Source organism: Antarcticimicrobium sp. (genome assembly GCF_029212575.1).
GTDB lineage: Bacteria > Pseudomonadota > Alphaproteobacteria > Rhodobacterales > Rhodobacteraceae > Antarcticimicrobium.
Genome location: NZ_JARGPK010000058.1, coordinates 1 through 57671, shown reverse-complemented (window position 1 = coordinate 57671; position 57671 = coordinate 1). Strand labels below are relative to the sequence as shown.

42 protein-coding genes and 2 pseudogenes (1 of these 44 running past the window's edge) are annotated in these 57671 nt (G+C 64.3%); 17 read left to right on the top strand and 27 right to left on the bottom strand.

The window, feature by feature from the left end; genetic code table 11:
• The 6 genes in view from P1U75_RS13815 to P1U75_RS13790 are tightly spaced (at most 46 nt apart) and all read right to left on the bottom strand, a layout consistent with a single transcriptional unit that may run on beyond the window.
• A protein-coding gene (locus tag P1U75_RS13815) for a cytochrome b N-terminal domain-containing protein (protein WP_300244439.1) crosses the window boundary here: on the bottom strand, window positions 1-642 show its 5' end (the start). The gene continues 903 nt to the left of window position 1, outside the view; the window shows 642 of its 1545 coding nt (coding positions 1-642); the start codon lies at window positions 640-642; its stop codon lies beyond the left edge, outside the window.
• 46 nt (window positions 643-688) lie between these two features.
• Window positions 689-1546, bottom strand: a complete 858-nt coding sequence (locus P1U75_RS13810; protein ID WP_300244437.1) for an SCO family protein — start codon at window positions 1544-1546, stop codon at window positions 689-691.
• Complete coding sequence (cyoE, locus tag P1U75_RS13805) at window positions 1534-2415, bottom strand: heme o synthase (protein WP_300244435.1); 882 nt, start codon at window positions 2413-2415, stop codon at window positions 1534-1536. Before cyoE ends, P1U75_RS13810 begins: the two co-directional genes overlap by 13 nt.
• An 18-nt stretch (window positions 2416-2433) precedes the next feature.
• On the bottom strand, window positions 2434-4164 hold the full coding sequence (locus P1U75_RS13800) for a cbb3-type cytochrome c oxidase subunit I (protein ID WP_300244432.1): 1731 nt from the start codon (window positions 4162-4164) through the stop codon (window positions 2434-2436).
• 16 nt (window positions 4165-4180) lie between these two features.
• The gene (locus P1U75_RS13795) at window positions 4181-4735 is read right to left on the bottom strand and encodes a hypothetical protein (RefSeq protein WP_300244430.1); all 555 of its coding nucleotides are present in this window, start codon (window positions 4733-4735) and stop codon (window positions 4181-4183) included.
• A gap of 27 nt (window positions 4736-4762) precedes the next feature.
• Complete coding sequence (locus P1U75_RS13790; RefSeq protein ID WP_300244428.1) at window positions 4763-4939, bottom strand: hypothetical protein; 177 nt, start codon at window positions 4937-4939, stop codon at window positions 4763-4765.
• Between the two features lie 435 nt (window positions 4940-5374).
• On the opposite strand from P1U75_RS13790, the pseudogene P1U75_RS13785 reads away from it, so the two are divergent.
• Window positions 5375-5596 (top strand): annotated as a pseudogene (locus P1U75_RS13785) (transposase); the annotation flags it as partial.
• Window positions 5597-5734: 138 nt separating this feature from the next.
• Here the strand turns inward: P1U75_RS13785 and P1U75_RS13780 are convergent.
• Window positions 5735-7789, bottom strand: coding sequence for a DEAD/DEAH box helicase (locus P1U75_RS13780; protein WP_300244426.1), 2055 nt, complete (start codon window positions 7787-7789; stop codon window positions 5735-5737).
• A gap of 219 nt (window positions 7790-8008) precedes the next feature.
• Between P1U75_RS13780 and P1U75_RS13775 the strand changes: the two are divergent.
• Window positions 8009-8158, top strand: a pseudogene (locus tag P1U75_RS13775) (transposase); the annotation flags it as partial.
• 150 nt (window positions 8159-8308) lie between these two features.
• On the opposite strand, the gene P1U75_RS13770 reads toward P1U75_RS13775, so the two are convergent.
• Together P1U75_RS13770 and P1U75_RS13765 are read right to left on the bottom strand one after the other, a co-directional pair.
• Window positions 8309-9889, bottom strand: coding sequence for a Mur ligase family protein (locus P1U75_RS13770; protein ID WP_300244424.1), 1581 nt, complete (start codon window positions 9887-9889; stop codon window positions 8309-8311).
• Window positions 9886-10644: an alpha/beta hydrolase gene (locus P1U75_RS13765; RefSeq protein WP_300244422.1), complete on the bottom strand. Its 759-nt coding sequence runs from the start codon at window positions 10642-10644 to the stop codon at window positions 9886-9888. The genes P1U75_RS13770 and P1U75_RS13765 overlap by 4 nt, the downstream gene beginning before the upstream one ends.
• A 101-nt stretch (window positions 10645-10745) precedes the next feature.
• Here P1U75_RS13765 and P1U75_RS13760 point away from each other — a divergent pair, with 101 nt between their 5' ends.
• The 6 genes from P1U75_RS13760 (at window position 10746) to P1U75_RS13735 (ending at window position 18051) form a co-directional block, all read left to right on the top strand.
• Window positions 10746-11918 (top strand): hypothetical protein, encoded by a 1173-nt coding sequence (locus P1U75_RS13760; protein ID WP_300244420.1) that lies wholly within the window; start codon window positions 10746-10748, stop codon window positions 11916-11918.
• A 525-nt stretch (window positions 11919-12443) separates the two neighbouring features.
• On the top strand, window positions 12444-13520 hold the full coding sequence (locus tag P1U75_RS13755) for an ABC transporter ATP-binding protein (RefSeq protein ID WP_300244418.1): 1077 nt from the start codon (window positions 12444-12446) through the stop codon (window positions 13518-13520).
• Between the two features lie 4 nt (window positions 13521-13524).
• The gene (locus P1U75_RS13750; protein WP_300244416.1) at window positions 13525-14436 is read left to right on the top strand and encodes an ABC transporter permease; all 912 of its coding nucleotides are present in this window, start codon (window positions 13525-13527) and stop codon (window positions 14434-14436) included.
• The gene (locus tag P1U75_RS13745; RefSeq protein ID WP_300244414.1) at window positions 14429-15229 is read left to right on the top strand and encodes an ABC transporter permease; all 801 of its coding nucleotides are present in this window, start codon (window positions 14429-14431) and stop codon (window positions 15227-15229) included. The genes P1U75_RS13750 and P1U75_RS13745 overlap by 8 nt, the downstream gene beginning before the upstream one ends.
• Window positions 15230-15294: 65 nt before the next feature.
• Entirely contained in the window at window positions 15295-16320 is a 1026-nt protein-coding gene (locus P1U75_RS13740; RefSeq protein WP_300244412.1) for an extracellular solute-binding protein, read from the top strand.
• A gap of 63 nt (window positions 16321-16383) precedes the next feature.
• Window positions 16384-18051, top strand: a complete 1668-nt coding sequence (locus P1U75_RS13735) for an amidohydrolase (RefSeq protein WP_300244409.1) — start codon at window positions 16384-16386, stop codon at window positions 18049-18051.
• Here the strand turns inward: P1U75_RS13735 and P1U75_RS13730 are convergent, their stop codons facing one another.
• The 7 genes from P1U75_RS13730 to P1U75_RS13700 form a co-directional block, all read right to left on the bottom strand.
• Window positions 18052-18723 (bottom strand): TetR/AcrR family transcriptional regulator, encoded by a 672-nt coding sequence (locus tag P1U75_RS13730; RefSeq protein WP_300244406.1) that lies wholly within the window; start codon window positions 18721-18723, stop codon window positions 18052-18054.
• Between the two features lie 147 nt (window positions 18724-18870).
• The gene (locus tag P1U75_RS13725) at window positions 18871-20130 is read right to left on the bottom strand and encodes a TRAP transporter large permease (RefSeq protein ID WP_300244403.1); all 1260 of its coding nucleotides are present in this window, start codon (window positions 20128-20130) and stop codon (window positions 18871-18873) included.
• Complete coding sequence (locus tag P1U75_RS13720; RefSeq protein ID WP_300244400.1) at window positions 20127-20663, bottom strand: TRAP transporter small permease; 537 nt, start codon at window positions 20661-20663, stop codon at window positions 20127-20129. Before P1U75_RS13720 ends, P1U75_RS13725 begins: the two co-directional genes overlap by 4 nt.
• A 64-nt stretch (window positions 20664-20727) precedes the next feature.
• Window positions 20728-21705 (bottom strand): TRAP transporter substrate-binding protein, encoded by a 978-nt coding sequence (locus P1U75_RS13715; protein WP_300244397.1) that lies wholly within the window; start codon window positions 21703-21705, stop codon window positions 20728-20730.
• 46 nt (window positions 21706-21751) lie between these two features.
• Entirely contained in the window at window positions 21752-22315 is a 564-nt protein-coding gene (locus P1U75_RS13710) for a 3-hydroxyanthranilate 3,4-dioxygenase (protein WP_300244394.1), read from the bottom strand.
• Window positions 22316-22445: 130 nt separating this feature from the next.
• Window positions 22446-23333 (bottom strand): DMT family transporter, encoded by an 888-nt coding sequence (locus P1U75_RS13705; protein ID WP_300244391.1) that lies wholly within the window; start codon window positions 23331-23333, stop codon window positions 22446-22448.
• 7 nt (window positions 23334-23340) lie between these two features.
• Window positions 23341-24294, bottom strand: coding sequence for a dihydrodipicolinate synthase family protein (locus tag P1U75_RS13700; RefSeq protein ID WP_300244389.1), 954 nt, complete (start codon window positions 24292-24294; stop codon window positions 23341-23343).
• Between the two features lie 179 nt (window positions 24295-24473).
• Between P1U75_RS13700 and P1U75_RS13695 the strand changes: the two genes are divergently transcribed.
• The 3 genes from P1U75_RS13695 to P1U75_RS13685 all read left to right on the top strand — a co-directional run bounded on the left by P1U75_RS13695 (window position 24474) and on the right by P1U75_RS13685 (window position 27764).
• Entirely contained in the window at window positions 24474-25253 is a 780-nt protein-coding gene (locus P1U75_RS13695; protein ID WP_300244386.1) for an aspartate dehydrogenase, read from the top strand.
• Window positions 25254-25262: 9 nt separating this feature from the next.
• The gene (locus P1U75_RS13690) at window positions 25263-26228 is read left to right on the top strand and encodes a LysR substrate-binding domain-containing protein (RefSeq protein WP_300244383.1); all 966 of its coding nucleotides are present in this window, start codon (window positions 25263-25265) and stop codon (window positions 26226-26228) included.
• A 99-nt stretch (window positions 26229-26327) separates the two neighbouring features.
• A complete protein-coding gene (locus P1U75_RS13685; RefSeq protein WP_300244380.1) occupies window positions 26328-27764 on the top strand; it encodes an NAD-dependent succinate-semialdehyde dehydrogenase in 1437 nt (478 codons plus the stop codon).
• Between the two features lie 296 nt (window positions 27765-28060).
• On the opposite strand, the gene P1U75_RS13680 is transcribed toward P1U75_RS13685, so the two are convergent.
• A complete protein-coding gene (locus P1U75_RS13680) occupies window positions 28061-31159 on the bottom strand; it encodes an efflux RND transporter permease subunit (RefSeq protein WP_300244377.1) in 3099 nt (1032 codons plus the stop codon).
• Window positions 31160-31184: 25 nt separating this feature from the next.
• The gene (locus P1U75_RS13675) at window positions 31185-32321 is read right to left on the bottom strand and encodes an efflux RND transporter periplasmic adaptor subunit (RefSeq protein WP_300244374.1); all 1137 of its coding nucleotides are present in this window, start codon (window positions 32319-32321) and stop codon (window positions 31185-31187) included.
• 142 nt (window positions 32322-32463) lie between these two features.
• Here P1U75_RS13675 and P1U75_RS13670 point away from each other — a divergent pair, with 142 nt between their 5' ends.
• Window positions 32464-33114, top strand: a complete 651-nt coding sequence (locus tag P1U75_RS13670; protein WP_300244372.1) for a TetR/AcrR family transcriptional regulator — start codon at window positions 32464-32466, stop codon at window positions 33112-33114.
• Window positions 33115-33165: 51 nt separating this feature from the next.
• On the opposite strand, the gene P1U75_RS13665 is transcribed toward P1U75_RS13670, so the two are convergent.
• Window positions 33166-34992 carry a histidine kinase N-terminal 7TM domain-containing protein gene (locus tag P1U75_RS13665; RefSeq protein ID WP_300244369.1) on the bottom strand — a complete coding sequence of 609 codons (1827 nt, stop codon included), beginning with the start codon at window positions 34990-34992 and terminating at the stop codon, window positions 33166-33168.
• A 389-nt stretch (window positions 34993-35381) separates the two neighbouring features.
• On the opposite strand from P1U75_RS13665, the gene P1U75_RS13660 reads away from it, so the two are divergent.
• Genes P1U75_RS13660 through P1U75_RS13650 form a run of 3 tightly spaced genes read left to right on the top strand, consistent with a single transcriptional unit; the run spans window position 35382 to window position 43721 of the window.
• Window positions 35382-37004: a hypothetical protein gene (locus P1U75_RS13660; RefSeq protein WP_300244367.1), complete on the top strand. Its 1623-nt coding sequence runs from the start codon at window positions 35382-35384 to the stop codon at window positions 37002-37004.
• A gap of 30 nt (window positions 37005-37034) precedes the next feature.
• Window positions 37035-40556: a hypothetical protein gene (locus P1U75_RS13655; protein ID WP_300244365.1), complete on the top strand. Its 3522-nt coding sequence runs from the start codon at window positions 37035-37037 to the stop codon at window positions 40554-40556.
• Between the two features lie 12 nt (window positions 40557-40568).
• Entirely contained in the window at window positions 40569-43721 is a 3153-nt protein-coding gene (locus P1U75_RS13650; protein ID WP_300244363.1) for a hypothetical protein, read from the top strand.
• A gap of 31 nt (window positions 43722-43752) precedes the next feature.
• Here the strand turns inward: P1U75_RS13650 and P1U75_RS13645 are convergent, their stop codons facing one another.
• From P1U75_RS13645 to urtA, 6 genes are all read right to left on the bottom strand, one after another.
• Complete coding sequence (locus P1U75_RS13645) at window positions 43753-45675, bottom strand: FAD-dependent monooxygenase (protein WP_300244361.1); 1923 nt, start codon at window positions 45673-45675, stop codon at window positions 43753-43755.
• Between the two features lie 267 nt (window positions 45676-45942).
• Entirely contained in the window at window positions 45943-46638 is a 696-nt protein-coding gene (gene urtE, locus P1U75_RS13640) for an urea ABC transporter ATP-binding subunit UrtE (protein WP_300244359.1), read from the bottom strand.
• A gap of 1 nt (window position 46639) precedes the next feature.
• Window positions 46640-47380: an urea ABC transporter ATP-binding protein UrtD gene (gene urtD / locus P1U75_RS13635; protein WP_300244357.1), complete on the bottom strand. Its 741-nt coding sequence runs from the start codon at window positions 47378-47380 to the stop codon at window positions 46640-46642.
• The gene (gene urtC, locus P1U75_RS13630; RefSeq protein WP_300244355.1) at window positions 47377-48636 is read right to left on the bottom strand and encodes an urea ABC transporter permease subunit UrtC; all 1260 of its coding nucleotides are present in this window, start codon (window positions 48634-48636) and stop codon (window positions 47377-47379) included. Before urtC ends, urtD begins: the two co-directional genes overlap by 4 nt.
• A 1-nt stretch (window position 48637) precedes the next feature.
• Complete coding sequence (gene urtB, locus P1U75_RS13625) at window positions 48638-50560, bottom strand: urea ABC transporter permease subunit UrtB (RefSeq protein WP_300244557.1); 1923 nt, start codon at window positions 50558-50560, stop codon at window positions 48638-48640.
• 102 nt (window positions 50561-50662) lie between these two features.
• Entirely contained in the window at window positions 50663-51943 is a 1281-nt protein-coding gene (gene urtA, locus P1U75_RS13620; RefSeq protein WP_300244353.1) for an urea ABC transporter substrate-binding protein, read from the bottom strand.
• 526 nt (window positions 51944-52469) lie between these two features.
• On the opposite strand from urtA, the gene P1U75_RS13615 reads away from it, so the two are divergent.
• Window positions 52470-54212 carry a sugar phosphorylase gene (locus P1U75_RS13615; protein WP_300244351.1) on the top strand — a complete coding sequence of 581 codons (1743 nt, stop codon included), beginning with the start codon at window positions 52470-52472 and terminating at the stop codon, window positions 54210-54212.
• Window positions 54213-54235: 23 nt separating this feature from the next.
• Here P1U75_RS13615 and P1U75_RS13610 read toward each other — a convergent pair whose 3' ends face one another.
• Both P1U75_RS13610 and P1U75_RS13605 read right to left on the bottom strand, forming a co-directional pair.
• Window positions 54236-55462: a glycosyl transferase gene (locus P1U75_RS13610; RefSeq protein WP_300244349.1), complete on the bottom strand. Its 1227-nt coding sequence runs from the start codon at window positions 55460-55462 to the stop codon at window positions 54236-54238.
• A complete protein-coding gene (locus P1U75_RS13605) occupies window positions 55455-56249 on the bottom strand; it encodes a mannosyl-3-phosphoglycerate phosphatase (RefSeq protein WP_300244346.1) in 795 nt (264 codons plus the stop codon). Before P1U75_RS13605 ends, P1U75_RS13610 begins: the two co-directional genes overlap by 8 nt.
• A gap of 321 nt (window positions 56250-56570) precedes the next feature.
• Between P1U75_RS13605 and P1U75_RS13600 the strand changes: the two genes are divergently transcribed.
• Window positions 56571-57662, top strand: coding sequence for a YeeE/YedE family protein (locus P1U75_RS13600; RefSeq protein WP_300244344.1), 1092 nt, complete (start codon window positions 56571-56573; stop codon window positions 57660-57662).
• Window positions 57663-57671: the final 9 nt, after the last annotated feature.

Genomic DNA, 57671 nt, shown 5'->3' with positions numbered 1-57671 from the left:
CGCGAAGGAGACGATGACCAGGGCCACCAGGGTCAGTACGCTCAGGCCACGCGGTGGTCTTGTGCGCGCCGATGCGATGCGCTGGATGTGGATCCACATCATCAGCAACAGCAGAAGCGGAATCGCGATGTGCAAAAAGACCATCAGCGTGAAAAAGCGCCCCGACAGGCTTTCCGGCGTCAGGAAGTTTCGTGCGATCGGTTCGGCGAAGAACGGCAGCGCGTCGAGCAGCTCCGTGGTCGTCAACGCCACGTATTGCGCCAGTTTGTCCCAAACCAGCCAATAGCCGGTAATGCCGGACATATAGACAAACCAGATCACCGGCACCCCGGTGAACCAGGAAAACCAGCGCTTTCCGCGATAGCGATCAAAAGACCATTCCCGCACCAGATGCACCAGCATGATGACGACCAGCAGGTCCGAGGCATAGCGGTGCAGACTGCGTGCCAGCCCGGCATGGAACCATTGGCTCCCGCTCAGCCATTCGACTGACTGATAGGCATTGACCACGCCGGTGTCGAAGAAGATGAAAAGATAGATGCCGGTGCCTGCGACGATCCAGAACAGGAACCAGCCCAGCGGTCCCAGATTGGCAAGCGGGTTCCAGTCGGATCCGAACAGCGTGTCCAGAAGTCGTTCCAACCGATCAAAACCACGCTTCAGCGTAGCCCGTATTCCTGTCATCGTATCATTTCAGCCACTGACCTTCCGGACGTAGAACGACATCTTTCCGCGTCGCGCGCCGTCTTTCAATCCAGAGTCGAATGATGATCAACCCTGTCAGCAGAAGCGAGACGGCACCAAAGAAGATACCGAAAAGGATGCCGTAATCGAAGCGGTAGGCGCGGGTCAGCGGATTGTAGACCGTGCAAAGAAAAGTCAGCCTGTTCCACAAATCCGTGGGCGCAACCGAAACCGTTGTACGACCAAGCACGAGCTCCTTGAGCGGGGTCACGAATACGGGCAGCGGGAAATCCTCACCGTAGATCTGGCGATAAACCCGTCCCTCGGAGTCCAGGATGGTGGTCTGGCTGGGATGGTCGAAGCTACCGGCGGCCTCGCGCCAGTTGAAGCCCAGATCAAGCAAGAGCGCCTCGGTCGTTTCGGGGTCGGCGCTAGCCAGATACCAGTCATCCAGCGTGTTGAGATCGTGTAAGATCGAAAAGGCGCGCAGTCGCGCAGGTTTGTCGCCGCTGGAGTCGAAGCCAAAGGTCAGGACGGCGAAACTGCCTTCTCCCAGAATCTGACCTGCATCGGCCACCGCGTCGCGCAGACGCTCGGTGGTCACCGGGCAGATCGAACTGCAACTGGTGTAAACCAGCGAGATCACCAGCGGCCGACCGCGCAGATCCGCCAGCGCCAGCGGCGCGCCGGTTTGATCGCGCAAGACATGCGCGCTGACCTCGCGCCCGATCGCGGCCTGGCTGACTTCGTAGACCTGCTTTGCGTCCAGGGCGTCGGCGGGCCGGTTCAGGGTTTGTCCCTGTGCCGTGCTGGTCAGTACCGCAGCGCAGAACAGGAATGACAAACGCCTTAGAACGCCCATCGCCAGCCCTCATCAAGGATGACCCCGGCCGATAGCAGGGCGAATTGGGCGAGCGATGCGCGAAAGTTTCGCATGGAAACTCCCCGAGACGGATCGTGCAACAGACGCCAAGACGACAAGAGGAACGGAACTCCGCCCGCCACCGCAAAGACACCGTAGATCCAGCCCAAACCGAACCACAACGGCATCAGCGACAGAGCGACCAGAGTCACAACATGGCTGAAGATCACCGGGCCCCAAACTTTGTGCTCGGTTACAACCGGCAGCATCGGAATGCCGGCGCGGCGGTAATCCTCGCCGCGGACAACCGCAAGGCTCCAGAAATGCGGTGGTGTCCACAGAAACAACACCGCGGCAAGGATTATCGGGATCGGGCCAATAACCGGATCGGAATGCGGCGCCGTGGCCGCCGCGCCGGCCAGTACGGCGAAACTGCCTGCCGCGCCGCCAATCACGACGTTCCAGACAGTGCGGGTCTTCAGCAAGACGGTATAGATCACGCCATAGGTCAGCGCGCCGAGAAAAACCAGAACAGTCGCCAGCGTGCCGCCGACCGACCAGGCCATCACCAGCGCCCCGGACAACAATACAAGGAGTGTAATTGGCCAGATTGGCCCCGACTTCAGAACGCCGCTGGCAAACGGCCGGTTGCGGGTTCGCGCCATCATGCGATCACGCTCGCGCTCGTAATATTGGTTGAACCCTCCCGCTGCTCCGGACGCGCCAAGAACAGCAAGTGCGAAGACCAGCGCCTTGACTGTGCCAAGCTCGCCGCCCCCCGTCATCACCCCAACAAGCGCAGCCAGCGCAATGAAGGCACCTATCCGCAATTTGAGAATTGAGACGGTCATGTTCAGGGCAGCAAGCATGGCTCTGTCCTTGTTGTCTTAGTTGAACAGCCAAAGGTCGGAGAGATACTTCCAGTTCACGAAATAGTAGAGAACGAAGGTGAAAAAGAAGATGCTGACCAGCATGATCGTTCCGGGCAGCTTGAAGTGAGGCTCGCTGCCATATTCCGACACCGCCTGGGCGCCCCCGTCATGCAGCGGGAAGGCCAGCTTGGCCCCTGGTCCGTCCAGTTTCGGCCCGGCCAGCACCGAGGCGACGATGAGCACCACAAAGAGCAGCCCGCCTGTCGCCGCAAGGATCGCCGCCATGCCGTTGAGACCCATCATCAAGTAGGCGCCGGGCGCGAATTCGTAAGGAATCGCCGCATCGGTCAGCGAGATGTCCCAGTGCCGGCGCGGAACCCCAAGCGTGCCGGCGCCCATCATGAACAGCGAAATACCCCCTGCGCCGATGCCGAAGAGATAGGGCTGCAATTTCGCCAGTTTCGGCCAGATGATGTCGCGCTGGAAGATCAGTGGCACCACGATATAGGTCATCGCCATGAAGGCCAGCGTTGTGCCCGCGACCACTGTGCCGTGGAAATGGCCAGGCACGTAGATGGTATTGTGCATCAGCACGTTAAGCTGTTCGGTGCCCAGGATCACGCCGGTGATGCCGCCAATGAAGCCGAACATGACCAGGCTCATGAACATCCCTGAGAACGCCGGATTGCCCCAAGGCGCCTTGGTCAGCCACTCGAACATGCCGCGGGTAAAGCCGTTGCGCCGCTGCGCCGCTTCGATGGCGCCGGGCACGGTCAGCCCGTGGATCATCGAGGCCATCACGGCGAGATACATCATGTAGCTGGTGTTGATGATCTTCCACGAAGAACTCATCCCAGGCTCTGCCAGCATATGGTGCGCCGATGCGAGCTGCAAAAAGAGGATATACATCAGGAAGGCAAAGCGACTGACCTTTTCGGACAGTGGCTTGGCTCCGACCACCATCGCCGCGATTGCATACCAGATCGAGATATGGGCCGCGACGTTGATCTGTTGCGACGAATGGCCCATGCCCCACCACACCAGCTTGTACATCAGCGTGTCGATGCTCGAGATGAAGCCCAGCGACCACAGCCAGGTCGGGATCAGGATGATCGCGCCCGCCGCAAGCGTGAACACTGCGATGATCGCGGCGGTAATGGCCCCGAATGTGACCAGCGGAACCGATCCGTCATAGGTCTGTTCGTCCTTGGCCACGACGAGCGTCCCGAAGAACACGAAGACCCCGATCAGCGCGCCCACCGCAAAGACGATAAGCGACAGGTAGAACCAGTGCTCGGCCATCATCGGCGGATAAGAGGTAAACATCACCGTCGAGTCGCCCTTCAGCACGGCGTAGTTGGCCATCACCGCCCCCGCAATCATCAGGACGAACGCCAGCCAGGCAAATCGTGGCGTCGCCAACCGCGATCCCAGGATCACTGCCGAGGCGAAATAGAGCACCGCGATCTCGAAGAAGATGATCCAGAACAGCAGCACGTTGGCGCCGTGCCCGGTCAACACCAGATAGAACCACTCTGCCGGCAACAGCTGCACCGCCGGCCAGCGTGTCAGGGCGACCATCAGGCCGAAAAAGCCGCCAACCGCAAGAAAGACAACAGCCGCAACGGCGTTGGCGCGGATCAGCAATTCGGCGCTGCGCTCGATGCGGCGGCCGGTGAACGGGCAGGTGCGATACCTGACCTGTGGTCCGGTATAACCGACGGTTCCGTGATCTATCGTGGTCATGTCACTGGTCTCCCGCTCATTCGACGACGCGGATGATACCGGTCATCGTATGATGGCCAATGCCGCAGAATTCGTTGCAGACGATGCCGAAATCGCCCGTTTGGGTTGGGGTCAACGTCAAGATGTGTTCGTAACCCGGATGCACTGAGATGTTGATGTTGACGGGCTGCAACGAAAATCCGTGCTGCCAGTCGGCCGACGAAAGGTGGAACCGATAGCTCTGGTCTTTTTTCAGCTCCAGAGCCGGCCACCATTCCCAAAGCCGCCCCAGAATGTAGACATCACCCCCCACCGGCGGGCGGACCAGCAGCGTGCCCGCGATGTCCATCGGCGCGCCGGATGCGTCCAGCACTTGGTATTCATTCGCGAATTCCTCGACCTGTTCAACGAACTTGTCGGGATTGACACGATAGGTTTCCGTGGACAGGTTCTGATCGCCGATGAAATGCCAAGCGATCATGAAGAAGAACATGAACACCCCCCAGAGGAAGGCGATGATGATCCAGGCCAGTTCGATGCCGTGGATCGGTTCCTTCCACCAGAGGCGGTTACTCGGAGGATTGATGGACATTGCGCGACCTTTCAGGCTGCCTTGCGATCAGTTCGCGATCGGAACGGAGGCGACTTCCATCACACCCCAGATGATGTAGAGCACCGTCGGCATGGTGACGCCGATGAACAAGAGCAGAAACGGGTTGTCCAGAATGCGCTGCATGGCCGGGATCCGCTCAATCGGCGGCGGCACGTCTGCTTCGGTTGCGTCGGTCTTTTCCATCTGGTAGCCTCCCTGAGATCCAAGGCGAAGCACGCCATGATCGCTATGCGAGCGGGCTTGTCGTACACGGCCCTTTGCTAAGGAGACTTGGCTGGCCGTCCACCAGACGAGTTTGGTGGCTTGCGCCAATCCTGCCAGCATGTCTTAACAATTCGGCCTCTTGACTTAGCGTTAATTACAAACATTTTCAGCGCTTTGATCTATATCAAGGACGGATTGCGCAAGTTTTGCAAGCCGAACACCCCTCGTCGTCATCGCTTATCGCCCCTGGCGCTGGCTCTCCCGGTGGTGGTGTCAGAAGATCCTGACTTGAGACGGGCAGAGCGGTCTCGTCGTCTTCTGTGATGACCAAACGCTCCCCTTTCCATTGGCGATGTTGCAGAACTGTTCCGGTGAAGGATTCACATCACGAATCCATGCGGTTAGACGAGTGGCATGAGCAAGCCGACACCCGCCCGCTACCGTACCGCAAACTGGCCCGGCTCCAACGCTGCACTCAGGAAGCGCGGGTCTCTGCTGATCTGGCTGGACAAGGAGATGGCCTGGCACGCGCCGCATGAAGGGCGCCCCGGTCGCCCGCCGGTCTTCTGCGATGCTGCCATCCAATTCTGCTTGTCGATCAAGGTCCTGTTCAAGCTGCCGCTCCGGCAGACCGCCGAAGTCCACATCCGCGCCGCCCTCATGAACCGCGCCAACGCCCTCGGCACCGCTCAGATCATCCGCATCGTCTGACATCCAAGGGGAAAGGGCTCCTCACGTCTCACGCCGCCTTTGTGCATCAAGGCCCATCGGGGATCATCCCTTGCGGCGTGGCGGCTGAGACCCGCCCTTGGCGCCCGGTTTCCCGGGTTTGCCCCTGGGTTTGCCCGCCTTGCCCTTGAATCCGGGCTTCGCATCGGATTTTGCATTGGATCTCGGGGCCGGTTTGCCGCCGGCCTCTTTGCCGGGGCGGCTCCGGACCGCCTTTGAACCCGCAGGGCGGGCGGGCTTGACCACCAGTGTTCCCGCGGTTCTGGAGGGCGCTTTCGGGGCTGGTTTCGACGCAGGCGCAGGCCGCGAAGGCTGCGCGGGTTTCTCCGCCCGGGGCGGTTTCGAATGCTCTGGTCTCGCGGGTTTGTCTTCCGATCGGGGCGCAGGGCGGGGCGCATCGCTTGCCGCCGCTTTGGGTTTGCGCGGTGGTTTTGCCGGGCCCTTTCCAAGGGGTTTGTCGCGCTCGAAGGGCGGTTTGCCCTTGCTCTTGTCCCTGTCGAAGGGCGGGCGCGTTTGCGCGGCCTCCGGCACACCGTCCACCGGGGCGGCGGTCACGTCATCCTCCAGCAGGTTGTCGGGGCCAATCCGGTCAAAGAACCCGGTGACCGCGGGCTGGGACACTTCGACGAAGCTTTCGGTGTCGGCCACGCGGATCTTGCCGATCTGCGATTTCTCGAGGTTCCCGGCGCGGCAGAGCAGCGGCAGCAGCCAGCGCGGTTCGGCGTTGCGGTTCCGCCCGACCGACAGCCTGATCCATGCGGAGGGGCCGAACTCGGCCCTTGGCGCGCGCTCGGCGCCGGGGGCTGGCGGCGCGCCCACCTCTTCCGGGGCGGAAAGCCCGCCGAGATAGAGCCGCTGACAGGCGATGGCGATCTGTTCGGGGGTGAAAGCCGCCTGCATGCGGGTGGCAAAAGCGGTTTCCGCTTCGGTCGCGGGATCGGTCCAGACCGGATCGGACAGCAGGCGGGCCTCGTCCCTTTCGCGGATCTCCTCGGGGGTGGGGGCAAAGCCCCAGGTCGCTTCGACCTTTGCCCATTTGAGAAGCCGCTCCGCCTTGCGCACCGCCTTGTCGGGCACGATCAGCGCTGCGATCCCCTTGCGGCCGGCGCGCCCGGTGCGCCCCGACCGATGCAACAACCCTTCGGTGTTGGTCGGCAGATCCGCATGCACCACGAGTTCCAGGTTCGGCAGGTCGATCCCCCGGGCCGCCACATCCGTCGCGACACAGACCCGGGCCCGCCCGTCACGCAACGCCTGGAGCGCATGGCTGCGTTCGTCCTGGCTCAGCTCGCCCGAGATCGAGACAACCGCGAATCCACGGTTGGACAATCGGGCAGTCAGGCGCGCGACCGCCGCACGGGTATTGGCAAAGACGATGGCGGTCTGCGCATCATGCAGCCGCAGCAGGTTGAGGATCGCATGTTCGACATCCTTCTGCGCGACCTGGATCGCGCGGTAGTCGATGTCGGTATGCTGTTGGCCGCCGGTCAGCGTGGTGATGCGGACGGCGTCGCGCTGGTAATTGGTCGCCAGGTCCGCGATCGGCTTGGATACGGTGGCCGAAAACATCAGGGTGCGCCGATCCGACGGCGCCGCGCCCAGCATGAATTCGAGATCCTCTCGAAACCCCAGGTCCAGCATTTCGTCCGCTTCGTCCAGCACCACGGCGCGCAGGTCCGACAGGTCCAGCGCCCCGCGTTCGATATGGTCGCGCAGTCGCCCCGGCGTGCCCACGACGATATGCGCCCCACGCTCCAGCGCGCGGCGTTCGCTGCGCGGATCCATGCCGCCGATGCAGGACACGACCTGTGCCTGCGTCTTTTCGTAAAGCCAGGCCAGTTCACGCTGCACCTGCAGCGCCAGCTCCCGCGTGGGCGCCACCACCAGCGCCAGCGGCGCGGCGGGGCGGGGCAGGGTGCCGGCCTCGCCCAGCAGGGTCGGCGCGATGGCCAGGCCAAAGCCCACGGTCTTGCCCGACCCGGTCTGCGCCGATACCAGCAGGTCGGACTGCACAAGTTCTGCGGCGGTGACCGCCGTCTGCACGTCGGTAAGCGTGTCGTATCCACGCGCGGCAAGCGCATCGAGAAGCGGTTTGGTCATTCGGGGGTTCCTGGGCGTCGGGCCGCACGGGCGGTGCAAAAAGAACTCTGTACAGAATCCGCCGGAAACTGTCCATGACAAGGGTTGCCAAGTTGTTTGGGCGTTCTGACCGGGCTCAGCGACCGGCAGGAGAATGGCATCCTCACGGCCGCGCCTGAGGAGGGCCCGATTTCCTGGCGAAAGCGTCGCATATGCGGTCGGGGCCTATCATCGATTTGCTTCATCGCGGCCTTCAATGGCAGGTTCAGGGCTGAATGTCTGAACGCCCACTGGTTCCTGACGCTTGCAGATGCGGCCGAAAAGTTGGAGACTTGGCGTAGATACTACAATGAGGAACGGCCACACAGCGCGATAGGCAACAAAGTCCCGATCACGCTGACAAAATCGGGGGGATCACCAGCCTGTCACCCTGATCGAAGCCGGAAAACTCTCGCCAAGGGCGGTAGAAGAAGGTTCGGGGTCGGACCAGGGGCGCAAGGCCTTTCAGGTCTGTCGGATCTTCCAAACGAGGAGCCAGTTTCAAAGCAGCCGTCTTTCTTCCAGCAGATCGGGCAAATCGTTCTCGTAAAGGACGACATCCTTTTCATGCAGGTCCTTGGCAATCTCGGCTCTTGCATCCGCAAATGTTGCAACTTCGATGATTTCAGCCTTCGACGCGCGTGCGGCGTTGACAAAACTCCTGATCCTGTCCGGGTTCACAACATAGATCTGGTCGCAGTTCTTCGCGCAGAAGACCCCGAGCCGATCATGGACGCGATCATGCTCGAGACCGAGTTCCGCGATGCCCGGCGTGACGAGGATGCGACGCCCGCCGCGTTGATCGGCGAGTTTGCTCATCGCCGAAACAGCCGAGAGGAACCCCAGTTCGTTGGAGTTGTACGCATCGTCGAGAACCAGCGCGGCGCCCGGGGCGCCAACCTTCTGCAGGCGATGCGGCACCTGGGAAATGGCGCGCGTGAAGAACGGGATCTGGTCGGTGATCCCGGGATCGATGACAACCGCAAGAACAACCGCCAGCGCCGAGTTCATGACATTGTGATCCCCCAGAAGGGGCAGCTCATAGGCGATGCCGTCAAGCTGCGGCATTTCGGAGTGCAGCGTGATGAACCATGAACCACCCTCGAGCTCTTGGTGCTCTATCGTTACATCCGCATCCTCGAAGCCGACGGTTATCACCTGCTTGCCGAATTGATCACGGACGCGCTGGAACGGCGCATGTTTGAGAAGCTCGGCATTCAGAACGATCGTGCCACCCGCGCCGCAGACCTCGGAGGCAAGCTCCGATTTCGCCTGCGCGACGGCCTCGATGCTTCCGAACCGTTCCATATGCGCATCCCCGACCGCTGTCACGATCCCGTAGCGGGGATGCACGAAGTCGCAGAGGCGCTTGATGGAGCCGATGCCATAGGCCCCCATCTCGGCGACGAAGTACCGGTGCGACCATTGCAGCCTTTGCCGGATGTGCCGGGTATGACCCAGGATCGTGTTGATCGAGCCGCGGCTGAAATAGACGGGACCGGAGGCCGCGAGGATCTCGGCGAGCATGTGTTTCACGGTCGTCTTGCCGAAGGAGCCGGTTATGCCAATCCGCACCGGGTTCAGCCGCTCCAGCTTTTCGCGGGCCTGGGCCTCGAAACGCGCATTGATACGCTGTTGGAACGGCTGCAACAGCCGGTTGACGCCGATCATGACAAGCGGCGCGGCCTGCAGGACGACGACAGCCCACAGCGGATGCAGCAGAACAAGGATCGACAGCAGGCCAACCGCGCCGAGCGTCAGGCGAAAGATCCGCGATGCGCGCTCTGTCATCACCAGAGCCTTCTTGTAGCGATGCGCCCGCTCGAAATAGGCCAGGGCCGCATAGGCACCGGCCAGCAACAGCGTGACCGGCCAGCCGTCGCCCACCAGCGCGCCCGTCGTAACGGCGATCACTGTCGCCAGGGTGGCCTTTACGTCGTAAAGGCGAACGTTCTTCCAGGCACCGAGAAAGCGGGTTCCGTCGTATTCTTCCTGCTGGAAATAGGTGAGCAGCGTCCTGTCGCGTTGAACGAGCAGGAACAGCAGGCCGCCGATCAGGCACAGTTGAGCGAGGATCATCATGCGCCCAACTCCTGCAGGGCTTCGCGCAGCATCAAGGTCAATTGGTGGCGCCCACGTGACAGGATCGAGTGGTGGTCGAACTCAGGGCATTCGAGATAGGTCGATTGCGGGATCAGGCGATGCAGGCTCTGCCCGATCTCCGGCGGGGTTTCCGTGTCGCGTTCGCCATAGACGAGCGTGGTCGGACAGCGAATTGTCCCCAGCAGATCGGATTGATCCTCCTGGACCGTCTTGATGAATATGTCCCGTAACCCGCTGTTCCGGCTTTCGACGTAATCCGCGCTGCCAAATTTTTTCTCCAGCGCGATGATATCTTCCTCGCGTCCCGCGGCGGCCTTTTGCCTCTTGAAACGCCAGCCGCGCCATTTCCCGCGCAGTCGTTTCGCCAAGGGCACCTGTCGCGGCACGCCGGCCCCTGCGACGATGAACAGATGGGCAACCGGGCTGTCGGGCATCTGGGCCAGCCGCAGCCCGACACGGCCGCCAAAGCTGTGCCCGACCCAGATGAAACGGGTCACGCCCAGCTCGTTTTCGAGCAGGGCCCGGGTGGCCACGGCGTAGTCCTGCGTATCCCAGGCGGCCTCGGGGCGAGCGCTTTTGCCGAAGCCCGGGAAATCCAGCGCGATGATCCTGGCGCGGTCGCCGAGAAGCTCTGCGACCGGGATGAAGTCCCTGTGGTCGCGCCCCCAGCCGTGACCGAACACAACCGGGAACCCTTCCTTTGCTCCCAATATCTCATAGTTCATCGATGACATGGCGACCGTTCGGACAGTTTTTTATTGATACCTGATATAGTGCTCTGAATCCCCATAATGTATATGAATCACGCCGACCAGTTCTAAGGAAGCCAGTGCCCGTGGAAAAGCTGAACATCGCCGTCATCTTCGGGGGGCCAAGCCAGGAACACGACGTCAGTGTCATCAGCGCCCAACAGTTGATGGACGCGGCAGACATCCGGCGGATGAACATCGTTCCGGTGTACATGAGCTTTGAAGGCCGCTTCTTTCACGGCCCCGCGCTGCGCCAACTGGAACGCTACAAGCCGACCCCGCCGGGCCTGCGCGAGGTGCTCTTCGTCTGGGACGATCAGGGTCCATGCCTGAAGGCCCCCGACAACCGCTGGCGGTGCGGCATCGATTGCGCCCTGCCGGTCTTTCACGGCCCCTTTGGTGAGGATGGTCGCCTTCAGGGGATGCTCGAAATCGCGGGGATTCCGACGACGGGGTTCTCGGCGACGAATTCCGCGATCGCCATGCGCAAGGACGCCACCAAGTCGCTGGTCGCATCCGCCAGGGTGAACGTGCTGCCCCACGTGGTGGTTCATGCCAACGACCTGTCAAATGCGCAGGCGGTTTGTGAAAGGATCGAGGACCGGCTGTCCTATCCCCTGGTCGTCAAGCCGGCCAATCTGGGTTCCAGCATCGGTGTCGGCCTGGCAAAGGACCGCGCGACGCTGCTGGCCAACCTGCAGGGGGCATTGCGAGAAGACACTTTCGCCCTGGTCGAGCCGCAGGTGCAGAACCTCGAAGAGCTGAACATCGCGGTCATGTACCGCGACGGGGAGATCCGTTTCTCAGCGATCGAACGCCCGAAGTCATCCGCAGAGCTTCTTGATTTCCGGGAAAAATACCTGGCGCGCGAGGGCAGTTCCAAGGCCGGCGGAGAGGGCAAGCTGGGCGCGGCGGTCGCACCCTCCCAGGGCATGCTGTCGCTGACGCGCGATATCAATCCCGACCTCGACCCGGATCTGCAAGCGCGCCTCTACGACTATGCCGCCAAGGCGTTTTCCATCCTCGGGCAGCGCGGGGCGCCCAGGATGGATTTCATGCATGACAAGCGGTCCGGAGAGCTGTGGTTCAACGAGATCAACCCGATCCCCGGCTCCTACGGCTTCTTCCTGTGGGAAGCAGCAGACCCGCAGGTCCTGTTTCCGGATCTCATCTCTCATCTGGTGGATGAGGCCCTGGTGGACACGGTCAAGGAGTTTGACGACCCCGTTCCACAAGCGGCTTACCTGTTACCGCGCTAAGTGAACCCTGCCCTTGGGGGAGGTCGAGAACCGGATGGAGCGAGAAAAGGCTATGGTCGGTTAACGCATTCCGAAGGCACCAACGAACACTGTTACTCCGGGGCTTGGATGCCGGGTAGGCCGCGCCGTCTTCGCCGCCAACCACCGGAGGGCCCTGCGAGACCTGCCTGACAAGGTACGAGCCCGGCGCTTCGCCGCAAGATGCCCGCGATCCGGGCGTCTGTGAAACCTGTCGTCTTCATCAAAGCCCCCTCCATCACCGCGCCAAGCGGGTTCTGCCTCCGCAGGCCGCATTTTCCGGGCGGGTTGCCGGTTCGTGCGCGAGTCTGCTTCACGAAAATCATTTTATCGAATAAAACGGTTGACGGAGGATTTGATCAAATTGCACACTTCCTGTCACGGGCCATGCATCGCCGCCGTAACAAGGGCCGGCGGTGAACACGTGGTCAGGGCGCGGCGGCGTGGGGTGTTGCCCGGCGGCAGGCTCGACCGCAGCCCGGAAAAGGATCGGAAGGGAACGCATGAATGATCGAGATTGAGGGCATAACAAAGACCTTCGGGGAGGGGGCCAGCGCGTTTACGGCTTTGGACGATGTTTCGATAACGATCCAGTCCAACGAGTTCTTCACGCTGCTCGGCCCCTCTGGCTGCGGCAAGACCACGCTGCTGCGCACGATCGCGGGGTTTCTCGATCCGACCCGGGGAAAGCTGGCCCTGGACGGTGAGGATCTGTTGTCCCGGCCGCCCTACCAGCGCCCGGTGAACACGGTGTTCCAGTCCTATGCTCTGTTTCCGCACATGACCGTGGCCGAGAACATCGCCTTTGGCCTGGAAATGCTGAAAAAGCCAAAGGCACAGATCAAGGCGACCGTCGACGAGATGCTGGACCTGGTCCAGATGGCGCCGATGGCCGACCGGAAGACAGCCCAGATCTCGGGCGGGCAGCAGCAGCGGGTCGCGCTGGCCCGCGCGCTTGCCCCGCGGCCAAAGGTGCTGCTGCTGGACGAGCCGCTTTCGGCGCTGGATTTCAAGCTGCGCAAGGAAATGCAGCTCGAACTCAAGCGGTTGCAGCACGAAACCGGTATCACCTTCGTCTTCGTCACCCATGATCAGGAAGAGGCCCTGACCATGTCGGACCGGATCGCGGTGATGAACCTGGGCACCATTCGCCAGATCGGCGGCCCGCGCGACATCTACGACCATCCGGCGGAACGTTTCGTGGCCGATTTCATCGGCGACACCAATTTCCTGCAGGCCGAACTGCTCGATACCACCGGCGAGGCGGCCCGCATCCGCCTCGGTTCGGGGGCCGAGACGACCGCCCGCGCCGCGCCGGGGGGACCGGGGGCCGGGGGGCAGGTCACCGTGGCGGTGCGGCCCGAACATGCCGCCATCACCGGAGCCGGGGGCGCGCTTTTGCCCGGCACCCTGCAAGAGGTGGTCTATTTTGGCACCGACACCCATTACCATGTCGATCTCGATTGCGGCGGCCGGTTCGTCGTGCGCGTGCAGAACCAGCCCGGCCACATGCAGCCGCGAGAGGTCGGCGCGCGGGTTGGCATCGATTTCGCCGCCGGCATCGGCCAGGTTCTGAAGGATTGAGCCGATGACCGATCTCTCCACGATACGCAGCCGCCGGGAAACACGCGACCGCTGGCTGCTTCTCACTCCCGCGCTGGTCATCCTGACCCTCGCCGCCATGGGCCCGCTGCTGATTGTGGTGATCTATTCCTTCCTCACCCCCGGCGATTATGGCGGGGTCGAATGGCAGTTTTCCTGGACCTCCTGGTTCAACGTGGTCGCCGAACGCGATTTCTTCACCGAAGAGCTGAAGCTCGCCGATGCGCATCTGACGGTGCTCTGGCGCTCGGTGAAGCTGTCGCTGCTGACCGTGATCCTGTCTTTCCTCGTCGGCTTTCCGACCGCCTATTTCATCGCCACGCGTCCGGCGCACAAACGCGACATGTGGATGTTGCTGATCATGATCCCGTTCTGGACCAACCTGCTGATCCGCACCTTCGCGATCATGCAGTTGATCCGCAATCACGGCACCATCAACATGATCCTTCTCGGGCTCGGAATCGTCGATGAGCCGGTCCAGATGCTCTATACGGAGTTCTCGCTCCTCGTCGGCATGACCTATGTCTACCTGCCGCTGATGATCCTGCCGGTCTATGCCTCGATGGAGCGGCTGGATTTCAACCTGGTCGAGGCCGGATACGATCTCTATGCCACGCGCTTCCAGGTGCTGCGCCGGGTGATCTTTCCGCTGGTCAAGCCGGGCGTCGTGGCCGGCTCGATTCTGGTCTTCGTCCCCTGTCTGGGGGCCTATGTGACACCGCGTGTGCTGGGCGGCGGCAAACAGCTGATGCTCGGCAACCTCATTGATCTGCAATTCGGACAATTGCGCAACTGGCCGCTGGGGGCCGCGCTGTCGCTGACGCTGCTGGCGGTGGTGATGGTTGCGCTGGTCTTCTACGTGCGCGCCATCGGGCGCGAGGGGGAAAGCGATGTCTAAGGGGTTCGACGTCCGCCGGCAGACCGGCTTCAACACCATCGCGCTTACGTGCTTCGTGCTGCTCTACCTGCCGATCATCCTTCTGGTGGCCTATTCGTTCAACGCCGGCGATTCGATCGCCATCTGGGAGGGGTTCTCCTGGCGCTGGTACGTCTCGGCCTGGGAAAACGAGCAGGTCCAGGAGGCGACGCTGCGCTCCGTGATCCTTGCCTGCTCGTCCTCGCTGGTGGCCACCTCGGCGGCGGTACTGGCGGCGCTGGCCACCACCCGGACCAAACCCTGGCGCGGCCAGACCCTGGTCTTCGCCATGGTCAACCAGCCGCTCATGGTGCCCGAAATCGTCACGGCAGTGGCGTTGCTGATCGTCTTCGCCGCCGTCAAGCAGGCCACCGGGTATACCGGGCTGCTCTACCTTGTCCTGGCGCACTCCGCCTTTTGCATCCCGTTCGCCTATATGCCGGTGCGGGCGCGGCTTCAGGGCATGGACCTTGACCTCGAGCGCGCGGCGGCCGACCTCTACGGGTCGCCGGTGCAGGTGTTCCGCCGTATCACCCTGCCGCAGCTCTGGCCCGGCATCCTGGCCGGCGCGATGCTGGCCTTCGTGATCTCGCTCGACGACGTGGTGATCACCGAATTCGTGAAATCCGCCGGGCAGGACACCTTGCCGACCTACATGCTGGGCCAGATTCGCCGGGTCATCACGCCGGAGATCAACGCGATCTCCACCGCGCTGCTGGCGATCTCGATCCTGATGGTGATCACCTTCTTCTTTCTCAACCGGACCCGCAAATGACCGGGATGCAGCCGCCTTGGGCTGCCAGATAACCACCAAGACCAACCCAACAGGAGAACGATAGAATGAAACATCTCTTCACAGCCGCGGTGGTGACCGCGATCACCTCTGGCGCGGCCTGGGCCGAGGGGCAGCTCAATATCTACAACTGGGGCAATTACACCAGCCCCGAGCTGATCGAGAAATTCGAGAAGCAGTATGATGTCGATGTCACCCTGACCGACTACGACAGCAACGATACCGCTTTGGCCAAGGTCAAGGCCGGCGGCCACGGGTTCGACATCGTCGTTCCCTCGGGCACCTATATCCCGATCTTCGTCGGCGAGGGGCTGCTGATGAAATCGCAGCCGAACCAGATGGAGAACTTCAAGAACGTCGATCCGCGCTGGGTCGATGTCGATTTCGATCCGGGCCGCGAGTACACCGTTCCGTGGCAATGGGGCACCGTTGGGCTGACCGTGAACACCTCGGTCTACAGCGGCGATATCAACACCGCCGCGCTGGTTCTGGATCCGCCCGAGGAGCTGAAGGGAAAGATCAACGTCGTGCCCGAGATGATCGACGTGCTCAGCATGACGATCCAATACATGGGCGGCGAGCAATGCACCGACGACAAGGACGTCCTCAAAAAGGTGCGCGACAAGCTGGTCGAGGCCAAGAAGGACTGGCTGTCGATGTCCTACGGCAGCATCGAGCAATACGCCAAGGGCGATCTGGCCGCAGGGGTGAACTGGAACGGGGCCTCGTTCCGGGCGCGGCTGCAGAACCCCGACATCGCTTATGGCTATCCTCAGACCGGCTTCGGGATCTGGATGGACAATGCCGCGATCCTCGCCGATGCCCAGAACGTCGAGAACGCCAAGCTGTTCCTCAACTTCATGATGGAGCCTGAGAACGCCGCGATCCTGTCGAACTTCGCGCGCTATGCCAACGGCATCATGGGCTCCGAGGCCTTCATGGACGAGGTCATGGCAACCGCCCCCGAGGTGGTGATCCCCGAGGCGCTGCAGGGTGCCGGCTATATCGCCAAGACCTGCCCTCCCGAGGTGCAGCGGATCTATTCGAAGATCTGGACCGAAGTGAAGAAGTAAGACACCAGCAAACCGCGGCCGCGCCATCCTGCGCGGTCGCGGATGATTTCCACGGAGAAACCCATGCCCCAAGCCCCAGAAACCGTGATCCTCAACGGTCGCCTGATCACCTTTGACGATGCCCGCCCGCGCGCCGAGGCGCTGGCCGTCACCGGCGGCGTGATCGCCGCGGTCGGCAGTACCGAAGAGATCCGCGATCTCGCCGGGCCCGCCACCCGCGTGATCGACGCCGGCGGCGCCACCGTGCTGCCCGGCTTCATCGACAGCCATGTTCACCTGTTCGGTGGCTCGGTGGAACTGGGCTATCTCGACCTGCATGGCGTTCAGGGCGAGGCGGAGCTGACGGCCCGGGTCCGGGCCGCCGCCGCCGAATGCCCGAACGACAAGGTGGTGTTCGCGGTGCAGGCCGATTACGCGATCCTGGGATCTGGGCAAAAGACCAACCGCCATGTCCTCGACCGGGTATTGCCGGACCGCCCCTTTGCCATGTTCGCCCCCGATCACCACACGATCTGGGCCAATACGCGGGCGCTGGAGGCCGCGGGCATCCTGCACGGCGGCCCGGTCGATGCCGGTGCGACCATCGTGCTGGGCGACGACGGCAAGGCCAGCGGAGAATTGCTGGAGGCCTCGGCGTTCGCGCCGGTGCTGCGGCTGACCCGTCACGGCGGGCGCGACCTGCTGGGGATGGTCACCGGCCGTGACCCCGAACCGCCCGCAACCGCGGCAGAACGGGAGATGGACAAGGCAGCGATCGCGCGCGGGCTGAAACATTGCGCCAGCCACGGCATCACCGGGCTGCACAACATGGACGGCAATATCTATCAGCTGGAACTTCTGGCCGAGATGGAGGCCGAGGGCAGCCTGATCTGCCGTACCGAGGTGCCGTTCCACTTCAAGAGCTTCGATTCCCTCGACCGTTTCGACGAGGCCGCCGAGATGCGCCGGCGCTTTCACAGCGACATGGTCTGGTGCAACCGGGTCAAGATGTTCATGGACGGGGTGGTCGAAAGCGGCACCGCGCTGATGCTGCAGCCCTATCCGGGCAGCGATCACATCGGCGACGCGGTGTTCGAGCCCGGGCATTTCAACGCGGCTTGCGTCCGGGCCGATGCCATGGGCCTGCAAATCGCCACCCACGCGATCGGCGACCTGGCCGTGCGCCGCACGCTCGACGGCTACGAAGCGGCGCAAAAGGCCAACGGCCTGCGCGACAGCCGCCACCGGGTCGAACATATCGAGGTGCTGCATCCCGACGATCTGCCGCGGTTCGCGGCGCTGGGTGTGGTGGCCTCGATCCAGCCGGGCCACGCGCCCTTTGGCGGCCTGTTTACGCCCGAGGGCGTGGGCGAGGTGCTGCACGATCACCAGATCCCGCTTGCCTATGCCTGGAAGGACATCCGCGACAGCGGCGCACGGGTGATCTTCTCGACCGACTGGCCGGTGATCCCGGTCGATGTGATGCCCAGCGTCAAGGCGGCGGTCGCCCCGCTCGATCTCGGTGCACCCTGGCGCAACCAGGCCCAGGGCCTGATGGAAACGCTGGAAAGCTATACCGCCGGCAATGCCTGGGTTGAATTCAACGAAGACCGCAAGGGCAGGCTCAAACCCGGCATGATGGCCGACATCGCGGTCATGTCGCATGATCTGGAGGCGATGGAGCCAGGCCAGCTCGACCAGGCCCGCGCCGCCGCGACGCTCTGCCGCGGAAACCTCACCTGGGGGGGCTGATCACGCCCCGGACTGCCCTGCCCGTGCGGGCGGGGCGGCCGGATCCAGGATCAGCGCCAGCAGCCCGGTCACATCACGCTCGACCAATCCCTGGAACTCCTCCGGGTCTTGCTCGTCGTCGCGGATGAATTCGACGTAACGGGCCAGCCAGGTGCTGTAGATCGTCCGCGCCAGCAGGGCAGGGATTCCGGGGCGCATCACACGGTCCGGCAACGCCTGGGCCAGAAAGGCCTCGAGCTGTGCGGCATTGCGCTCGTCTATGCTGGCAAACATCCGGACGAATTCGGAATCCGGCATCGTGATGTAACTCGCCTCGGCCAGCCGCCAGGCCTGTTTTGACAGGATGCCGTCCATGTTCTCAAGATAGACGCGCAGGATCTTGCACACGCCGCCGGCAACATCGCCGCGCCAGGCGGCCCGGGTTTCATCGGCCCGCGCACAGGCCGCTTCGTGGGCGGTGACGATCACCGCGAGCAGCAGTTCCACCTTGGATCCGAAATTGTTGAAGACGGTGGGCGTGGTCACGCCGGCCTGCTCGGCGATCTCCGACATGCGGGTGTCATCATATCCCTTGCTCGAAAAAAGCTGCTGCGCCACGCGCAGGATCCCGGCGCGGCGCCGGAGGTGTTTCTGGGCGCGCAGCCCAAGTTTTTTCTCGCGTGCTTCAAACATGGCGCCGGGGGGCAGGTGTTGCTGAGAGGGGTCCGCCCTACCTAGGCCCTGGGCCACGGTGGCGTCAAGGATGCCGGCCTGATGATGGCGCCGAACCCGGCGCTGCCGGTGCTGTCTTGCACGGCTCTGCACCAATGGGCGAGGGATCTAGATCAACACGGTAGATATCCAGGGGAACCGGCTGAGCAGGATGAGAATGACCGCGACCGCCAGCAAGAACGGCCAGAGCGATTTCAGGATGCGTCCGGGCGAGACGCCGCTCATCGAGGAGGTGATGTAAAGCCCCACACCGACCGGGGGGGTCAGCAGGCCCAACACCAGGTTGATGCACATCACCACGCCGAACTGATAGGGGCTTATGCCATAATCGTTCATGGCGATCGGCAACAGGATCGGCGAAATCAGGATGACCGCGGCGATCCCGTCGATCAGCATGCCGACGAACAGCAGGACCAGGTTGACGATCAGCAGGAACAGGAACGGATCGCTGGTGATGGACGTGATCAGGGCGGCCAGTTTCTGCGGAAGCGCCTCGTAGATGATCACCCAGCCGAACACGTTGGCCGTGGCGATCATGAAGACGATCATCGAGGCGTTTACTGCCGTCCGCTTGAACATCTCCAGGATCGCTTCTGGCTTCAACTCACCATAGACCAGCCAGCCGACCAGAAAGGCGATGAGCGAGGCGATGGCGGCGCTTTCGGTCGGTGTTGCGATGCCGAACAGGATGCCGCCGATAATCGCCAGCGGGATCAGTGCCGCCGGAAGGCAGAACAGGAGCGCGGAAAACGCTTCTCTCCTGGTGAACCACGCGCCCTTCGGGAACCCCGAGGCAAGCCCGACCACAAAGACCACGGCGCCAAAGGCGGCGGCCATCAGCAGTCCGGGCAAGATGCCGGCCAGAAACATGTCGCCGATCGGGATCTGCGCCAGCACCCCGTAAATCACGAACATCATCGACGGCGGGATCACCGGCGCCAGCAGCCCGCCGGCGGCCGTTGTGGCGGCGGCAAAGCCCTTGTCATAGCCCTCTTTCTCCATCTCGGGCGTCATCGCGCGGGCCATCACCGAAATCTGCGCCGTGGCCGATCCGATGATCGCGGCCATGAACATGTTGGCCAGCAGGTTGATATAGGCCAGCCCGCCGCGGAACCCGCCGACAAAGACCCGCGCGGCATTGATCAGCCGACGGGTCATGCCGCCCTCATTCATCATCTCGCCGGTCAGCATGAACAGCGGAATCGCCAGCAGGCCATAGTTTTCCAGGCCGGAAAACATTTTCTGGGCGAAGCTGTCATACAGAACCGTGTTGCCGCTCTCCCAGATGTACCAGATCGCGGTCAGGGCCAGCACCAGGGCGACGGGAACGGCGATCAGGAGCTTGAAGGCGAATATGATCGGCGTCACGACTCGGCCTCCTTGGTTTCGTTCTGGCCGAGCAGGTTGGCCAGGCTGTGCAGGGTGGCGCCGAGCGAGAACGCCCACATCACCGACCAGACCCAGAACTTCGGGATGCCCAGCGTGGTTGTCGGTTCGGCATAGACGAAATTGAAGGTCGCCCCCTGGAAGGCCCGCGTATCGAATCCGTGGCGAAGCAGATCGAGCGGCAGAAACCAGCGCCAGCAGAACCAGACCATGAAAAGCGCGAAGGCAAGAACCACAAGATCGACCAGCCTCGCGGTGGCCCGGCGAAGACCGGGGGGGAGCAGGTCGGTCAGGATCGTGACGGCCACTGTATGCCCAAAATGCAACCCGGCCGAAGCGCCGAGAAAGGTCATCCAGGCCATGGCGTAGATCGCCAGTTCATCGACCCAGAACAGCGCCGCGCCCATGCTGCGGGTGACGACATTGAGCAGGATCAGCCCGGTGACGGAAACGGCGAAAACCGCGGCCAGCGCCAGTTCGATGCGCGCCCAATGCGCCGAGATGCGTCCGATCAACTGGCCTCTCCCCGTCCGCAGGGCGCGCGCGGCTGCACGCACGCCCTTTTTCAAGTTTCGGCGATCAGTCGGCAGTATCTGCCGCGACGGCGCGCAGATCGTCCAACGACGAGGAGCGCTCGGACCAGATCCCGTTCCATTCCGCAACCGCGTGGGCGAAAAACTCCTCGTCGACTTCGACGTAATTGCGCCCGGTGCCGCGGATCTGTTCAAGCCAGACAGGCTCTTTCTCGACGTAGGTGTCGATGGTGCTGTCCACATGGCGCGCCATCAATTCTCCGATCATGCTGCGGTCCTCTTCCGACAGGCCGGCCCAGACCCGCCCGGACACCAGCCCGACCATCGGGAACATCATGTGGTCCGATTGCAGGACGGTTTCGGAAAACTCATAGTACTTGAGCAGCCAGATCAATTCGGAATCCATGTCGATGGCGTCGACCTGGCCATTGGCGAGCGCGTCGTAGACATCCGGCAGCGGCATCGGTGTCGGGGCGGCGCCGATGGCGTTGTAGAAATCGAGGTTCGCCTCGAACGGCGTGATCCGGAGTTTCAGGCCGGCAAGATCCTCGACAGAGGTGATCGGCTTGCGGCTGACGATCTGGCGCAGGCCCGCCATGCCATAGCCTGTCCCGACCACGCCGACCGTCGCGGGCAATTGCTCCAGCATCGCCTTGGCGGTGTCGCTTCGCAGGATGCGGCCGGCGTGGGCGATATCCTTTGCCAGGAACGGCGCGTAGAGCGCGCCGAAATCCGTCGCCCGGTTTGACACTTCGGCCACGGTCATGAAGGCCATGTCCAGCGCGCCGGTCTGCAACTGCTGCAGCATCTCGGCCTCGTTACCAAGCTGGCGCGCGGGAAAGACCAGAACGCTATGCGCGCCACCGCTGGCCTCGGCCAGCTCGGCGCCAAAGGCTTCGGCGGCCTTGGTCCAGATGTGCGGCGGCGGGGTGATCAGGCCAAGGCGGAAGTCCTTTGCCATGGCCGGGACGGCGGAGGTCAGCGCGATCACGGCGCCCGCCAAAGTCTTGGAGAAGGTGTTCATGTGTGGTTTCCCTGTTCTGGTCGTGACGGTTCTTGGTGGTTTTGGGTCAGAGTTGCACCCATCCCTCGGGTGGTTTGCCCTTGCCGGGGTGAAGTTCACCACAATTCGGGCAGGTGCGGGCCTCGGTGCTGTTATGGAAGGCGTCGTAGATCTTGGGCAATGCGGTGACGATGCCTTCGGCCCCGTCCAGAGCGACCTCCTCGCGATGCACCAGCCCCTCGCAGTTGAAACAGTACCACTCGAAGCCCTCCTTCATGCCGGGTTGGCGCGGCGCCTCGACCACGATGCCGATCGAGCCTTCCTGCGGGCGCTGCGGCGCGTGACGGGTGTGAGGCGGCAGCATGAAGACCTCGCCCTCGCGCACCGGCACGTCATAAATCTTGCCGCCGTCGGCGATCTTCAGCATCATGTCGCCCTTTTGCTGAAAGAACCATTCCTCGACCGGATCGTCGTGGAAATCGACCCGGGTGTTGGGGCCGCCGACCACCATGACGATCATGTCCGAGTCCTTGTGCAGCAACTGGTTGCCGACCGGCGGGCGCAGCTTGTCGGCGTTGTCTTCAACCCATTTATGAAAGTTGAAGGGCTTCAATGTTGGATGCACGGTCATGATTACCTCCGGTTGGGCCCGCTGATTTTTTGGTCCAGTGGTCGCCTTCAAGACGAAAGGTTAGGAGAATCTGGGGCAAAGAAATATTTGTTTCTGGGAAACTGGATATACATATTACTGATACCTGACGCTATGCCCGAAACAGCAGCGCCGTACCTGCGATGGCCAGCAGAAACGCGGGAACCAGGCGTTTGACCGCAACGGTTTCTCCCCTGGTCACCACCAGAACGATCAGCGCGGAGAATACCACCTCGAGTGTTCCCAGCATCGCCACCGATACCACCGGGGCCGACTTCAGGGCGAAGAACTGCAAGAGCTGCCCGGCGCTGAGGGCGGATGCGGTCAGCCAGTGTCCGGCGCCGCGATCGACGAACAGAAAGGACAACCCGCGTCTCGGCCCCCTGCGCAGAACCGTGGACGCCAGGATGAAAATCCCGCCCACCAGCGCCCCGAGGCAGGTTCCAAGCGCGGCATCGGGCGCGAGGTCAAGGCCAAGCCCGCGCAGCGTGTAGGCCAGGGCGTAGGCAAGCGGCGACAGGACGCCGAGGAGAAGGCCCGCCGTAGCGACCGGCGTCGCGGTGCCTTCGGACGGGCGCATGTAGATCAGAACCCCCGCCAGCACGAGCCCGCCCCCCGCAAGCGTCAGAACCCCGGGCCATTCCCCCAGGAACAGGACGGCAAAGGGCAGGGCGAAAAGTGGGGTCAACCGGCGCAGGAGACCGGCGCGCACCGCCCCGATCCGCTCGGTTGCGCGGTACATCGACTGCCGGCCGACAACGTTGGCCAACAGCCCGGCCAGCGCAAAGACGACGACACCTTTTTGTCCGTCGGAGGTCAGAAGGCCGGCGATTCCGACGCTGCCCCAGCCCAGCCAGAGAGCCCAGGACAGCACCACGGTGCACAGGACGGACAGAAAGACACCGTTGTCGCCGCGCGCCGTCACCTTGCTCTGCACGATGGACACCCCGGCCAGCCCATAGGCCAGGGCCGCCAGGACCGCCAATGTCTCCCCGGTCATCGACGGATCACAACATCAGGCCACAATCCTCGAAGGCGGCGCTGGTTGCCGCCTTCTCCGCTTCGGTCAGCTCCAGCATCGGGTGGCGCACCCGCCCGCCGACCTGGCCCAGAAGCTCCTGCCAGTACTTGCCATGCGCGGTGGGCTTGCCGCCCGGCTTGGTCTTGCGGATCGCGGCGCGCACCGGTTCAAGGCTGTCGCGCACGCGGCGGGCGGCCTCGAACTTCCCGGCAAAGGCCAGCTCGGTGTATTCCTGCATCCGCAGATCGTTCTTCGTCTGCAACTGGTAGGGCGGCGACGAGCAGAGATAGAGCTGCCAGCCCAACTCCTCGATGTTGTCCAGCCAATCGTCCTCGGCCGAGGTCGAGACCAGGATCTTGTCGCCCACCGTCCGCGTCAGCCGGGCGTACATCTCGCGCGGGACCGAGTATTTGATCGCCATGATGTTGGGCAGGTCCGCGATCCGCGCGCAGGTTTCCGGCTCCATCAGGTAGCCGCTGTCGGGGTGGCTCCACATGGCGATGCCGATGTCGAGGCGATCGCACAAAAACCGATAATAATTGTACAGAACTTCGTCGCGGTCGTGGCAAAAGCTGAGCATCGGCGCATGCACGACGACGTAGTCAGCTCCACAATCTTGCGCGTGGCGGCCCAGCTCCAGCACCGTGTCGACGTTCTGATCCGAGATCGACATGATGGTGCCAGCCTTGTCGCCGCATTCCTCGACGGCGATGGTCATGTTGCGCTTGCGCTCTTCCAGCGACATCGACCAGAACTCGCCCTGCTTGCCGGCGATGAACAGGCCCTGGATGCCCAGATCATCGACCCAGTGCCGGATGTTGCTGCGCAGCCCGGCCTCGTTCAGGTTCAACTGATCGTCAAACGGGTTGAGGGCCGCCGCCCAGATGCCGCGCATGGTTTCGCGGGCATGGGCTTTGGCGTCATGCTTGGCATATTTCATCGGCTGGGCTCCGTCGTGAACCGGGAAAGGCGAGGCGCCAGGGGCGCTGTTCATTGTCGGCCAGTAAGCCAGCTTTGCCGCCCTGAAACCAACCGCATTCGGGGAAACTGGATATCCATAATTTTGATAGCAAACCTTCTGTGATTTCAGATATGAGGGGTCAGCATCCGGAGGCATCCATGAAGATCGGCATCATCGGCGAGGGCGCGATCGGGCGGTACGTGGCAGGCGGTCTGACCGAACGCGGGCTGGGCCCGCATGTCATTCTGGTCCGGTCGAACCCCGAGGGCGAGGTCACGGACGGCATTCCGCGGGTCCGCTCCGTGGCCGATCTGCCCAGCGGCCTTGACCTGATGGTCGATTGCGCCGGGCACGCGGCCCTTGCCGAACATGGCTGTGCCATTCTCGCGCGCGGCATCGGGCTGATCACCGTCTCGCTCGGCGCCCTGGCCGACCCCGCGCTTGCGGACACCCTCGCGCGCGCGGCGCGCAGCGGCGGGGCGCAGCTCCACCTTGCCAGCGGTGCCATCGGCGCGCTCGACGCTCTCCGGGCCGCGAGGGTCGGGGGGCTGGACGAGGTGACCTACATCGGTCGCAAGCCGCCCCGGGGCTGGCGCGGATCGCCGGCCGAAACCCGGCTGGACCTCGATACGCTGGAGGCCGCGGCGGTGCATTTCGAGGGAACCGCGCGTGAGGCCGCAACAGCCTATCCCAAGAACGCCAATGTCGCCGCGGCCGTCGCCCTTGCGGGGTCCGGTTTCGATGAGACCCGGGTTCAACTGGTGGCCGACCCCTGCATCACCGCCAACATCCACGAGATCCACGCGTCCGGCGCGTTCGGGCAGTTTTCCTTTCGGATCGAGGGGCAAACCCTTCCCGACAACCCGCGCAGTTCGGCCCTTGCAGCGATGAGCGTGATCGCGGCGATCGAGCGCGAAATTGCCCCAGTCACCACCTGAGAAGGCGCCATGGCCCCCCGTCACACCCGCATCGTCGAACGCGCTCTGACCCGCCTGAAACTGCGTCAACTGCGGCTTCTCGTTGCCGTGGGGCAGCACGGCAGCATCCAGAACGCCGCCCATGACCTGGGGATTTCCCAGCCGGCGGCGACAAAGATGATCCAGGATCTCGAGCTTGATTTCGAGGTGAAGCTGTTTGACCGGACCAATCGCGGCGTGGTGCCCACGGTGTTCGGAGAGACGCTCATTCGTCATGGAAAGCTGATCTTTGCGCAGGTCTCGAACGCCGCGCAGGAACTGGATGACCTGAACGAGGGCAACAGCGGCCGGGTCGTGGTGGGCACGCTTCTTGCCGCTTCCCCCTCGCTTCTGCCGATGGCGGTGGAACGGCTTTTCCGGGACCGGCCAAAGGTGGCGATCAAGATCGTCGAAGGCACCAACGAGGTGTTGATGCCCGGTCTCTTGTCGGGAGAGATCGACATGGTGGTGGGGCGGCTGCCCAGCCAAAGGCACCGGGAGAACATCACGCAGGAAAAGTTCTTTGATGAACGCATCCTGGCGGTTGCCGGAACACAGCACCCGCTTGCCAACCAGCCGAACGTGTCCTTCGAGGATCTCAAACCCTTTGGCTGGATCCTGCCGCCGGTCGAAACCACCCTGCGCCGACAGACCGAACAATTCTTCATCCGACAGGGGCAGTATGTGCCCGGTACCGCGATTGAATCGGTGTCCTACCTGGCCAACCGGTCGCTTCTGCGCACGCATGATTTCATCGGGTTGATGCCCGCCCATGTTGCCGCGCTCGACATCCAGAGCGGGCTCCTGGCCAGCATCGACTGGGCGGCGCCCTTCGGGGCGGGGCCGGTGGGTGTTTCTTATCGCGGCAAGCAAAGCCTGTCGCCGGCCGGCAGCACCTTTCTTGACGCCTTGCGCGCGGCGGCGGACCAGATCGGCAGACCGCAACCGCAGATCTGATATTCGTGTTTCCGATATCAGTATTTGTTCAATTCAGTTGTGGTGATGCCCCGAGCGCAAGAGACTTTGCCCAAGCGAACAGCCAGAAACGAGGTCGGAATGAGCCCCTATCCGGAACTGAAACTCTTCATTGGCGGCGAATGGCGCGGGACGCCCGAGGAAATCCCGGTGGTGAACCCTGCCACCGGGCAAGAGCTGGGGCGCCTTGCCCATGCCCGGATTTCCGATCTGGAGGACGCGCTGACCGCCGCCGAGGCCGGGTTCAGGATCTGGCGCAGGGTATCGCCGCGCGACCGCGCCGACATCATCCTGCAGGCCGCAGCGATCATGCGCGCCCGGCAGGAGGAGATCGCCCAGGCGATCACAGCCGAACACGGCAAACCGTTGCCGCAGGCGCGGCTGGAGGTGATCCGCGGCGCCGAGTTCTTCGAATGGGATGCCGGCGAGGCGATGCGCACCTATGGCCGGGTCATCCCCGCGGCACCCGGCTCCAGGATTTCGGTGCATCACCAGCCCATCGGCGTGGTCGCGGCCTTTTCGCCGTGGAATTTCCCGATGAGCCAGCCGGCGCGCAAGATCGCCGGCGCGCTGGCCTCGGGCTGTTCCATCATACTCAAGGCGGCCGAGGAAACCCCCGCCGGCGCCATCCATATCGTGCGTGCGTTTCAGGAGGCGGGCCTGCCCCCCGGGGTGCTGAACCTTGTCTTCGGCACGCCCTCGGAAATCTCGGAATTCCTGATCCCGCAGCCCTCGGTGCGCCTGGTGGCGCTGACCGGCTCGACCACGGTTGGCCGGCATCTGACCGGGCTTGCGGCGCAGAGCGACACCCGCGTTCTGATGGAGCTGGGCGGTCACGCCCCGGTCATCGTCTGCGAGGACACCGATGTGCAAAGGGCCGCCATCAGCGGCGCGGTGCGCAAGATGCGCAATGCCGGGCAAGTCTGCACCTCGCCCACGCGGTTCTTCGTGCATGAGAGCCTTTTTGACGAGTTCGCCGAGAGTTTTACCGCGCGTGCCGCGGCCACCGTCGTCGGCAACGGGATCGAGGAGGGGGTCGAGATGGGGCCGCTGGCGCATGACCGGCGCCCTCCCGTCCTTGCCGGGCTGGTCGAGGATGCTGTGGCCCAGGGCGCCGAGGTTCGCACCGGCGGGGGGCGGCACGGCAACGCGGGGTATTTCTTTCAGCCGACGGTTCTGGTCAATGTGCCGAAATCGGCCAAGATCATGCAGGAGGAGCCCTTTGGCCCCATCGCCGTGCTGAACCCGGTGGAAAGCCTCGACGCGGCCATCGCAGAGGCCAATTCCGTGCCTTACGGGTTGGCGGGCTACGGGTTCACCAATCGCGCCGACTACATCGACCGGATGATCGACGAGGTGGAGGTTGGAAACCTCTCCATCAACACGCTGGAGGCGTCGCTGCCCGAAACCCCCTTCGGCGGGGTCAAGTCCAGCGGCTATGGTCGCGAGGGCGGCACCGAAGGGCTGGACAACTACCTGACCATCAGGAACGTCTGGCACTCCGCCGACATTTCGTAGGCGCAGGCGCGGCCCATCCTCGGGCCGACCCGGTGCCGCCTGAGACCGGTTCGCCATTGGTCCATCGCAGCCGCCGTGCACGGGGCGAGCCGCTGTTCGAGGCAGTTGCAGAGGCGGGTTGGCGGTGGGCGTTGGGGCGGCTGATCTCGGGGCAGGGCAGGGCAGGGCAGGGCAGGCTAGGACGGGCGCCGGTCCTGTCGAACGACGGGTTCGAGCGCGCCTTTGCGGGCCATTGGAACGGCCTGATTTCCGGTCTGACGGGACCGGCCTGCCGAGGCCGGTCCGCTGCGCGGGCGTTAACCCGCGCGGCCGCGAAACAGGCGGGTGACGATGACGAAGAACAGCGGAACGAAGATCACCCCCAGAACCGTGGCCGAGATCGTCCCGCCCAGAACGCCGGAGCCGATGGCATTGCGCCCGCCGGACCCGGCCCCGCTGCTGAGCACCAGCGGCAAGACGCCCAGCGAGAACGCCATCGAGGTCATGATGATCGGGCGAAACCGTTGCGCCGCCGCCTCGGCAACCGCCTCGAACAGCGGCTCACCCTGGGCATGGCGGTCGCGGGCAAACTCCACGATGAGGATCGCATTCTTGCCGGTCAACCCGATCACCGTGAGCAGCCCGACCTGGAAAAACACCCCGTTCTCGAACCCGCCCAGCCAGGCGCCGGTCAGGGCGCCCAGCACACCGATGGGCATTGCCAGCATCACCGCGAAGGGGATCGACCAGCTCTCATAGAGCGCCGCCAGCGAGAGGAACACCGCCGCCAGCGACAGTGCGTAAAGCAGCGGCGCCTGGCTGCCCGATTGGCGTTCTTCCAGCGACAGCCCGGTCCAGGCCAGGTCGTAGCCTCCGCCGAGCTGGGCTGCCAGCCGCTCCATTTCCGCCATCGCCTCGCCGGTGGAGACGCCGGGTGCGGGCGCGCCCTGGATCTGCAGCGCCGGCACACCGTTATAGCGGTAAAGGCCCTGCGGCCCGTATTTCCAGTTGCCCTCGGCAAAGTTCGAGAAGGGAACCAGCCCGCCGGTGGCATTGCGGACGCGCCATTTCTCGATATCCGAGGGCGTTGCGCGCGCCTCGGCCTCGCCCTGGACATAGACCCGCTTGATCCGGCCCTGGTCGAGGAAATCGTTGACGTAGGAACCAGCCCAGGCCACCCGCAGCAATTCGCCCACGGCGGTGGGGGTCAGCCCCATCGCGCCGGCCTTGCGCCAGTCGATATCGAGGTTGAACTGCGCCGCGTCCGCCAGACCGCTCGGCCGGGCCGAGGCGATCAGCGGGCTTTGTGCCGCCATCCCCAGAAGCTGGTTGCGCGCCGTCACGTGGTCCTCGTGCGATTGTCCGCCCCGGGCTTGCAGGTAGAAGTCGAAGCCCGAGACATTGCCAAGCTCGATCACCGAGGGGGGCACGATGGGAAACACCATCGCGTCGGCGATCTGGCTGAAGGCGCCAAAGGCGCGGCCCGCCAGCGCCCGCACGCTCTGGGCCGGGGACGGCCGTTCGCTCCAGTCCTTCAACTGGACAAAGGCAAGCCCCATGTTCTGCCCCGCCCCGGCAAAGGAAAATCCGACTACGCCGAACATGGATTTGACCACCCCGGTTTCCTGCGTCAGGTAATAGTCCTCGACCTGTTTGACGACCGCGCGGGTGCGTTCGGCGGTGGCGCCGGTCGGGGCCTGGATCAGGGTGAAGAGGATGCCCTGATCCTCATCCGGCAGAAAGCCGGTGGGCGTGCGGGTGAACAACCCGACCATCGCGGCGGCCATCGCCAGGTACAAGAGACCCATCCGCACCGGGCGTCTCAGGCTCCAGCGGACGGTTCCGGCATAGCCGCGTGTGACCCCGCTGAAGCCCAGATTGAACCAACGGAACGGACCGCGCCGCACGGCGTGATCGCTGGAGCGCAGCAGCGAGGCGCAGAGCGCCGGGGTCAGGGTGAGGGCGACCACCACCGAGAGCGCCATCGCCGAGACGATGGTGATCGCGAACTGCTGGTAGATCACCCCGGTGGAGCCCGGGAAAAAGGCCATCGGCACGAAGACCGCCGAGAGCACCATGGCGATGCCGACCAGGGCACCGGTGATCTGGCCCATGGATTTGTGGGTGGCCTCGCGCGGCGAAAGCCCGTCCTCCTCCATGATGCGCTCGACATTCTCGACCACGACGATGGCATCGTCCACCAACAGGCCGATCGCCAGGACCATCGCCAGCATGGTCAGCGTGTTGATGGTGAACCCGGCTGCCGCCAGGATGCCGAAGGTGCCCAGCAGCACCACCGGCACCGCCAGCGTCGGGATCAGCGTGGCGCGCAGGTTCTGCAGGAACAGCAGCATCACCAGGAACACCAGTACAATCGCCTCGAACAGGGTCTTGATCACCTCCTGGATCGAGATTTGCACAAAGGGCGTGGTGTCGTAGGGGACCACGTATTCGATCCCCTCGGGGAAGAAACGGGAAAACTCCGTCATCCGTGCCTTGACCGCGTCGGCGGTGTCCAGCGCGTTGGCCCCCGAGGCGAGGCTGATCGCCATCCCCGCGGAGGGCGCTCCGTTGAACCGGGCGATGGTGGAATAATCCTGCGCGCCGATCTCGATCCGTGCCACGTCGCCGAGCAGGACCAGCCCGCCATCGGTTTCGGCGCGCAGCACGATCTGGCGGAAATCCTCCGGCGTGCTCAGCAGCGACTGCGCGGTGATCGTGGCGTTGAGCTGCTGGCCGGCCACGGTCGGCCGCGCGCCAAAGGACCCGGCCGAGATCTGCGCGTTCTGCGCCGAGACGGCGGCGACAACGTCGGAGGGCGCCAATTCGAAAGCGGCGAGTTTCGACGGGTCGAGCCAGATACGCATCGCATATTGCCCGCCGAAGACACGCACGTCGCCGACGCCCTCGATCCGGCTCAACTCGTCCACCAGGTTCGTGACCATGTAATCGGCCAGGTCGACCTGCTCATAGCTGCCATCGGACGAGATAAGGCTGACCACCATCAGGAAGCCGGCCGAGGATTTCCGTACGGTTATGCCCTGTCTTTGTACAATTTCCGGCAACAGTGGCGTCGCCCGCGCCAGCTTGTTCTGGACCTGGACCTGGGCGATGTCCACGTCCGAACCGGTTTCGAAGGTGAGCGTGATTTCGGCGCTGCCCGCCGAGGTCGAACTCGACGAGAAATAGCGCAACCCGTCCAGCCCGGTCATCTGCTGTTCGATCACCTGGGTGACGGTGTTGGCCACGGTCTCGGCCGATGCGCCGGGATAGCTGGCGCGAACCGAGACCGAGGGCGGCGCGATCTGCGGGTATTGGGCCACCGGAAGCGTGCGGATCGCCAGAAGCCCCACCCCCATGATCAGGATGGAAATGACCCAGGCAAAGACCGGGCGATCGATGAAGAAACGGGCCATGCGCCGGTGTCCTTTACGCTGTCGTTCAGTTCGAGCTTTCGCCGGGGGCAACCCGCTCTTCCGGCGCCACAGTGGCGCCCGGCGCGGCCTTCTGGAAACCGGCGACGACGACCCGGTCACCCTCCGAGAGGCCATCATCGACCACCCAGTGATCCGCCTGATCCTGAAGCACTGACAGTTGCCGTTCCTCGATCACGTTGTCAGCACCCACGACCCAGGCAACCGGACGGCCGCGGCGGTCGCGCAGCACGCCCTCCTGCGGCACCAGAAAGACCCCCTCGGCGGCCTCCACCGGCATCTCCACCTGGACGTACATCCCCGGCAGAAGCAGCCGGTCGGGATTGGCGAATTCCATGCGAAGCGTGACCACCCCGGTTTGCGGATCCACCTTGGGTTCGGCGGCGGTCAGCTTGCCGGTTTCGGCATACTCGGAGCCGTCGGCCAGTGTCAGCCGCACAGTGCGGTCGGCGCCGCCCAGTTGCGCCTCGGTCTCGCCGCGGCGCCAGCGTAGCAGGTCGGCGGCCGATTGGGTCACGTCCACATGCACCGGATCGATGTCGCGGATCACCGCCAGCGGCTGCGCCTGGCTGGCCGTCACCAGGGCGCCCGGGCTGGTCCGCGAAAGGCCGATCTCGCCCGAGAGGCGGGCGCGGATGGTGGTGTGCGACAGTTCGATCTTGGCCGAGTTCAGACCGGCGCGGGCGACCTCGACCGCCGCGGCGGCGCTGTCGCGCGCGGCGTTGGCATCATCCAGCGCCTGGTCGCTGGCGACCTTGCGCTGATGCAGCTCCCCGATCCTGTCGGCCTCGCGCTGGGCGGTGCGCAACTGGGTCTCGGCCTGGGTCACGCTGGCGCGTGACTGCTGCACCAGGGCCTCATAGCTCACCGGGTCGATCTTGAAGAGCGGATCGCCGGCCTCCACATGGGCGCCCTCGCGGAACAGCCGTTCGGTGATGATGCCGTTGACCTGCGGGCGCACCTCGGCCTCGGACGAGGCGGCGACGCGTCCGGGCAAGGTGGAGGTCAGCGTGATGGTCTGCGGCGCGACCGTCACCACGGCGACCGCGGCGGGCGGGCGGCCCTGTTGTTGGGCCAGGGCCGGTGTGGCCAGAAGGCCGGCGCAGGCAAGACAGGACAGCGCCAGGCGCAAGAACTGGGTCATGACAAGCCTTTCGGGAATGAGGATTGGATCGGGCGCGCGAATGGCTTAGGAAACGATGGCGTTTCTATAATCGGTCGAATTGCCGGATGACAAGCGGTCTTTGTGCGGATCGTGTCGCGTCGGCGTGATGTCAGGAGCAGGCATGGAGAATGCACAAAATTGTTCCGTTACGACCCGGCGCGGTCGTCCTGTCGTCCTGGCCCCACAGGAGCGGCAGAAACGCATCTTTGACGCGCTCGAGACGGTTTTCCGCGCGGCCGGCCTGGAGGGGGCCAGCATGGATGCGCTGGCCAGTTGTGTCGGCATGTCCAAGCGCACGATCTACGCGCTGTTTCCAAGCCGCGCTGCGCTTTTTCAGGCCTACCTGGAGCAATACGGCGGCAGTTTCCTGCGCCCGGTGCCGGGAGAGGCACGCGAGCGGCCTCTGGCGGAACGGTTGCGCCTGGCGCTGTCACCGGAAATGGGCCGGGGTGGGTTCGGGCTGCCGCTGGAGATCCTGCGCGGCCTGATCGCGGACCGGTCGGCCGCGCCCGAGGTCGCCTGTGCGGTCCTCAGGCGCACATGCGACGTCTACCGCGGAATCCTGGAAGATGAGTTGAAGCGAGGCATCGCGCTGGGAGAGGTGGAAATCGGCGACGTGCCCTCCGCCGCCGCCATGTTGTTTGACATGCTGCGGCCCTGGCCGGTGGAAACGATGCTGGATCCGGGGCGGATGCCGGACGCCGCGACAATCGCGGCCCGGCAGGACCTGGCGATCAAGGTGTTTCTTCGCGGTACCACGCCGCCTGCGTGAGCGGTCCGGGCCAGGGATCCGCCGCCCCAGGCGATGGCGGCACCTGTGCCGCTATCGCGCCACTTCCTCGGCCGTATGGCTCCTGGTTTCCGAGAGCGGTTCAAGCGGCATGTCGATGTGAAAGGTGGTACCGGCACCAAGGCAGCTTTCATAGGAAATGGCGCCGCCCATGCGTTCGATCAGGATCTTGGCGATGTTCATCCCCAGGCCGGAGCCACCGGAGACCCGCGTCGATGATCCATCGACCTGATTGAACCGCCCGAAGACCTTGTCCTCGGCATTTTCCGGGATGCCGATCCCGCTGTCCCGGACCGACAGCCGCAGCGTGCCGTCGATCTCGGAGACCGAGCATTCCACAAGCCCGTCCTTGGGGGAGAATTTCACCGCGTTCGAGAGCACGTTTCCGACGACCTGCTTCAACCGGAATGGGTCCGCACGGATCCGTCTTCGGATGCCGTCCGAGGTGACGGAGAAACGAACACTGGCCTCGGTAGCCTGGGCCTCTTGCTCCTGAACGGTTTCGCGCAGGAACTCCGTCGGCTCGACGTCCTGGAGATGCAGCGCGATCTCGTTCAGGTCCAGTTTCTGCAGATCGAGAATGTCATCGATCAGTTTCGACAGCCGGACGCTGTTTTTCTCGGCGATGCGCAGCAGTTTCCTGACCGGGTCGCTGACCTCGCCGACCTTGCCGCACAGGGCCAGATCGAGCCCGCCCTTCAGGGATGTAAGGGGGGTGCGCAACTCGTGGCTGATCACGGCGAGGAATTCGCTCTTGGCGCGGTTGGCTTCCTCCGCGCGCACCAGCGCCTTGCGCCGCGCCTCTGCCGAGCGTTCCCGCTCGGTGATGTCGACCAGGGTAACGGTCCAGCCCAAGAGGCTGTTCCTGGCCTGGATCGGGCTCGCGATGGGAAGCGCGCGCGGATCGTAAATACGATCTCCGAAGGTGATCGGTTCGGCGCAACTCAGCTCTCCCGTTTCCCTGAGAAAGTTCAGAATCGGGCCGATCTTTTCCATATGGTCCAGCGTTTCGCCGAGTTTCGGCAGAGTGTCCGCGAACAACGCCCTCGCGGCGGCGTTCGCGCCGGCGAGCTGGCCGGTCGCCTTCATGACGATCACAGGGTCCTGGGTGGCGTAGAACAGCAGGTCGCGCCCCAGCGCCTCGGTATCCATCATCCGGTTGTTCACGAGCAACCAGCTGAACGCGATGAGCGCCCCGCTGAACAGGAAGGGCGTCGGGTCGAACCCGAGAATGGTGAACCCCCAGACCACATAGGCCACATTCCCGGCCAGGGGCGCAACGGTGATGAAAATCAGGATAGCCAGGAACGGCCTGATGTTCTTTTCAGCTTTCACGAAGGCATATGCGAGCACACCGGTGCCGCTCGTGACAAAGACGTAGAGCCCGCCGGCGATCACAAAAAAGAGCGGCCCGTGCTCGAACACGGCATAGGCGTCGGGCCCGTTGCCCACCATATGCGTTCCCGTGCCGTAAAGCAGGTGGTGCCACCCGTTGGTGAGGGCAATTCCGCTCGCCAGGGTTGGGGCGCCGACATAGCACAGGCGGCGAAGTGGCGTGCGAACCGCATTGGTGTTCATCGTGTAGTCGAACAGGAAGAAGGACCAGGCCATCGGGAGCAGCGCAATCGCGGGCCAGGCCGCCGAGGCCCAGGCAATCTTGCACGACAACTCCTGAGAGGCGAGTTCGAACCCGACCACGACGAGCCACCAGAGCATCGCGGTGAAGGCGAGGATAAACGCCTGTTTACCGGGGAATCTATTGTTCCGAACGACCCAGGCCAGCACCAGCGCGGCGACCGCCCAGAGCACGGCGACGGCGGCAGGCGCGAATGACAGTTCCAAACTGGTCAGGCAGGTCATTGTCCACCTTGATCGTTGGGTCCCGCGTATCGTGAAATGCTGGGTCGCATTGGCATGGTCATCGGCCCATATCTGTAACTACATCGTCTTGATGAGAAAATTTCAGAAACCAGATTACTACAATTCAACATACATCTATGGTTTTGGCGGTCGAAGATGTTGAAAAGAAGGCGACACCGAGGAACCTTCGGGCACTTGCCCGAGACCTGCGCATCGCGGCGTCGGTCCGAGATCAGGGTTTTCCTGCGCTCGCGGATTTCCTCGGTGCGCAGCGGCGCCCAAGGGTGTCGGTTCCGGGCGGCTCAACGACATGCCGGCGTCAAACGTCTATGCAGGGTTCATTTTTGCCGCTAGCCTCGCTGCAAGTATTTAAAGCCCGAGATTTTCAAATGTCCGAGTTCGCTCTTGAAGGCCCGGAGTTGAAGAAAATGGTCAAGCTGTCGCGCAAGCAGCCGCTGCCGTTCGCCTTCAATCCAGGGAAAACCGATGATGAGCACTACTTCGCCTTGCATCGCAGGCGTCCTGCGGCCGTGCTTGGCAAGGCGGCCAAAAGCGAAGGGGCCGGCACCAAGGCCGCCTTTGGCAGTTGCACAGTCGACGGCCGGGTGATGCAGTTGACCTGCGAGGTCGTGGTTCCGGCCATGGCCAAGAAGCTGAAGAAATTCCTCAAGGCGAACAAGATCACGCTGAACGTGGAGATCCTCGACGCCGACGGAAATGTTCTGGAGTCCGATATCGAGGATCTGCCCGACGATCCCGATCTTTTCGACGACGACGATGAAGATGGTATCACCGAAGAGGGGGCGGTTGAGGCCGGGTTATCGGAGGGGGAGGCCGAAGAGGAGGGCGCGCCCTCCGGCGTTCCCGATGCCCCGGCGCTGGTGGCCCGGATCAAGGTGGCCCAGCCCCGGATCGCCACCGCACCCAAACCGGTTGCCGAAAAGCTGACCCAGGCGCTGAAAAAGGTTGTTACCGACATCAAGGGTCAGAAACTGGCCGACGCCGCGAAAACGATGGATCAGATCGAGGGGGTTCTGGCCCGGATGCCGGCGCCCGCGCAACAGTCACAGGAGGCGGGGCAGGGCGGCGATGCGCCGAGCGCGGCTGCGGTGACCGCCGATATCCGCGGGCTGGCGCAGGATGCGCAAAAGCTTCCCGACCCGCTCAAGGCCAAGGTGGTCAAGCCGATCCAGCAGCTTGGTGCGTTGGTCAAGGCCGGTGAACTTGCCCGTGCCGCGCAAGGGGTGGTCAAGGTTCGCCAGGCCATCGACACGCTGAGCGCACAGGCCGACGCGGCCCGGCCCCCTGAACAGCCGCCCGAGCCGCCAGGTGCCGCGCCGAAGCCCGAGGGCGCGGGGGCAAAGGCCGAATGGGAGGCCGCCCATACCGCGCTCAAACCCCGGGCAGAGGCGGCGATTGCAGAACAGCGTTTCGCCTCGGAGGAGGTTCAGAACACTTTTGAAATGCGCCTGAAATATGCCGAAGGCAACGCCAGCGAGAACACGCCCGAGGGCTATGCGGCCGCGCTCAAGACCTTGCCGGGCCTGCAAAAGATGCTCGACGAGGCGGCCGGAAACGCGGCGGGAACCTCGAAAGCGGAGATCGGCGAGGATGTTCAGCCCTTTGCCGTCAGCCGGCTGAAATGGGAAAAGACGCGCGAGACGATGCATGCCGAACTGGGCAAGCTCAAGGCTGCGATCGCGGCGGCCTGCAAATCCGAACCGGGGCTTGCGGACCTGGCCAGTATGGTCGGCGACCTGGACGATTACCTCAAGGCGCTGGACACCCGACTGATCGACCGGCTGGACGAGGTGGTGAACGCCGCGCAAGGCCCGGAACGCGAGGCCCGGAAAGAGGCCGCGCGCAGCGTGCTTGCCGAATATCAGGCCGAATTGCAGAAAGACTTTTTCTCGGACGTGGATGGCAACAACGGCTTCGTGAATGTCTCCGTCGCCGCATCGGCCTCGGCTGCATTGGCAGAGATCGCCGACGTGCTTTCCCCGCGGGGCTGAGCATCCAGAGACCGCAAAAGGAATTGATCCGTGCCCTTTGATTTTTCAGACGAGCAAATCCGGTTCCTGGCCAAGTATCTCAGTCCGCTGGAGGGGCGGATCAAGAAGTGGAAACTGTTTCAGAAGCAGAAGACCCGCCTGAACAACAACAGGGAGGTCGCCGAGGCGATCTCGACACTCAAGAGCGACTACTCGGTATGGCTGGTGGCGCGTGATGCCGCGCTGGAGAAGATCGAGGGGATCGAGATCCGCTATGACCTGTCGCAGGTTCCCGAGCAAAGGGATAAGGTCGCCGCGCTCAGGCGGCGTCATCTGGAAATCGTGACCCAGGTTCGCGCCGCGCCCGAGGACGTGCCGATTTTCACCCGGGGTGTCGAGGACATGCGCACCCTTGGGCGTCTGGTCGATGCGCTGGCCGGAGAGATTGACGACGCGATTGCGGCGCTGGTGCCGCCGGCTCAGACCGAAGTGTTCGACAAGTCGCTGGCCGGAGTTGACGGGCTAGGGGCGTTCCAGGGCACCCCGACTCTCAGCCTCTCGATCGTGTCGAAACGCCTGGCGAACGAGGATGCCGAGGCACAGCGCGTCACCGCCCTGCGCGCGCATGGTCGGCTGTGCGACGCCGCCCGTGCGGAGATCACCCGGTTGCGCGACAGCTTCACCGAGGCTGGGGAGGGGGCCGGTCTGGAAAAGCAGGCCCGCATCGCCGTCATGGACCTGGAGGCGGCGCTGAAACCGGTTCACGCCGCGCTGTCCGGGGCGGTGGCCTCGGCCGCGACCGCCGAACTGGAGGACATGGAGCAGCGCGGCGACGAGGTTGCCGCGCGCGAACTGGCCCGCAGCGACAGGCTGAAGGCGGACGCCGAGCGTCTGGAGGGGGCGCTGGACAAGATCGACGAAAAGATCGACGGGCTGCGGCAAGAGACCGAGGACGCCGAGGGGTTTCAGGAAAAACGGGCGCTGCTGGCGCAGATCACCGAGGAAACCGCCCGCCGCGACGCGCTGGACGAACGCGCCCGGCAGATGGACGCTTATCGCGCCAGCGCCGCGCAGCGGGTTGAACAGATGCTTTCGGCGGTGAGGTTGCAGACTGCGGCCGAGACCCGCCTGGCCGAGGTCGATCCCGAGGGCGATGATCTTGATGCGAAACTGACCGACTGGGCGGACCAGCGCCCCGAGGGCGCCAGGTCGATCGCGCCGCTCGATCCCGACAACGTGATGAGCCGCAAGGAACTCAGGAACGAGCAGGACACGATCCTCGCCAATATCGTTTACCTCAAGACGGCGGTGGAGCGCAGCGCGTCCAAGATCGTGGTCGATGCCAAACTCTATCCCGACGAAACCGACGTGACCGAAATCTCAACGGCGCAGAAGGATTCGTTGTTGCGGATGCTCACCCTCGCGGAAAGCCTGTGCGGCAAGGACAAGCATGCCGAGGCCCGCGCGATGCACCAGGACGTGATGTCGCTCTGGCGCCAGTTCATTGCGGCGCGCAGTTTCGTCCTGCCCGACCTGCCGGACAATGGCCCGGACCTGTCCAAACGGGTGGAGCGGGAGGTCAAGCAATTGTCGGCCTCGATCGAACGGCTCTGGGGCATGGGGGGCGATCACCAGCCGTTCCGCGACCGCCTGAAAGACCTGAAGGACGCGGCCGGGGCGGCCAAGTCCGAGGAGGTGCCGGATTACCGCCCGATCCTGGCCGAGATCGACGCGATGGAGCGCGACCTGGCGCTGGCGCTGCGCGAGGCGGCGCAGCTTTCGCCCGAGGACGAGAACGCAAAGACAGCGGCCGCGCAAACCTCGTCGAAGATCGCAACCGAACTGCTGTCGCTCTATCGCACCGAGCCGATCGGGGAGGGCGACATTGCCGGCGTGCATCCGAACGACCTGCTGGTGGTGCTCAGGGATGACGGCAGCAAGGAATACCATCGCATCAAGCTGCGCGACGACGACACCGTGCAGCGCCGTGAGGACAAGAAGATCCCGCGCGAGGCGATCGATGCGCTGCGCCAGCAGATGCAGATGCTGGACCAGATGGCCGCCTCGGAGGTGGCCGGCAGCGCCGAGGCCATCGCCGCCGCCGCGCAAAAGGCCGAGGAGATGCGCGCGGCCATCGCCGCGGGCGGCGCCGATTACACGCGGGTGACGGATGCGCTTCTGGCCTTCGACAGGAAGATGGCGGACAAGAAGCTGAAGGAATGGCGGATGAACGGCGCCGAGCCGCTGACCGCGCGCAAGGAGAAATTCGCGTCGAGCTATGCCGGCTCGATGCTGCCCGGTGATGCCGCCACCGAGGCCGAGCAGATGCTGTCCGAGGCCGAGGCACTGGTCGAGGCAACCGGCCCGCTCAAGGAAAAGTACAAAGACGTCAAGGAGGTGCTGGACGGCATCGAGAACAAGCTCTCGGCAAAGCCGAAGGGCGACGATCCGACGCTTGGAAAGGTACTGGCCGATCTGATCAAACACGGCCCGGCCGCGGTCAGCACCGGGCCGCTGAGCATTGCGGAAATGACCGAGGTGCAGCGGCTGCAGGAGGAGATCATCGCCGCGCTGGACAAGATCAAGGAACTGGGCCAGCACGGCACCGGGGTTCAGGGGGTGTTGCGCAAATCGCTGGGCGAGGTGCGCAAGACGCTGGAGACCAAGTCCGAGCAGGGTGTGCTCAAGGCCGAGCAGGACGCCGCCACGCTGGACGGTCAGGTCGATGCCGAACTGGCCCGGGTCCAGGTCAGGCCCTCGGTCGATCCAATGGCCTATCTGCGCCAGATCGCGGCCCTGACCAAGGGCGCGGCAAAGGCCTGCGAGGACAAGGAGGCGGCGAAGACCAGGGCCGGCGAGTTGCGCGAGACCGCCAAGACCGAGCTGGCGGCGGCAAAAACCGCGCTGGACGAGGCGACCCGGCTGGCCAGCAAGGTGGAGTACAAGGCCGTCTACGACAGCCTGGAGTCGCAGTACAAGAACGCGGACAAGGCGTGGAACAGGGGCAAGGGCGACGCCGAGGCGGCAATCTCGGCCTTCGAGCCGGTCATCTCCAACGCAAGGGAACTTGCCTCGGACCTCGGCAATCTGACAACGGTCCGGACCGGCGGCGAAATGGTCGATCTCGACGGGTTCGAGACCGCGCTCAAGACCAATATGGGCAAGGTCGGAGAGGCCGCCGTGGCGGCGGGCACGGTGATGACCACCCTTGCGGCACAAAGCGAGGAGCAGACCGGCGACGACGACCTCGACGCTGCGATGACCAAGGTCAGAACCATCCTGGCCGAGGTTGCGGGCCTGTCCAATGTCATCGCCTTTCCGCCCGGCCTGCAGGGGGAGATCGACACCACCCTCGCCGAGCGGGACCCGGTCAAGAAAAAGGCGGATATGGCAACCCTGCGCGAAACGGTGCTGTCGGAGATCCGCAGGATCGCGAACCGGATCGAGGACGATCCCGCGCTGGAGGTCTATCGCGACAACCCGTTCGATCACGGGGGCAGTTGGCCGCAATTCCGCGCGACGCTTCTGGCGCTGGAAACCCAGGTGCTCAAATCCCTTAATCCCGGCCGGTAGGAGGTTGAACAGATGCCCCTGAGCGACGCAGAAATCACCTGGATCGGTTTTGTCGCCGAGCGTGACCTGGCCGGGGAAATGGCCGCCGCCGAACAGCGCGCGACACAGAAAAAGACCTTTCTCGAGGAACAACTTGGCGCCAGCCTGACCGCGACCCATGACGAGATCGACCTCGCCATGGGTCTTGTCATCGAGAACAGGGAGGATCCCGGTGCGGTGAAATCCCTTTGGCTGTCTATGACCCGGCAAGAGGCGGGCACCAACAAGATTCCCTGGCGCGCCACCGATGACGAACTGGCCGACTCCGGGCTTGGAAAATGGGCCATGCGAATGGACCTTGAGGTCGATACCATGGAGGATATCGGCCAGAGCACGATGGAGATCCCGCCCGAAAAGGCGGCCGCGATCCTGCAGGCGCACCAGCGGATCCTCGCGTTGCAGGAGCACATGGAAAACCAGCTCGACGACAATGGCGAGCGGCTGTTCTCCGACGAGGATATCCGCAAGGAGCTCTGGACGCCGCTGATGCGCGAGGGGCTGATCCCCGAGAACATGATCCCCGACAAGTATTCCGAGCAGGCCATCGCCTTTCAGGGCGCGATGGAGTTCTACGGCGACAAGCTGGCGGCCTATTCCGAGACCCACTCCAAGGGCATGGACAAGTTCAAGACCGGGATGCGCATCGCCAAGGAGGTGGTGACGGTAACCGGCGCTATCGTCTCCAACTCGATCACCATCTCGAATGCCACCACGGTCGCGGACAAGAACAGTGACATCAAGTCCCTCAAGAAGGAGGACGCCGACCTCAAGACCGAGCTGGACGGGACGCCGCCGCCGTCGCAGGAGCGGATTACCGAGATCAACGAGCGGCGCGACGCGATCAAGACGGATAGCAAGTCGCTGACCGATCAGGTCACCCAGATGCAGAACGAAACCAAATACGCCCAGAACGCGACCGCGATTCTGCTGGGCGGTTTGAGCGGCACCGAGCTGGTGGTGGACCACGTGGCGTCAAAAGAGCGCGATCCGCTGGTCAAATGGTGCAACACCATCGAGGGCGCGCTGTCGATTACCCAGACCATTGCCGGCAGCACGGTGGATAGCGTGATGCGCGGCAACGGCGCCTCGAGCGGCATGATCACCTGCGTCTCGGCGGCGATCACCGCCTCCTTCGCGGGCGTCAAGATGGTGCCGACGCTGATCCTCGCGGTGAAGGAGCCGGACGACATCAAGCGCGCCAGGCTGATCGACAAGCTGATCGGCAACCTGGCCGAGACCGTGGCCTCCTCGATCACCTCGGTCGCGGGTAAGGTCACCGACGAGGCCGGGAGCACCAGCGACAGCACCGAAAAGCAGAAACTGACGGACCAGGCGGCGGCGCTGTCGCAGATTTCGAGTGCGCTGAAGCTGGCGATCACCCAGGTCGGCAAGGGGCCGGCTGTGCTGCAGGCGATCAAGACCGGCAATAAGGCCGAGCTTGCCATGTTGCTGGGTGGCGCGGCGATCGCGGCGGCCTTCGGGGCCAGCTCCGAGGCGATTTATGACGGGGTGCGCGAGGATGCCGCCTCGCGTGAGATCCTGGACATGGACAGCGGCGAGGCCTTGTTCCACGAGGGCACCGGCGCGGGGCAGGAGGCGGGGCAGGACGCCGGCTCTGCCACCTCGATGGCGGCGATCACCAGCGCGCTGGACCAGATGGACAAACCGGCCCTGGCCGGGTTGAAGGCCAGCGCCAGCGATCCGCTGGCGGGCACCTCGGCCGAGGAACTGGCGCAACAGATCGAACAGCAGGCCGAGCAGAACGCCCAGCAGCAGGCCGAGCGCGAACTGGCCGAGGCCTTCACCCCCGAGGCGATCCAGGAGATGATGAACGAGGCCGATCAGGAACTGGCCGGGTTCGAGGAGCTTTATTCCCAGGCCCATCCCGACGGCGACATCACCAAGCGCACCGCCGAAGAGATCGTGCAGGCGCAGCAGGCCATCGACCGCGCCATGGCCAATACCGCCGCGCTTCGGCAGAAGGTCGCCCTGATCAACGGGTTGACCGCGACCGGGGCAGGGGTGCTGGCGGCGCTGGTGCCCGGCACCGGGGCGGTGGTGGCGGCGCAGAAGGTCGCCAAGGATATCTATGTCCTCAAGAAATGCGTCGATACCCACAACGCCTGGGTGGACTCGATGGAGGTGGCCTTTGCCGCGCAGAGCGGGGTCGCGGCGGCGGTCCAGAACACCCTGAAGAACGCCAAGATCCACCTCGATCATGCCAAGGTGTCGCTGGTGCTGCACACCGCGCAGGCCGGTGCGGCGGTGGCGCAGGTGATGGACCCGTCAGGCGTGTCGTCGATCGTGTCCGCCTCGCTGTCGATGGCCGACGCGGTGGTCGAATTCGGCTACAAGATGCACACCGAGCGGGCGATCTCGGTGGGCTGGAGCGCCTACAAGGATGCCCGCGACAATCCCGGAAACCGCAAGCGGGCGCGCAAGGCGCTGCGATTGAACTCGACGCTGGCCAAGTGCTGCATCGCTTACGGTGCGTCGATCATGGGCGACCCTTCTGCGCAGCAGGCGATGCGGGCCACCGGGCTGACGGTGGCGGCATTGCAAAACGACAAGGACATCTGCGTCAAGCTGATCGCCTATCTGGAGAACGAGTTGGCCGACGATCCCACCGTGCTGAGGGTCGTCAATACCAAGGACAGCAAATGGCATCCGGGCCGCCCGGAGCTGACCCTGACGTCATGGATGGCGTTCAAGGGGGCCGCCGCGCGCAGTGCCGATCCGCTTCTCGCGCCCGAAAGCACCCGGACCCCGGGGCTTGACCGGCTGCTGACCGAACTGGGCAAGATCGACGGCTGGCAGGATAAATCGTCCTTTGAGGTGGCCAAGTCCAACTACGAAAAACTGACGGTGGCGGCACCGGAGGCGCCGTTCCCGGACCTGTTTGCGGAGCTGTTGGAAAAGAACCGCAACGCCTATGGTCTTCTTCAGCGGGCCAACACGGCGTTTTCCGCCTATGCGCCGGTCAGCGCGGCCTCTTCAACCGCGCCGCACAAGGGCATGGCGCAGATCGGCGCCAGCTTTGCCACCCTGGCGCGGCTGAACAGCGCGACGGTGGCGGCCAATATCGACGCGCTCGAAGGCTATATCGCGATTCACGCCGCGGTGTGAGGCGGGGCGCACCCGCCGCCCCGCCCGGTGATCAGCCCGCGCAGGCGGGGCGCAGGATCTCGGCGAAGAAGGCCGACAATTCGCCCAGCCCGTCCAGCGGCAGGACATGGGCAATGTACTGGTCGGGCCGCGCCACCACCAGGCAGCCCCGGTCGCGGTCGATCCCGCGCAGGTCGAAGATGTCGCCGGCGCCCTTGTGATCGGTGCAAAAGGCCTTCTCGTGATCCTGCAGGCCGAGCTTGCCCTTGATCGGACGCAACAGCGACGGCAAGTCCTCATAAGCGAGATCTTCGAAGGTTTGCTGGAACACCGCCCGCAGGTCGATCACCGCGTCGATATCCTCGCCCACGCGGGTATGCCGGACCACCGGCGAGGCCGGATCGCGTTCCAGCCAATCGGCCAGCTTGTGGATCGCCGAGCCGGGCGCCGATGTATCGTCCTTGCCGGCAAAGGCATAGATGCGCCAGCGTCCGTCGGCCTCGGCCACATGGCCGAGCTGCATCCGCATCGCATCCGCCAGGCGCACCACCGGGGCGGAGTGGAACCGGCGTCCGATCTCCAGCCCGCTCGCCAGCGCCTGGTGGGTGTCGGTTCCGGTCAGGGCCGAGGGCGCATATTTCACCGCCAGCCCGCCGGTGAACTCCAGGTTCTCGATGAACTGCTTTTGGAACCGCGGCATGTCGGAGCCGTCCAGTTCGGATTCTCCCGGCGGGGCGGACATGATCCGCGCCCATTCGTGATCGGTATCGACCAGCCGCCTGGCCTCGGCCCAGCGTTCGGCGGAATAGCTGCGCAGCAGGCTGGGGTCGGCCCGGCCCTGGAACACATGCGCCAGTTTCCAGCCGAGGTTAAAGGTGTCCTGCATCGACACGTTCATGCCTTGCCCTGCCTTGGGGCTGTGGGTGTGGCAGGCATCCCCGGCGGTGAAGACGCGCGGGTTGCGGTCCTCGCCTGCGGGCACATCGTCGAACCGGTCGGTCATCCGGTGCCCGATCTCGTAGATCGACGACCAGACCACCTGTTTCACGTCGATGGTATAGGGGGCCAAGATCCGGTTGGCCGCCGCGATCATGTCAGAGGCGGTGAAATTGCGGCTGCTGACCCGTTCATCGGGGTTCAGCTTGTCCAGCTCCACATACATGCGGAAGAGATAGCCGCCCTCGCGCGGCAGGATCAGGATATTGCCCTCAGTCGCCGAGGCGATCAGGCATTTCTGGCGCACGTCGGGAAAATCGGTATTGGCGAGAATGTCCATCACGCCCCAGGCCTGGTGCGCTGCATCGCCGTGAAGCTCGCCGCCGATGGCCTTGCGCACGTTCGAGCGCGCGCCGTCGCAGCCCACCACGTAATTGGCGCGCAGCGTCACCGTTTCGCCCGCGTTCACGCCGGTATTTTCGAGCGTCACGCTCACCGGGTGATCCTCGGTGGTGGTGTCGATGGTCAGATCCCTGACCGCCCAGGAATAATCGGGTTCGAGCCGCGACGGGGAATTCTTCATCACGTCGAGGAAGAGTTCGTGCACCCGCGCCTGGTTGATCAGCGTGTGCGGCATTTCAGAGGAGCCGTCGACCACGTCCTGCACCCGCCCGATCCGCCGGATCTTCGCGGGGTCCTCCGGGTCGGCGGCCCAGAAGGCGGTCTGGTTCACCCAGTAGCTTTCGCGTTTGACCGTCTCGGCAAAGCCGAAGGCCTGGAACATCTCCATCGTGCGGGTGTTGACGCCGTCGGCCTGGCCTTTCTCGATCGGGCCGGGCTTGGGATCGACGATCATCGTGTCGATCCCGGGGAATTGCGAGAGCTGCGCGGCAAGGCACAGGCCCGCCGGGCCGCAGCCTGCGATCAGCACATCCACCTCCTCGGGCAGCGGCGCATGCGGGCCACGGTCCCGCCGGCCCTGGGCGGCGTTCTTGATGTCGGGATCGCCCCCGCGAAATCCGTCCAGGTAAAACTGCATGTTCGTCCCTCCCTCATCCCAATATGGGTATCCGCTCTCTCACCGCAAGTAATATCCATACTTATCAAATGCCGTCAAGAATAAATATGTAAGCATACAAAATTCCCCAACTTACAAAGTATAAATGAAAAATTTGGCGCGGGTTAGGGATGCTGCGTCGGACCGGCGGCGGGAAGCCGCAAGAGGCATGGAATCAGACGGGCGAGTCGCGGCGCGGAACGCCTCACGACAAGGCGGCCCCGGCGCATTCAAAAAGGGCCTGCGGCCTCAGACGGAGACGTTTTCCAGCAGCGTTTCCCGGTCGAGCGCATTCTTGCGCCCGCTCAGTTTCACCGCCCCGCGTTCGATCACGAAGAAACTGTCGCCCAGATCATGGGCAAAGCTGAAGTATTGTTCGACCAGAACGATCGCCATCTCGCCCTTTTCGCGCAGCCGTTCGATCACCCGGCCGATCTGCTGGATGATGCTGGGCTGGATGCCCTCGGTCGGCTCGTCCAGCAGCAGCAGCTTGGGCTTGGCGATCAGGGCCCGCGCGATGGCAAGCTGCTGTTGCTGCCCGCCGGAAAGGTCGCCGCCACGCCGGTGCAGGAAATCCCTGAGGATCGGGAACAGATCATAGATCTCGTCGGGCACGAAATGCTCGCTGCGCGGCAGGCAGGCAAAGCCGGTCTCCAGGTTCTCGCGCACCGTCAGCAGCGGAAAGATGTCACGCCCCTGCGGGACATAGCCGACACCCTTGCGCGCGAGGACATGGGCCGGCGCCCGCCCCACGGTCTCGCCGTCGAGCATGTAACTGCCGCCCGAGCGGGGGTGGGTGCCCGAGATCGCCTTCATCAGGCTGGTCTTGCCGACACCATTGGTGCCCATGATGCAGGTGACCTCGCCCACCTTTGCGGTCAGGTCGATCCCGTTCAGGATCTGGCTGCCGCCGTAGTGCAGCGTCAGCCCCTCGATATGCAGCATGTCAGCGTCCAAGATAGACCTCGATCACGTCTTCGTTTCCGGTGACATGGTCGAGCGACCCCTCGGCCAGCACCGACCCCTCGTGTAGCACCGTGACCTTGCAGTCGAGGCGGCGCACGAACTCCATGTCATGTTCCACCACCACCACGGCACGGGTCCTGGCGGCCTCCTTCAGCAGGTCGGTGGTGTGCTCCCGTTCGGCCAGCGTCATGCCCGCCGCCGGTTCGTCGACCAGCAGCAGGCGCGGCTCCTGCGCCAGCAGCATGCCGATCTCCAGCCATTGCTTCTGGCCGTGGCTCAACTCGCCCGCCTTGCGGTAGAGGGCGCCGGACAGGCCGATCTCTCCGGCCAGTTCCGCAACCCGGTCCAGATCGGCGGAGCGGGGCCGGAACAGCAGCACGGCAAAGGGGTTGCGATCCTTTTTCAGCGCCATCATCAGGTTGTCGGCGACGCTCTGATCCTCGAACACGGTTGGGCGCTGGAACTTGCGCCCGACGCCCAGCTGCGCGATCCGGCTTTCCGAGAGCGACAGCAGCGACACGCTCTTTTCGCCAAAGGTGACGCGGCCCTCGTCCGGGCGGGTCTTGCCGGTGACGATATCCATGAAGGTGGTCTTGCCCGCGCCGTTCGGGCCGATCACCGCGCGCAGCTCGCCCTCGGCGATCTGGAACGACAGGTTGTTGATCGCCCTGAACCCGTCGAAGGAGACCGAGACGCCCGAGACTTCCAGCAGGGTGGTCATTGATCCGCCTCCCGTTCGCGCAGCGCCCCGGCATCGGGGCCAAGGTCGGCGCCGTGGCGGTCGGGGTTCTTGATACGGCCGATCAGGTCGACCAGCCCGCCGATGCCCTTGGGCGCGAACAGCGTGACCGCGACAAAGGACAGCCCCAGCAACACCGTCCACCAGTCAACCCACTGGATGCGCAGCGGCCCCAGCACCAGGTCAGGCGCCTGCCCGCCGGTGAACCAGGTCGAGAGCAGCGAGACAAAAGCCGCGCCGATCACCGCGCCGTAAAGCCGCCCGCGCCCGCCGATGGCAACCCAGACCGCGAGGTAGATCGAGGCGATCGGCGCCACCTCGGCCGGGTTGATGATGCCCGCCTGCGGGTAATACAGCGCCCCGGCGATCCCGGCGAGTATGGCGGTCAGGGTAAAGACCACCAGCTTGAACGCCTCGACCGGATAGCCCAGGAACCGCACCCGTGCCTCGTCATCGCGGATGGCGCGCACGACCGAGCTGAACTTGCCCGAGACCAGCCAGGCGCAGAACAGGTATCCCGCCCCCAGTGCAAGGGCCGAGGCCCAGAAGAACCACAGCGACACCCACGCCTGCGGGACGTGATCGAGGCCGGGCAGGTTCTGCAGCCCCGACAAGCCGTTGTTGCCGCGCAAGCCGCTGTCGTTCTGGAACAGGTAAAGCGACAGCGCCAGCGTCATCGCCTGGGTCAGGATCGACAGGTACACCCCGGTCACCCGGCTGCGGAACGCCAGCCAGCCGAACACCAGCGCCAGCAACCCCGGCACCACCACGACGGCGGCCAGTTGCAGCGGCAGCGAATGGGCCAGCGACCAGATCGGCGGAAACTCCGAGGCGCCGACGACGCCGAAGATCTGGCTGGCGATGCCGTCCGAAATCTCCTGCGCGGTGGGGGGCAGCTCGGCGGCGGCGAGGCTGTCGGCGACGATCTGGCGGGTCCGCTCGTACATCAGCCACATGCCGATGGCATAGCCGCCGAGGCCGAAAAACGCCATGTGCCCCAGCGACAGGATCCCGCAATAGCCCCAGACCAGATCCATCGCCAGGGCGACCAGGCAGAAACACAGGGTCTTGCCCAGCGTCTTGATGAAACTGGTCGAGATCACGCCGGCGCCCATGCCCTCGGACAGAAGTGTCACGCCCAGCGTAAACAGGGCCAGGATGGCGAGGAACACCAGCACCGAGGGGTGGCGCAGCACCAGTGCGCGGCGGGCGGGGGGAGAAAGGGTCAGATCGCTCATCTCATGCCTCCGCCGCGCGGCCCTTGAGGGCGATGATGCCCCGCGGCCGGACCTGGATGAACAGGATGATGAACAGGATCATATAGGTCTGCGCCGCCAGCGTGTTCGACGGGTTGAACCATTCGATCCCCTTCTGCATCGTGCCGACCAGCGTGGCGCCGACCAGCGTGCCCCAGATGTTGCCGACGCCGCCGACCACCACGGTCATGAAGCTTTGCACGATGTAATCCTGCCCCATCTCCGAGGTGACCTTGGCGTAAAGCCCGATCGCCACGCCGGCGATCCCGGCGATGCCCGAGCCGAGGCCGAAGGTCAGCATGTTGATGCGGTCGGGGTTGATCCCCATGGAGCCCGCCATGCGCGGGTTCTGGGTGACCGAGCGCACCTCGAGCCCGATCCGCGTGCGGTTCATCACGAAAAGGAACAGCCCCAGGAACAGCAGCGCCAGCACGAAGATCGCGATGCGGATATAGCTGATCGAGACGATGTCGTTCAGCACCAGCGATCCGTCCAGCCAGGCGGGCGAGGTCAGCGGCCGGGCCTGTGTGCCAAAGATGTTCTTGGCGATCTGTTGCAGGGCGACGGAGATGCCGAAGGTCGCCAGCAGCGTCTCCAGCGGCCGGTGGCGCAGCCAGCGGATCACCAGACGCTCCATCGCCACCCCGGCGCCGAAGGTCACCGCGAAGGCCAGCGGGATCGCGATCAGGATCGAGATCGTGTAGTCGGGAATGATTTGCTGGACCACGTATCCGGTATAGGCGCCCATCATGATGAACTCGCCATGCGCCATGTTGATCACCCCCATCACCCCAAAGGTGATGGCCAGCCCGATCGCGGCGAGGAAATAGATCGAGGCCAGCGACAGCGCATCCAGCACCAGATCGGCGGCCCGGTTCAGCCCGACCTTGGTCTCGATATCCTTCAGCGCGGCCAGCGCTGACCGGGCCACGGTCGGCCGCGCGCCGGTGAAGCGTTCGAAAAACACATATCCCGCAAGCGTGGCGTCGATTTCGGCCTCGCTGGCGGCGGCGGAGGCGATGCCTGCCTCGACCAGCCCGGCATAGGCCGCATCGCGGTTGGCCTCGGTGTCAAGCTGGGCCACCCGGTATCCGCCCACGGCACCGTCGCGGATATTGTCGATCAGCGCCGTCCGCTTGTCCGACCGGGTGAGGATGGGGGGGGCGATGCCGTCCTTGACCAGCAGCGCATAGGCTTCGGTGCGGGGCAGGGCGGCGTCGCCCGGCTTCAGTATGCGGGCGATATCATCGCCTTGCGGGGCGGTTTCCGCGAACTCGACCCGCGTGGCGACCAGCGGGTTGAGCGTGGCACGCACATCGACGGCGGGATCGCCGGCAAAACCCTCGATCGCTTCGATCCGCGCGGCGTCATCCTCGTCAAAGCGGATGGTCAGCAGCCGTTCCAGCCGCGCCTTGCGGGCCTTGAGCTTCGGGTCGCCCTCGCTGTCGACGACCTTGCGCAGCGCGGCGAGGTGAGAGGCCTCCGGGTCGCGTTCGATGGCATCCAGCGCGGTGGCGCGGGTGACCGGATCGGGATCGCCAAGCTGGAATTGCACCAGCGCCGCACCGATCATGCCGCGAATGCCCGAGTTGGGCTTGAGCTGTTTGAAGCCCTTGTCGGGAACCGCGCCGATCTGCGCACCATCGGCGGGATCGAAGACGCGGATGGTGTCGCGGTCGATCTCTTCGGCAAAGACGAACAGCCCGCTTTCCTCGTCGCGCCACATTTCCTTGGCCTGCCAGCGTTCCAGCACCCGCTGCGCTGCGGGCAGCCCGCTGGCGGCCAGCGCGTCGATCGCCGGGCCGATGGTCTTGCGCGAGCTTTTGGCGATCACATCGCCATGCTCCTGCAACAATTTCTGGATCGGGGCCTCGGCGTCCTGCGCCAGCGCCGGTGCCGCAAACATCACGGCAAGGCAGAAAATCAGTCTTTTTATGGTCTTGCTCATGCGTCACCCGGGAAATGGCCGGGGGCGAAGCGCCGCCCCCGGTAGGTTTCAGGTGTCACATCAGTAGTTCGACTTGATCTGCACGCAGGATTTGGTCTCGGTGTTGTACATCCCGCATTCCAGATCCTTCCAATCCGAAACCAGAACCGCCGATTCCGGCAGGTAATCGGTCCAAGCGTCGCCCGGCACCTCGGTGGTCTGGCTGATGATGTCGAACTGCCCGTCGTCCTGGATTTCTCCGATCAGCACCGGCTTGGCGAGGTGGTGGTTCACGCCCATCACGGCGGTGCCGCCGGTCAGGTTCGGATATTCCTGTCCCCACATCGCCGCGCGGACCGCGTCCACGTTTGTGGTGCCGGCCTCGGTTGCCGCGTTGACCCACATGTTGAAGCCAATGAAATGGGCCTCCATCGGATCGTTTGTGACCCGCTCGTCGCCCATCTTCGCCTTCCATGCGGCGATGAATTCGTCGTTGGCCTCCGCTTCTGCCGACTGGAAATAGTTCCAGGCGGCGAGGTGGCCGACCAGGTTGGCGGTGTCGAGCCCCGAAAGCTCCTCCTCCCCGACCGAGAAGGCGACGACGGGGATGTCGTCCGCCGAGATGCCGGCGGCGGCCAATTCCTTGTAAAACCCGACGTTGGCGTCGCCGTTGATGGTGCTGATCACGCCGACCTTCTTGCCGTCGGCCCCCAGCGCCACCACGTCGGCGACGATCTTGGACCAGTCGGAATGACCGAAGGGGGTGTAGTTGACGAAGATATCCTCTTCGGCGATGCCCTTCGATTTCAGGTAGCTTTCAAGAATGTTGTTGGTGGTGCGCGGATAGACGTAATCGGTGCCCAGCAGCGCGAATTTCTCGACCCCGAGTTCATCCAGGAAGTAGTCGGTCGCCGGGATCGCCTGCTGGTTCGGCGCAGCACCGGTGTAGAACACGTTCTTCGAGCTTTCCTCGCCCTCGTACTGCACCGGGTAGAACAGCAGCCCGTTCAACTCCTCGATCACCGGCAGCACCGATTTGCGGCTGACGCTGGTCCAGTTGCCGAAGATCACGTCGACCTCATGCACGGTCAGCAACTCGCGCGCCTTTTCGGCGAACAGCGGCCAGTCCGAGGCCGGATCGACCACCACCGCCTCAAGCTCGCAACCCAGAAGACCGCCCTTTTCGTTCTGCTTGTCCACCAGCATCAGCATGGTGTCCTTGAGCGTGGTTTCCGAGATTGCCATGGTGCCCGACAGCGAATGCAGCACCCCCACCTTGATCGGGCAGTCCTGCGCAAAGGCCGGAAGGCCGGCGGTGGCGAGGGCAGCGGCCGCGGTGGTGAGCAGTAGTTTACGTGTCATAAATGTGTCCCCTTGTTGAACCCAGGTATTCGGGCGACGCATTGCATGTCCGCCGGTTGGCGGTATGCGTCCCCCTGTTTTCTTGTGCCGCGATACCGTTGCGCCCTGGCCCTTGGGCCTTCAGGCGAGCACCGCGCATCCCGGCATTTCGTTTCAGCGTGATTTTCGTTGCACGTGGCAGCGGCCATCCGTGAGAGGTTCCTGCTCAATCGCCGGGTGGAGCCTGTGGAAGTGATGCTTTTTTGACCAGGACGCGGAAGTCTGCTCGATTATTCAGCGGCCGGCAGTCGCGGTGTTGCCGGTCGGCGGGGGGATATCCGGCCTCACGGGCGCGCGCGGATCCTGTTGTCCGCGCCCGTTTCGCGCCGGGGCCGGGCTGCGAAACCCTCAGAATCGGCACCCCTTGGCCACATCGAACCGGCCCCGTCGAAACCTTGACGGCACCGGAATTCGCGGACCTACTGGGCCGGGCCGCGCCGGACGCGGGGACCGAACCGACGTGCAACACAGCAGGAGCCGCCCAAAGGTGCCCAACCCGATCAATGCCTTCAACCTGCGGCTCACCGACCTGGTTCGACGGATCTATCCCGATTACGACGCCGACATCGTTGTCAGCCAGATCGTCGATGCCTTCTGGCCCGAGGGCACCCACCGCCGGCAACGCGCCCGCACGCCCAGCAACCGGCTCTGGTCCCAACATGACGCGCTGCTGATCACCTATGGCAATTCGATCATAGACGGCAGCCACAAGCCATTGGACCTGCTGCGCGATTTCCTTCAGGGCCATCTCGCCGGGGTGGTCAGCGGCGTGCACATCCTGCCGTTCTTCCCGCATACCTCCGACGACGGTTTCGCGGTGACCGATTTTCGTGCTGTCGACCCGCAGCTCGGCGACTGGGCCGACATCGGGCGCATCGCGTCAGAGTTTCACCTGATGTCGGACCTGGTGCTCAACCACGTCTCCAGCCAGGGTCCGTGGTTCAACGCCTACCGCCAGCGGCAGGCGCCCTATGACCGGTTCTTTTTCGAGGCCGACGCGAAAGAGGATCTTTCGGCGGTGGTCCGCCCCCGCACCACGCCGTTGTTGCAGGAGGTGGAAACCAAGGACGGGCCGCGCCATGTCTGGTGCACCTTCAGCCATGACCAGGTCGATCTCGATTTCCGCAACCCCGAGGTGCTGCTCGAAATGCTGCGGATCATCCGCCTGCATATCGACGCGGGCGTGCGCACCCTGCGGCTCGATGCGGTGGCCTTTGTCTGGAAAAAGGTTGGCACCTCCTGCATCCACCTGCCGGAAACCCATGCCATCGTGCAACTGATGCGGCTGCTGTGCGACTACGCGGTGGAAACTGTCGTGTTGCTGACCGAGACCAACGTGCCGCGGGCCGAGAACCTGAGTTACTTCGGCAATCGGAACGAGGCGCACGCGGTCTACAATTTCTCGCTGCCGCCGCTGATCCTGCACGCGATGCAATCGGGCACAGCGCGCTATCTGCACAAGTGGCAGGCGTCGATGCCGCCGGCGCAACTGGGCTGCGCCTATCTCAACTTCACCGCCAGCCACGACGGCATCGGCATGCGCCCGGCCGAGGGGGTGCTGCCGCCCGAGGAAAAGGCGCGGATGATCGACACCGTGCAGCAGGCCGGCGGGCTGGTCTCGATGCGGACGCTGCCGCAGGGCGGCGAGGAACCCTATGAGCTGAATTGTTCGCTGTTCGACACGATGCGCCGGACCTTCGACGGTGAGGATGCGCATCACATCGCCAGGTTCCTGTGTTCGCAAACCATCGTGATGTCGCTCGAGGGGATTCCGGCCTTCTACATCCATTCCTTGCTGGCCACGCCCGGCGATCACGAGGGCGTCGAACGGCGCGGCATGAACCGGGCTATCAACCGCCATCGCTGGCATTACCCGGACCTGCTGGAGCGCCTGGCCGATCCCGGCTCGGCGCAGTCGCATGTCCTGCACGGAATGTCCGAGCGGCTGCGCATCCGCGCGAAACAGCCCGCGTTTCACCCCAACGCCACGCAGTTCACGCTCTGGCTCGACGACCGGCTGTTCGGGATCTGGCGCCAGAGCCTTGACCGCAGCCAGTCGATCTTTGCCATTCACAACGTCAGCGACGAGACGGTTCTGCTAAGCCCGCCGAGCATCAACCTGATCGAGGATGTCTCCTGGATCGACCTGTTGTCGGGCGAAGAGATCGCCGCGACCGGGCCGGACATTCCCTTTACCCCCTACCAGTGCCGCTGGATCACGAACGGCTGACGGGCCGGGCGCGCGCGCCGGTCTCAGTCCGCGCCGAATTCCTCAAGATCCGCCGCCGCCGCCCGCCGCAGGTCGGCCAGAAACTCCGGGTCGGCCGCGTGCACCCGGTTCCAGGTGGGGATGAAGGGGCTTTCGTGCGGGGTGTCGAGAAACACCTGCCCGGCGCGGATGATGTTCTCCGCGAACAGTTCGATGGACTTTTCCTCCCTGTGGCGGTCCACCGCCAGCCCGTTCATCCGCGCATCGGCATAGTAGCTGTCCAGCAGATCCAGCGCGCAGCGGTAATAGGTGGCCTTGAGCGTGCGGAACACGTTGGGCGTGAACACCGTGCCATCGGCGGCCAGCTTGCGGAACACCGCCTTGCAGATGTCGGTGGACATCCGGCTCAGCCCGCGATTGGCATCCTCGGGCGACAGCTCCTGGTGCTTGTGGTCGTAGGCGTCCGAGATTTCCACCTGGCAGACCGACTGCGGCGCCAGGTTGCGCCAGGCCTCGGACAGCACGCCGATCTCAAGGCCCCAGTCCGAGGGAATGCGCAGGTCGGGCAGGGTGGGGGTGCGCATGGCGAACTCTCCCGACAGCGGATAGCGGAAGCTGCGCAGGTAATCGAGGTAATCGCGGTCCCCCACCACCCGCTTGAGCGCGATCAGCAGCGGGCTGACCAGCAGCCGCGTCACCCGGCCGTTGAGCTTGCCGTCGCCGATGCGCGGGTAATAGCCCTTGGCCATCTGGTAGGGAAACGCCGGGTTGGCCACCGGGTAGACCAGCCGCGCCAGCATCTCGCGATCATAGGTCAGGATATCGCAGTCGTGAATCGCCATCACCGAACTGTCGGCGCAGGCGATGAGATAGCCCATGCAGGTCCAGACGTTCCGGCCCTTGCCCGGCTCCTGCGGCGCGAGGCCCAGATCATCGAGCCGCTGAAACAATGCCCGCATGCGCGGGCTGTCGTTCCAGATCACCGTGTGGGTCTGCGGCAGGCGGGCAAAGAACCGCTGCGCCTTGCGGAACTGGTCCTCGTCGGCCTGGTCCAGTCCGATCACGATCCGGTGCAGGTAGGGCACCTGGGTCAGCTCGTCGACGATATGCGCCAGCGCCGGTCCCTCCAGCTCGGAATAGAGGCTGGGCAGGATCAGGGTGATCTTGCGGGTCTCGGCATAGGTCGACAGCTCATAGGTCAGATCGTCGAGCGCGCGCGTGCGCAGGTTGTGCAGTGTCGTGATGTTTCCGTTCTGGTGGAAATCAGCCATGCCCGATCGGCTCCTCGGTCAGTTTCAAGTCTCGCAGCAGCGCCGTGATCGCGTCGGCCCAGCCCTGTGGCCCCTCGCGTTCGGTCCGCCAGATCCGTCCGCGGTCCTCCCCAGCCAGGTGGGGCAAGGGCGGCGCGTGGTCGTTGCGCACGATCACGCCGAATTCGGCGCGTTCCAGCATTTCGACGTCGTTTGGCGCATCGCCCAGCGCGATGGAATGGCGCGGGGCGTAGCGGCGCAGCAGCTCGTCCATGCGGTCGGCCTTGGTGCCGCCCAGCGACAGGGTGAGGAAGCGGCCGCCGCGCCGCGCGCTCAGCCCGGCGGCCCCGGCGGATTCGAGAAAGCGCTCCAGGTCTGGCTCCGATCCTCTCCAGAGCCCCGGTTCGCTGTAGCGCCGCGATTTGGCGCGGGCGGCGGCCTCGGGCGAAAGCCCGGTTTCGGCCGCGATTTCCGCGGCGCTCATGTCACCGAACCCCTTGAAATCACGAGAAATCCCGGCAAGTCGCGCCCGGATCTCCGGATAAGTACCGATGTCCGTTTCGCCCATCTGCCCCGGCTCCAGCAGGCCGCCGCCATTCTCGACGATGGCAGGCCAGTCGGCAAACCCGATCTCGGCGCGCAGCGGGGTGACCTCGGCGGCGGTCTTGCTGGTGGCCAGGATCACCCCCGCGCCAAGCCGCCGCAACGTATGCAAGGCCGCGCTGGCCGGCGCCCAGCCATAGTCCCGGTGGGACAAGAGGGTTCCGTCGAGGTCGGAGAATACCAGCAAATCGGTCTTATCGGTCATCGCGTTCCGTACATTTCCAGGGCCTTTTTGTACGCCGCGCCACCGGCATTCACCAGAGGCGGACGTGCCGCGGGAACCGGGCGGATGATCCGGCGCTGTCCCGGTCCAGAAAAGGCGCCCGACGCCGGATCCACAACGGCAAATCATGACCCGCCCGGAGAGGTGTGAAAGGCACCGGGAGACCGTGGCGAAAATGCCGCGAAGCGGGAAGGGCGACAGTGGCATGGCGGCGGTCCAAAGATTGATCGCGGTACGTCTGCGTTGACACATTTTCAAATTCCAATACGTTTGATTGAAAAATCATCACCAGGGAGGGGACAGATGATTGACGTCTGGAAAGAGGTCGCGGTGGAGTCCGCGGCGTTTTACATCGGTTGGGGCGGCCTGCTGATCGGCATCGCCTTCGGCTTCATCGTCTACCGAACCAATTTCTGCACCATGGGCTCGATCTCGGACATCCTGTCGTTTGGCGACTGGAACCGGTTCCGCGCCTGGTTGCTGGCCATCGCGACGGCGATGCTCGGGGTTCTGCTGATCGAGCGCGGCGGCGTCGCGGACATGACGCTGACCATGTACCAGGCCCCGGCGCTGGGCTGGGGCGCCAATGTCGTCGGCGGGCTGATTTTCGGCTTCGGGATGGTGTTCTCCGGCGGCTGCATCAGCCGCAACCTGGTCCGGGCCGGGGGGGGCGATCTGCGCTCGATCGTGGTGCTGATGATCACCGGGCTGTTCGGCTACATGACGATCGGCGGCTTGCTCGGCCCGTTGCGGGTGGCGATCTTTACCCCTCTGACCACCGATCTGGCGGCGGCCGGGATCAGTGACCAGAGCCTGGGCGCGGTGCTGTCGGCGCTGACCGGCATGGGGGTCGAGACGATGACGACGATCAGCACGCTGGTCATCGTGGCGGCGCTGTTGGTGGTCTGTTTCGCCAGCGGGTCGTTCCGGGCCTCGGGGCGCAACCTGTCGGCGGGGATCGGCATCGGGCTTTGCGTCGTGCTGGGCTGGGTCCTGACCGGCCTCGCCTTTGACGAGTTCGCTGACAACCCGACGCTGATCTCGCTCAGCTACGTGCGCCCCGTCGGCGACAGCCTGGATTACCTGATGCGCTATACCGCGCTGGGCGCGCCGGGTTTCGGCATTGTGACGGTGGCCGGCGCGTTGATCGGCGGGTTCCTCGGAGCGCTGAGCATGGGGCGGCTGCACCTGACCACCTTTGCCGACAAGTCGGATTCGATCCGCAACATGTTCGGGGCGGCCCTGATGGGCATCGGCGGGGTGCTGGCGCTGGGCTGCACGGTGGGGCAGGCGTTGACCGGGATCTCGACGCTGGCGGTCGGCTCGATCATCACCTTTGTCTTCATCGTGCTCGGCGGCGCTGCCGGGGTGAAGACGATGGAGCACATCGCCTGAGCGGGTCCG

Coding starts and splice junctions, on each gene's coding strand:
- P1U75_RS13780 (WP_300244426.1), bottom strand. CDS start 7,789: ATGACCAAACCGCTTCTCGATGCGCTTGCCGCGCGTGGATACGACACG.
- P1U75_RS13745 (WP_300244414.1), top strand. CDS start 14,429: ATGTCTAAGGGGTTCGACGTCCGCCGGCAGACCGGCTTCAACACCATC.
- P1U75_RS13660 (WP_300244367.1), top strand. CDS start 35,382: ATGTCCGAGTTCGCTCTTGAAGGCCCGGAGTTGAAGAAAATGGTCAAG.
- P1U75_RS13735 (WP_300244409.1), top strand. CDS start 16,384: ATGCCCCAAGCCCCAGAAACCGTGATCCTCAACGGTCGCCTGATCACC.
- P1U75_RS13675 (WP_300244374.1), bottom strand. CDS start 32,321: ATGACCCAGTTCTTGCGCCTGGCGCTGTCCTGTCTTGCCTGCGCCGGC.
- P1U75_RS13690 (WP_300244383.1), top strand. CDS start 25,263: ATGGCCCCCCGTCACACCCGCATCGTCGAACGCGCTCTGACCCGCCTG.
- P1U75_RS13695 (WP_300244386.1), top strand. CDS start 24,474: ATGAAGATCGGCATCATCGGCGAGGGCGCGATCGGGCGGTACGTGGCA.
- P1U75_RS13710 (WP_300244394.1), bottom strand. CDS start 22,315: ATGACCGTGCATCCAACATTGAAGCCCTTCAACTTTCATAAATGGGTT.
- urtD (WP_300244357.1), bottom strand. CDS start 47,380: ATGACCACCCTGCTGGAAGTCTCGGGCGTCTCGGTCTCCTTCGACGGG.
- P1U75_RS13680 (WP_300244377.1), bottom strand. CDS start 31,159: ATGGCCCGTTTCTTCATCGATCGCCCGGTCTTTGCCTGGGTCATTTCC.
- P1U75_RS13765 (WP_300244422.1), bottom strand. CDS start 10,644: ATGTCATCGATGAACTATGAGATATTGGGAGCAAAGGAAGGGTTCCCG.
- P1U75_RS13810 (WP_300244437.1), bottom strand. CDS start 1,546: ATGGGCGTTCTAAGGCGTTTGTCATTCCTGTTCTGCGCTGCGGTACTG.
- P1U75_RS13740 (WP_300244412.1), top strand. CDS start 15,295: ATGAAACATCTCTTCACAGCCGCGGTGGTGACCGCGATCACCTCTGGC.
- P1U75_RS13645 (WP_300244361.1), bottom strand. CDS start 45,675: ATGCAGTTTTACCTGGACGGATTTCGCGGGGGCGATCCCGACATCAAG.
- P1U75_RS13700 (WP_300244389.1), bottom strand. CDS start 24,294: ATGAAATATGCCAAGCATGACGCCAAAGCCCATGCCCGCGAAACCATG.
- P1U75_RS13610 (WP_300244349.1), bottom strand. CDS start 55,462: ATGGCTGATTTCCACCAGAACGGAAACATCACGACACTGCACAACCTG.
- P1U75_RS13755 (WP_300244418.1), top strand. CDS start 12,444: ATGATCGAGATTGAGGGCATAACAAAGACCTTCGGGGAGGGGGCCAGC.
- P1U75_RS13600 (WP_300244344.1), top strand. CDS start 56,571: ATGATTGACGTCTGGAAAGAGGTCGCGGTGGAGTCCGCGGCGTTTTAC.
- P1U75_RS13795 (WP_300244430.1), bottom strand. CDS start 4,735: ATGTCCATCAATCCTCCGAGTAACCGCCTCTGGTGGAAGGAACCGATC.
- P1U75_RS13800 (WP_300244432.1), bottom strand. CDS start 4,164: ATGACCACGATAGATCACGGAACCGTCGGTTATACCGGACCACAGGTC.
- P1U75_RS13730 (WP_300244406.1), bottom strand. CDS start 18,723: ATGTTTGAAGCACGCGAGAAAAAACTTGGGCTGCGCGCCCAGAAACAC.
- P1U75_RS13650 (WP_300244363.1), top strand. CDS start 40,569: ATGCCCCTGAGCGACGCAGAAATCACCTGGATCGGTTTTGTCGCCGAG.
- cyoE (WP_300244435.1), bottom strand. CDS start 2,415: ATGCTTGCTGCCCTGAACATGACCGTCTCAATTCTCAAATTGCGGATA.
- P1U75_RS13750 (WP_300244416.1), top strand. CDS start 13,525: ATGACCGATCTCTCCACGATACGCAGCCGCCGGGAAACACGCGACCGC.
- urtB (WP_300244557.1), bottom strand. CDS start 50,560: ATGTTTGCGGCACCGGCGCTGGCGCAGGACGCCGAGGCCCCGATCCAG.
- P1U75_RS13705 (WP_300244391.1), bottom strand. CDS start 23,333: ATGACCGGGGAGACATTGGCGGTCCTGGCGGCCCTGGCCTATGGGCTG.
- P1U75_RS13605 (WP_300244346.1), bottom strand. CDS start 56,249: ATGACCGATAAGACCGATTTGCTGGTATTCTCCGACCTCGACGGAACC.
- urtE (WP_300244359.1), bottom strand. CDS start 46,638: ATGCTGCATATCGAGGGGCTGACGCTGCACTACGGCGGCAGCCAGATC.
- P1U75_RS13790 (WP_300244428.1), bottom strand. CDS start 4,939: ATGGAAAAGACCGACGCAACCGAAGCAGACGTGCCGCCGCCGATTGAG.
- P1U75_RS13770 (WP_300244424.1), bottom strand. CDS start 9,889: ATGATGATCCTCGCTCAACTGTGCCTGATCGGCGGCCTGCTGTTCCTG.
- P1U75_RS13715 (WP_300244397.1), bottom strand. CDS start 21,705: ATGAACACCTTCTCCAAGACTTTGGCGGGCGCCGTGATCGCGCTGACC.
- P1U75_RS13665 (WP_300244369.1), bottom strand. CDS start 34,992: ATGACCTGCCTGACCAGTTTGGAACTGTCATTCGCGCCTGCCGCCGTC.
- urtC (WP_300244355.1), bottom strand. CDS start 48,636: ATGAGCGATCTGACCCTTTCTCCCCCCGCCCGCCGCGCACTGGTGCTG.
- P1U75_RS13670 (WP_300244372.1), top strand. CDS start 32,464: ATGGAGAATGCACAAAATTGTTCCGTTACGACCCGGCGCGGTCGTCCT.
- urtA (WP_300244353.1), bottom strand. CDS start 51,943: ATGACACGTAAACTACTGCTCACCACCGCGGCCGCTGCCCTCGCCACC.
- P1U75_RS13685 (WP_300244380.1), top strand. CDS start 26,328: ATGAGCCCCTATCCGGAACTGAAACTCTTCATTGGCGGCGAATGGCGC.